Here is a 57671-nt window from a genome sequence, read left to right as displayed (position 1 = left end):
GCATCGTGCTCTTGTCGCCCCAGCCGACCGGATGCGCGGGCTCGCGACGCGTGCGGCCAAGTTGACCGTCGATCTTCAATTCCTTCTTGAGCCACGTCCCCATGTCGCGCGGCGACTTGAATCCTTCGGCGGGCAAAGGCATCTGCATCTGCGAAACCTGCGGTTCGCCTGTCGAGATACGCAGCGGCGGCGCGCGGTGATTCAACAGGAAACCCGTCGTGCCGAACAGCAAGCCGAGTAACGCGCCCCACAAGCCGATCCAGCCGTGCACCTTTCGCAGCCATTTGAGAAAAACCGAACGGCGCGACCGATTTTTGCGGACGAACTGCTCGGCATCGTCGATAAGCCGATGCGGCCGGTAGGAAGCGCCGCTCGTCGCGGATGGCTGCGGATTCAGTGTATCGGGCGCGTTCACGCGTCTCTCCGGAAGTGGGTCTGGTTCGGGCAAAGCCTCGCCGCAGTCGGCTAGACACGCGTTCAAATGCGGCGTCGGCGAGAGGCAACGAAGAGGCAATCAGATGAGAATCGTTATCATTACATGTCGAAAAACCTAACTCAACGTTTTTCGACTAACTAACACGATCATTTCTAACGAAATATTTCAGACCGGCCAGAGCGGGCCTTCCTGCATCGCGCCGACTTGCTCCCGCAGTTCGAGGATGCGTTCTTCCCAGTAACGCTGCGTGTTAAACCACGGGAAGGCGGCGGGGAACGCAGGATCGTTCCAGCGGCGCGCGAGCCAGGCCGCGTAGTGAATCAGCCGCAAGGTGCGCAGCGCTTCGATCAGATGCAGCTCGCGCGAGTCGAAATCGCAGAAGTCTTCGTATCCGGCGAGCAGATCGGCAAGCGCGCGCGATGCCTCCGCGCGGTCGCCCGGCAGCAGCAGCCAGAGGTCCTGAACGGCCGGGCCCATGCGGCTGTCGTCGAAATCGACGAAATGCGGACCGGCATCGGTCCAGAGCACGTTGCTCGGATGGCAATCGCCGTGCAGTCGCAGATGGCGCACGTCGCCCGCGCGCTCGAAACATTGCGCGACGCCTTCGAGCGCCATGTCCACGACGCGCTCGTAGGCCTCGCGGACATCGTCGGGCACGAAGCGATGCGTGAGCAGAAACTCGCGCGGCTCGTACCCAAAGGTTTGGATATCGAGTGTGGGCCGTTCGCGATACGGTTCGATGCCGCCCACCGCATGAATGCGCCCGATGAAGCGCCCGAGCCATTCGAGCGTGTCGCGGCCGTCGAGATCCGGCGCGCGGCCGCCGCGCCGTTCGAACACGGAGAAGCGAAAGCCTTCGAATTCATGGAGCGTCGCGCCTTCGAGCGAAAGTGCCGGAACCGCTGGAATCTCGCGCTCCGTCAACGTGGCGACGAAGGCGTGCTCTTCGAGAATCGCGGCATCCGACCATCGCCCGGGACGATAAAACTTCGCGACGATCGGCGGCCCGTCTTCGAGACCCGCCTGGTAGACGCGGTTTTCGTAGCTGTTGAGCGCCAGCAGGCGGCCGTCAGTGCGCTTGCCAGCGGGGATCAGCACGCTGTCGAGCGCGTCGAGCACACGCTCGGGCGCGAGGCCGGCAAAGGGCGGGGCCTCGCTCGGCGCGGGCGCGCCGGGGGTATCGGAATGAGTTGAGTTCATTCCGGCATTGTGCCCCGCGCGCGGACAACTGGCTCGCCGGCCGCGCGCCGGTCAGCGTTCCTTCAGTGGACGACCGTGTTCGCGGGGCGCACGATCTCGCCCGTATCGATCAGATCTTCGAGAAAGAACGGCTCCGTGTTGAGCAGTTGAGTTACGCCGGGCTCGCCCGCGTACCACGCGACCATAGCCATGTCGCCCAGAATTCGCATCACGATGCCGCGTGCGCCCTGAGGCACGGCAATATGGACGGAGCGGACAATCGAACCGATTTGCATGATGAATCCCCGTTTCCGTGCCGGCTGAGGATAAAACGCCGGTCAAATATTTTCACCAAGCACAGGCTTTTCACGGCTCGTGCACCAGACAACCTGCCGCGTCATTGTTGCGCGACGCGCAGCACACACGGCTTCCATGAACGATTGTGTCCTTACTTTAGCGCATCGCGGCGCGTGAGCGCGATGCCCGCCGATATCATTTGTTGCCATTGGATGACGTTTTTCGGCATTAAGTTGTGTCCTGCGGCACATGTGACCGATTTCTGTATCGGGCAAAACCCTAAGGATCGGCGTATCTTTAACGGTTTTGGGCCGCCGAGCGTGGGCCGACAACTTTGAGCCAGATCAGAATAATCCTCTCTGGTCGACACGGAGACCCTGGTTGTGAATGCATCGCCGGCGCCGCAGCGCACCGAAACTGAAGCTGATTCCATTCCCTATCTCGAGCGCGGCTCGCGCGCTTACTGGCGCGCGGCGTTGGCCTTGTTGTTCGCGGGCTATGCCACGTTCTCGCTGCTCTATTGCGTGCAGCCGCTGCTGCCGGAGTTCACCAAGGCGTTCGGCGTACGCCCGGCGGTGAGTGCGCTTTCGGTCTCGGTGAGCACGGCGGCGCTGGCAGTGGCGATTTTCATCGCCGGATTCGTTTCGGAGAGTTGGAGCCGCCACCGCTTGATGACGATGTCGCTGCTCGCATCGTCCGTTCTCACCATGATCGTCGCCGCGCTGCCGAACTGGCACGCGCTATTGATCGTGCGCGCGCTGGAAGGCTTCGCGCTCGGCGGCGTGCCGGCGGTGGCAATGGCATATCTCGCGGAAGAGGTGCATCCCGAAGGCCTGGGCCTTGCGATGGGGCTCTACGTCGGCGGCACCGCGATAGGCGGCATGGCGGGTCGCGTGATCAGCGGCATCCTCGCCGATCTGTTCGGCTGGCGTATTGCGATTGGAGGAATCGGGCTGCTCGGGCTTTTCGCGACGCTGGCATTCCGCTCGTTGCTGCCGCCATCGCGGCGCTTCAAGCCGCGACGCGGCGTTGGGTTCCATCATCATCGACGCTCGCTTGCCGGACATTTGCGCCACGGCGGATTGCCGTTTCTGTTTCTCATCGGCTTCGTGCTGATGGGCAGTTTCGTCACGCTCTACAACTACGTGGGCTATCGGCTGCTCGGCGCGCCGTTCTCGCTCAATCAGACGCAAATCGGCGCGATCTTCACGGTTTATCTCACCGGCGTGGTCGCATCGCCGTGGTCGGGCAAACTTGCGGATGTATTCGGGCGCGGGCGCGTGCTGATCGCGAGTTTGCTTTTGATGATGCTGGGCATCGCAATGACGCTTTCGGGTTCGTTGCCGGTGATCATCGGCGGAATTGCCTGCCTGACGTTCGGCTTCTTTGCCGGGCATTCAGTGGCGAGCGGCTGGGTCGGACGACTCGCCGCGCAGGCAAAAGGACAAGCGGCGGCGCTCTATCTGCTTGCTTATTACCTTGGATCGAGCCTGATCGGCTCGTACGGCGGCCACTTCTGGACGGCGTTCGAATGGCCTGGCGTGGCTTCGCTGATCGGCGCTTTGCTGCTGGTCGGTATGGCGGGCGCGGTTTATCTGAATGTGCGCGAGCGGAGTGCTTAATCGTCATTATTCCGCTGAGGCGATTTTGAAAGCCCGTTGAAATATGAGGGAAGTAAGGGTTTTTCCGCGTCTACTTAATAATTCCGTTTGCAAAGCCTTGTTTCAATTAGCTTGGTGCAATGCAATAGTTTTCAGGCGCACGAATATAGGCCGACACGGCGATTCGACCGGCCTATACTCGAAGCGTCGACGCGACGAATTATCTCGAGCGCGCCGCGACAAGAGCTTGAAGCTGGAAGAAGGGAGACGCACCATGACGACTTACTTCACAATCGGCGATTTCATTCTGATTATCCCGATGGCGCTCGCTGGCGCCTTGTTCCTCGGCGCCATTCCCTGCGCGACGCATTTCAAGAACAACGCCTTGCGCGTATTCGGCGCGCTCTTGGGCGTGCTGGTTGCGTTCCTGCTCGTGGAAGGACTGCCGGCGCTGGTTTAGGCGCGGCGGGCGGATGCGCTTTAATCAGCACGTCCGCCCCTGATCAAAACCCGGTACGGCTCTAATGCCGTCAAGCCGGGTTTTGTCTTTTCAGGCGCGAACATTACGCGCCGTCGAACGAAACATATTCAGACCAGATATTCCCCGAGGAACGTCAAGGTGCGGCCGTGCGCGAGCGCCGATGCCTTCGCGTTATATGAAGCGCGATCACCGCAATTGAAGCCATGATCGGCGCCCTGATAAAGATAGAGTTCCGAATCCGAACGGCCCGCAAAACGGTCGCGCACGCTGGCGACGGCATCGGAAGGAATATGCGCGTCTAGTTCGCCGTAATGGAATTGAATCGGTGATTTGATTTTGTCGGCCTGATCGAGCTGATTCTGAATGCCGCCACCGTAATAGGCCACGGCGAGATCGACCGACTCTTGCGCCGCCGCCAGATAAGCGAGGCGTCCGCCGAAGCAGAAGCCGATGGCCGCCACCTTGCCCGTCACTTCGGGCAACGCGCGCAATGCCTGGGCGGCCGCGCCGACGTCGCCGACGGCTGCATCGAGATTGGTCTTTTGCAGCAGTTCCATCGCCTTTTCGCGATCCGCGCCGTCGTAACCCAACTCCACGCGTGGTTGCGTGCGCCAGAAAACGTCCGGTGCGAGCGCCACGTAGCCATCTGCCGCATATTGATCGGCGACGCTGCGAATATGCGCGTTCACGCCGAAGATTTCCTGCAGGATGATCACAGCGGGTCCGGTGCCCGTCTTTGGCAGGGCGAGATAGCCCTGGAAGCTGCCGCCATCGGCAGGAATGTCGATCCAGCGGGAAGTGGTGGAAATGGTCATGTCATTGCTCCTTTAGCTCGATTGAACATGCGCGTTTGAGGCGGCTGTGTGCGTTGATTCGCCAGCCTCGGACCGCGTTGGCGAGTGAGTGTGCCAGCTTTCCCTTTCAGACGCCTGAGCGCATCTGGGCCGCGCTGGCATGACCTTTGACGGAAAAAGGATTTTTAGAGCGGCTGGTCTAAACACTTGGCGACTTAGCGGCTTTAAAAACTGGCTAATGAAGCGAGCGCGCGGGATTATCGGCAAACGGCCGCCGCTCTTGAAGCGCGCTAAACCGGCACACGTCCGCCCCTTGGAAACCCGCATGAACAGGGCGTCTTCACGGAACGCCACCACAAACGCCCGCGCTTCTCAACTGGCCTTTAATCGGTAGTCACACCAGTATCTTAAAAAACTTCCCTAATTTAATTTGACACCCCTACACTTGCGCGCAGTGCGGATGGCGGCCGCCAAAAATGGCCAGCCAGAAGGACTTGCCAAGTGCATGACGATGCATCCGGCGTGGTCGTCCACGGGACTGAGCGATCGTGATGAAAGACGGGGCACAGGGCGATTACGTTGTTTTTGGGACCGAAACTGGAGACTTACATGAACACCAAGCTTCACAAACTGTTGCCGATCAGCGCTGCAGCCGTGCTGTTCGCTACGTTGGCAACATCCGCAGCAGCCGACCAGGTCGTCAAGATCGGTCACGTCGCTCCGCTGACCGGCGGCATTGCTCACCTGGGCAAGGATAACGAAAACGGCGCGCGGCTCGCAGTCGAGGAAATCAACGCGAAGGGTCTCACCATCGGCGGCCAGAAGGTCACGCTGGAACTCGACGCGCAGGATGACGCGGCCGACCCGCGTACCGCTACTCAGGTTGCACAGAAGCTGGTCGACGACAAGGTTGTCGGCGTCGTCGGTCACTTGAACTCCGGTACGTCCATCCCGGCATCGAAGATTTACAGCGACGCGAGCATCGTTCAGATTTCGCCGTCGGCCACGAACCCGACCTACACGCAGCAAGGCTTCAAGACGACGTATCGCGTCGTCGCGACCGATGCTCAACAAGGCCCGGCGCTCGCCAACTACGCCGCGAAGCAATTGAAGGTAAAGAGCGTCGCCGTGGTGGACGACTCGACCGCCTACGGTCAGGGTCTCGCCAACGAGTTCGAAAAGACTGCGAAGGCACTTGGCCTGAAGGTCATTTCGCACGATGCGACCAACGACAAGGCAGTCGACTTCCGCGCGATTCTGACGAAGATCAAGGGTGAGAACCCCGACGCGGTGATGTACGGCGGCATGGACGCAACCGGCGGCCCGTTCGCGAAGCAAGCCAAGCAGCTCGGCCTGCGCGCGAAGGTTCTCGCAGGCGACGGCGTCTGCACGGAAAAGCTGGCCGACCTGGCTGGCGACGCAACCGACAACATCGTGTGCTCGGAAGCCGGCATGGCGCTCGAAAAGATGGAAGGCGGTCAGGCGTTCGCGGCGAAGTTCCAGAAGCGCTTCGGTCAGCCTATCCAGATCTACGCGCCGTTCACGTATGACGCGGTGTATATCATCGTCGACGCGATGAAGCGCGCAAACTCGACCGATCCGGCGAAGATCGTTGCCGCCATGCCGAACACGGACTACAAGGGCGTGATCGGCGAGACGACCTTCGATTCGAAGGGCGACCTGAAGCACGGCGTGATCTCGCTGTACGACTACAAGAAGGGCAAGAAGAGCTTGCTGGACGTCGTCAAGATGTAATGACGGCGGGCCTTCGGCTCCAGGAAACGCGCGGACTTCAAAGGTCCGCGCGTTTTTTTATATCTTGAGGCGCTTGAGGATCTTCGGTCCGATCAGCGCGATCAAGGCGCAGCAAGCCGCGACCACGCACAACCCGATGGGCAATGTGCTGATTTGCGCGACGCCGCCAATCAGCACCGGTCCGAGCAGCAAGCCGAAATACGCGAGGCCCGCGACCTGCGCGAGCCCTTCCGCCGCCGTCACGCCCTCCACGCGCGCCGCGGCCGCGAAGAGCACCGGCATCATGTTGGCGAGGCCGAGGCCCATCAGCGTGAAGCCGCCCAGGGTCACGACCGCGTTCGGCACGACGAGCGCCATCACCATGCCGATAAACGCGAGTCCCGCGCTGCCGAAGATCAATTGCGGCGCGCCGAAGCGAGCGCGCACGGCATCGCCGCCAAAGCGACCGGCCGCCATGCCGCCCGAGAACGCGGCATAAGCGGCGCTTGCGACCGAGGGCGTGGCGAGCACGACGTCGCGCATGTACACGGTGGCCCAGTCGTACATGGCGCCCTCCGCGATCAACGCAACGAGCGCCATGCCGCCCAACGCCCAGAGCGCGCCCGAGCGCCAGCGATTCGACGACGACGATTTCGCGTGTTCATCGTGATGCGCCACGTGCGGCAGCACGTAGGGCATCGACACGAGCAAGACGATCAGACTGACGCCCGAGACAAGAGCAAGGTGCGCGGCAGGCGCAAGGCCGTGCGCGAGCAACGCGCCGCCGACCGCCGCGCCCGCCATGCCGCCCACGCTGAACATGCCATGCAGCGACGACATGATCGGGCGCTCGAGCGCTTCTTCGACGGCGCTGGCCTCGGCGTTCATGGCGACATCGAGTGTGGCCATGCCGAAGCCGAAAAACGCCAGCACGATGAGCAGCATCCAGAAAGCCGGGACGACTAGAATCAGCGCGCCGCAGCACATCATGGTGAGGCCGCCCGCCATGCAGGCCATGCGCGTGCCGGCTCGCGCGATCCACGGACCGGCTGTGAGCATGGCGAAGATCGAGCCGCCAGCGACGGCGAAGAGTGCGAACGACAGCATGCCGGGACTGAGCGCGAACTTGTCGCGCACGGTCGGCACATGCACGCCCCACGAGGCGTACATCATGCCGGCGATGAAGAACACGGCCATCGTCGAATAGCGGGCGCGCTTGCGGGCGGCGGCCGGGGAGGCTGCGATGCAAGGCTTGCATCGGATTTGACTCGCGGGAGGCGGAAAGAGAGGTCGAGTCGGACACGAACGAAAAGTTTGAAAGAGTGATGCGAACGCAGGACAACCTTGCAGATTGCCTCATTTCGCGGGAGCTTTCGATTCTATCGAACGGCTAGCAGACACGCTCGATGCCCGTGCTTTACCATCGGTCGCATCAAACTCGAATAATCAAAAAGGAGATTCATGCATATCCCGTCGCAAGCGCCTTTGCATTTGCTGCATCGCATGCCAGAAGGCACGCTCGCCACGCAGTCGAGAGACCCACGCGGTTTTCCTTATCCAACCGCGTTGCCTTTCGCGCCGACCGCTCACCATACGCCAATGTTGTTGATCAGCCAGCTCGCCGAACATACACGCAATCTTCAGGCAGACGGACGGGCCGGTTTTCTGATTACTCACGCGGCGGAAGGGCGCGTTCTCGAAGGACAGCGATTGACCATGCTCGGTACATTCGCGCCCGCGCCGCTTGCGCAATATGAAGAACTGTCGCGTCGTTATTTGCGATATCACCCGGACGCGGGGCGTTATCTGGAGTTGGGCGATTTCTCGTTCTGGCTGATGTCGCTGGAACGAATGCGATTTATTGGCGGTTTTGGTGCAATGGGATGGCTGCGCGCAGAAGATTTGGATGATCTGGAGCCGGTTTCTTCCGCCGATGAAGTCGCGCTCTGCAAGATTTTCGATGCTTATAACGCTCGGCCGGCGAATCTTGCATTATTAGGGATAGACCGATACGGATGCGATTTGCTGCGCGACGGCACACGCAATCGTTTTACCTTCGATAAGCCGAAACTTAACGGGGACGAATTGAGGACCGCGCTAATCGATTGCATCGAGCGGCAAAGCTAGGCAGCATTCATTAACCGGATGGCAAAAAGACAGCTTACTATGAGGAACGGCTGCATCTAAACTGTCATCCGGTGAAATATTTGCCCAAAGAGCGTCGACGGCATTTCATTGCGCGCCAATTTTTCACGATTAACGACGTCTATTCCTTACTACTTTCCCGAGAGGTGCTACGGGCGAGAAGCGAACAGACGGCCCATTGTTACGAGGAAAGCCGCTGAAACTCAATTTAAGTGGCAATGCGCACATGCCGCCTTAATCCGATATGTGTTAATCTGCGTGCCATCCGAGGCTTTATCGAAAACGTAAAGCGGGCAACAGACTCGTAATTCAGCAAACCACTCAGGAAATTGCCATGCCTTCATACAAGGAACTTCTCGCGCAGCGCGAGTCTCTGGAACGTCAGATTGAAGAAGCGAAGTCGCGTGAATACGCCGAAGTGCTCAATGAGATCAAGCAGAAAATGGCGGATTACGGCATCACGCTTCAGGAACTAGCCGGTGGTCGCGGCGCTAAGACTCCGAAGGCATCTCGTGCCCGTAACGGCGTTGCACCGAAATACCGTGACCCGGAAAGCGGTAGCACGTGGTCGGGCCGTGGTAAGCCGCCAAAGTGGATTGCGGGACAGGACCGCGATAGCTTTCTGATCGGCAGATAAGTCGGGCCAGATTTCAGTGAAAAGAGCCGCGCTTAGAACGCGGCTTTTTTTCCGACTAGCGAGTTCGCACGCGTAACGGCACGTATTAATGTCGCCGTCTGTCCTATTTACCCGAGCGAAGAGCGCATTGAAAGCGCGAAGCCAGGCACGGCGTTAAGATTTATCGACATACATGTTTGGCTCAAGGCAAATTACATGTCGCTTTCGACGGCTCGTGCCAAGGAAAAGCAGGACGTTGCGCGGACGACTACCTGGACCAGCATTGCGCTCAACTGCGTTTTAAGCACGGCGCAACTGACCGTAGGTTTTATTGCCCATTCTCAAGCGCTGCTTGCGGACGGCGTCCATTCGCTATCCGATCTGGTTTCCGATTTCATCGTTCTGATTGCCAACCATCGTTCGGCGGCAGCGCCGGACCACGATCACAACTATGGTCATAGCCGTTATGAAACGGTAGCGTCGTTATTCCTCGGCGGATTGTTGATTGCAGTCGGTGCGGGAATGTTATGGCGCGCCGGCACGCGAATTCTAAACCTGGACGATATTCCCCCCGTTCACGCCAGCGCGCTGGTGGTTGCGTTAATCGTCCTCGTATCGAAAGAAGCCTTGTTCAGATATATGCTGCGCGCGGCAGAACGCGTGCGCTCGGCATTACTCGTGGCCAACGCCTGGCATGCACGTTCGGACGCCGCTTCGTCACTCGTCGTGGCGCTTGGAATTATTGGCCGTCTCGCAGGACTTAAATTTTTCGATCCGATTGCCGCCGCACTGGTCGGTTTCATGGTCGGCAAAATGGGCTGGAGTTTCGCGTGGGATGCGCTCCAGGATTTGTCGGACCGGGCGCTCGATCAAACCGCCGCCGCTGATTTACGCGCCATTTTGCTCGGCACGCCCGGTGTGCGTGAAGTCCACGAATTACGTACTCGGAAAATGGGCGACCTGGCAATCGTCGACGCGCATATTCTCGTCGATCCGCGTATTTCGGTTTCGGAGGGACATTTCATTGCCGAATCGGCGCGTGCGCACGTAATGACCGATCCGCGCGTGATCGATGCGCTCATTCACGTCGATCCGGAAAGCGACGCGCTCAACCCGCTGCCCGGCAATTTCCCGTTGCGGTCCACTGCAATGGACGCCGTGCGCGCCGCTTTCGGCGCAGAGAGCTTGCCAATAGAGGAGTTGAATCTGCATTACCTGAGCAGCGGTTTCGATATGGATATTGTTTTGCCAGCGCATTTGCCAGATCAATTAGGCGAAGACGCGGCGGCGCGCCTTGCCCGAATCGATATCGATGCCCTCAAGCGAAAGCTTGGCGCGCACGAGTTACGCGTAACCCATGCGCTTCGAACGACGCGTGACGCGCCCGCTCGACCTTGATGTTCAGAGTGGCAGTTGCGTATCGAACTTGATTTCGCGCAGCACGACGCTCGTGCGAACCTGCGCCACGGCCGGAATCTTGAAGATGCGCTCGTGCAGGAACGCGTCGTATGACTTGATGTCGGGCGCCACGATCTTGAGAATGTAGTCGGATTCGCCCGTGGTGCTGTAGCACTCGGTCACTTCCGGACAGGTGGCGATCTCGCGTTCGAACTGTTCGACGCCGCCTTCGGTGTGCCGCGTCAAATGGATATGCGCGAGCGCGCAAACGTGCAGACCGAGCTTCTCCCGGTCGAGGAGGGCGGTGTAACGCTGGATGACGCCGGACTGCTCCATGTCCTTGATACGGCGCCAGCAGGGCGTACTCGAAAGCCCGACCTGATCCGAAATCTCCTGAACGGACCGCCGCGCGTCGAGTTGCAGGAGACGCAGGATTTTTTGTGAGAATGTATCTAGAGTCAACTGCGCCTCCATTCGGTCGCGATCTGACCTAATGTTAGAGGCGCAGAAAAAGAAACGCAATGCAAAGCGGCTGCACTGAGGTAGTTTCCCTAACTCACCGGCCTGTCGGCGCGTTTTTACCTTCGACGATGCTTTCAGTTTCGCCCGCAGTGGCTTGTGTGGCGGCCTGCGAGGCACGAAGCTCCGCCAGCATGTTGCAAAAGAGCGCGCCCTGCTCGATAGCGTCATCGAGCGCGACATGCGTATGCGGCAGGTCGTCGAACCAGTGCTTGGGCAGACGCGGTTTGATCGCCTTCCGATACGGCAAGCCCGTTATCGCAAAAGCCAGTGTCTTGATGTCGAGCGCGGACCACGAAAAAGGACAGCGTTCGGCGAAGCGCATCATGTACCAGAACATATAGGTGAAGTCGAAACCTGCCGGATACGCCACGAACACCGGTTTGCCGGGCAGGGCCTCGACCCATTCGACGTACTTGACGAGCGCGACTTCGGGCTTCTGCAGATCGATACGGCACGCGGCCCAAGCCTCAGGCTGCGTCTTCCACCATGCCGCTTGAACAGGATGCGGCGCCGCGCCTTCGAGTGTTTCCAGATTCGCCGAGAACGTGCTGACGAGCTGTTTGTCCGCGGTGAACGCGGCCGACGCGAAACTCAGCATCGAGTGCGGACCGGGAATGGGACCGTCGGCTTCGACATCCGTGCTGACATAGATTTCGGGAATGGCGTTCATGCGCTCACTCCGTCGCCCACATAGGGATTGGAGCGGCGTTCCTCGCCAAGTGTCGATGCAGGTCCGTGGCCCGGCACGAAGGTCACGTCGTCGCCGAGCGGCCAGAGCTTCTCGCGGATGGAGCGGATCAGTTCGGCGTGATTGCCGCGCGGAAAATCGGTGCGACCGATGGAGCCGGCAAACAGCACATCGCCGACGAGCGCCAGCCGATGCTCGCGGCTGAAGAACACTACGTGTCCGGGCGTATGACCGGGGCAAAAATAGACTTCCATGCTTTCCTCGCCGAACCGCACGGTGTCGCCGTCTTCGAGCCATCGCTCGGGCGTGAAGGCTTCGGCATCCGAAAAACCGAAGCGCTTGGATTGCGCGGGTAACTGGTCGATCCAGAACGCGTCTTCCCGATGCGGTCCTTCTATGGTGACGCCGTAGTGTTCCGCGAGTGCCTTCGCGCCGCCGCAGTGATCTAGATGACCATGCGTCAGCAGCACTTTTTCGACCTTCGCGCCTTGCCGCTCGACCTCGGCGATGATGCGCTCGATGTCGCCGCCGGGGTCGACCACGGCGGCGCGCTGCGTCGTCTCGCAGATTACGATGGAGCAGTTTTGCTGGAACGGCGTCACGGGCACAAGAATGACTTTCATAAGACTCTCACCGGGACGAAGTCGCGTGTAAAAAGGTGCATTGTACCGGTGCCGGATCACGCTTGCGTCAGCCTCCATAAAGGCCCGGAGGCCGCTTCCAGAGCTGCAATTCTTACGGTCATAGCGAAAATCAATGACGAAATATGCAGTCGGAGGAGCCGGACCCCCGTTTTTTTGTATAATGACGACACTTGTGCATGGCTTTGACCATGCCGTCAATGGACAAAAGTATGAACGCTAGTGCGTTTTTACAATTGTTATCAGTACGCTGTTGGGGGCTGAAAGCCTCGTAACTGCAACTCAAGCACCGTCATTTGGTGCACACGTCTTGTCCGGTCAGGCGCCGCGCGTCTGTCAGACGGCCTTAGCTGCCGTCGCACCGGATGGGGCCTACGCCGCCGTTCCTGCGCTGAAACAACGTCTCATAGCGCGCGAACCGTTGTCATGTTCGATGGCGGCACGTGGGGTCTGGTCAGGCTGCCGGGGACAGGCTGCGCCAGACGTGAACAATAACCGGGCTTTGCGGCAAGAGTACGCCGCATCCGAGCATCAGTTCGCCGTTCGCTAGTTCGAACGGCGTCCTGCTTTGCGCGGCTCGCCTTTCGAGCAGTCTTGCGCGCGCTTCCAGCGCGGCGCGGCCGCTCTACAAACAATGAAGACACGCCTATGAATGCTCGATATCTTCGACATGTCGGTAGCTTGCTAGCCGTCGCAGTACTGGCTGGTTGCGCCGCACCGGGTTCGGGCGACATCGCGTCCAATCCTCAGACAACAACCACCGTCAGCACGACGAGTGCCCGCTCTACCGCACCGCTCGCTTTTGACAACAACCTGAGCTCCGTGCCTGCTCCGAAGCAAGCACAGGGTGAGTCGCTGGCCAACGCGCAGCCGATTACCAGCGGCCCGAACGTCGGCGAATTCGAGCAGCAGGGAAAGGCTTCCTGGTACGGTCGCCTGTTCCACGGCCGCAAGACGGCCAGCGGCGAGAAGTTCAACATGAATGCGATGACCGCCGCTCATCGCACGTTGCCGCTGGCTTCATGGGTGCGCGTGACGAACGAAGCGAATCACAAGACGGTGGTGGTTAAGATCAACGATCGCGGACCTTACGTGCGTGGCCGCGTGATCGATCTTTCGTATGCGGCTGCATCGGCGCTGGACATGAGCAGCAGCGGCACGCAAAAGGTGAAGATCGAAGGACTGACGCAGCAGGAAGCGCGGGCGGCGCGCGAGCAATCGCAGTCGCTGGCGGATGACGGCGTGAACTGAACCTGCGTCTGATCCATGAAAAGGCCGTCATCGCGACGGCCTTTTTTCATTCTTCCGAGCGTTTGCTGAGTATCAACGCGCGTTCGTACAAGACGTTGCGCGATGCGCCCGAGAGCGCTGCCGCGATGCGCGCCGCGCTCTTCACCGACAACTCTTCGAGCAGCGTGGTGAGCAGCTCGTCGTTGACATCGTCCGATGCTTCTTCCTCCGGTGCGCCCTGCACCACGAGCACGAATTCTCCGCGTTGCCGGTTGGCATCTGCTTCGAGCCACGTTGGCCCTTCGGCCAGGGTGCAGCGATGAAGGCTCTCGTGTAACTTCGTCAATTCGCGTGCAATCAGCATTTGCCGCCCGCCGCCGAGCGCTTCACCGAGCGCGCGTACTGTTTCCACGATGCGATGCGGCGCCTCGTAAAACACGAGCGCCATTGAATGCTTGCTCAACGTGCGCAGTTGCGCGGCGCGTTGTTTGGGTTTCGACGGCAGGAAGCCGATGAACGAGAAGCTGCTGACCCACGCGCCGGCCGCGCTCAACGCAGTGGTGAGCGCGCTTGCGCCCGGCAAGGGGATGACGGGAAAGCCCGCGTTGCGCACGGCATCGACGAGACGTGCGCCTGGGTCCGAAATGCCGGGCGTGCCCGCGTCCGACACGCACGCGATGCGCTCGCCGTTCTTCAGATGCTCGATCACGCGTTCGGCGGCGCTGCGTTCGTTATGTTCGTGCACGGCGATCGACGGCTTCGAGATGCCGTAGCGCGCGAGCAGTTGCGAGGTGTTGCGCGTGTCTTCGGCGGCGATGCGATCGACGAGACCGAGCACGTGCAGCGCGCGCACCGTGATGTCCGCCGTATTGCCGATCGGCGTGGCGACCACATAGAGCGCGCCCGTCGGATAGTGCTGCCCGTCGGCTAATTCGGAGATCTGAAGCATGAGCGCGGGCGTCGAAGGAAAGACTGCCATTTTGCCACGCGTGCAAGCGCTCAACGCTCGACAACTTTTGAGGAGTGCCTGTGTCCAAATCGCTCGGCGATGTTTTCGAAGCGCGCGCGCTCGAGTACCTGCAAAGGCAGCGCATGAAGCTCATCGCGCGCAACGTGCGTTGCCGTGGCGGCGAGATCGATCTCGTCATGTCCGATGAACGCGGCGCGCTCGTGTTCGTCGAAGTCAGGGCGCGCGCGAGCCGCCGGTTCGCGGATGCCGCCGCGAGCGTCGATGCCAGAAAGCGCGAGAGGATCGTGCGCGCCGCGCAGTTTTATCTGACGAAGTGGCGCGGCGCGTTGCCCGCGTGCCGCTTCGACGTGATCGCCTTCGATGCGGGACGCATTCGCTGGGTGACGGATGCATTTCGTGCCGACGGCACTTGATGTTGAGGTGTGCCGCGGCATGCATGCGGTAAACTGCGCAGCATTCACACGCAACAACCGCCGCCGCCGCGGCCGATAATCGAGAGTCGATGTCAGTCGAACGCATTCAACAGCAATTCCGCGACAGCGCGGCGCTCACGCTCGAAGCACTCGATGTGCTGGCGGTCCCGATCGCGTCGGCAGTCGACACGCTGTTCAGCGCGCTCGCCAACGGCTCCAAGATTCTCACGTGCGGCAACGGCGGTTCGGCCGCCGACGCGCAACGCTTTGCCGCGCAACTCATCGGCCGCTTCGAGCGCGAGCGTCCCGCATTGCCGGCCATTGCGCTGACGACCGATACATCGATACTCACGGCAGTCGGCAACGACTACGCCTTCGAACAGATCTTCTCGCAGCAGGTTCGTGCGTTGGGACATGCGGGCGATGTCCTGCTTGCCATCAGCACGTCGGGCAACTCGGTAAACGTGCTCGCGGCGATTCAGGAAGCGCACGAACGCGAGATGATCGTGATTGCGCTGACGGGCAAGGGCGGCGGCGTGATATCCGAGGTGCTCATCGACACCGACATACATATCTGCGTGCCTTCCGAGCGGACGGCGCGTATTCAGGAAGTCCATCTGTTGACCATTCACTGCCTGAGCGACGGCATCGACGCGATGCTGCTGGGCGACGACTGAACACAAAGGGGAAAACGAGTTGATGAACAAGACACGCGTGAAGGCGACGCTGGCGAACGCCACGTTGGTGGTGAGCATGTTGTCGGGTGTTGCGTTGACACTGCAGGGCTGTGCGCTCGCGGTGGTCGGTGCGATGGGCGGCGGCACCTTGATCGCCACCGATCGCCGCACGCTCGGCGCGCAGACCGAAGATCGCGAGATCCAGGTGAAGGCGTTATCGCGGATTAACGAGAGCGTGCCCGACACGGCGCATGTCAATGTCACCGTGTTCAACCGGCGCGTGCTCTTGACGGGCGAAGTACCCGACGATGCCTCGAAGCAGAAGGCCGAGTCTGTCGTGCACGACATCAACAACGTGGGCAGCATCGTCAATGAACTGTCGGTGCAGGGCGCGAGTTCTATTTCCTCGCGCGCCAACGACTCGTACCTCGAAGGCCGCGTGAAGACCGCGATGGTCGGCGAGAAGGACTTGCGCGCGAATTACTACAAGGTCGTGTGCGAGCGGAGCATTGTGTATTTGATGGGCCTCGTCACGCCGGATGAAGGCGCGCATGGCGCGGATGTCGCCGCGCGCGTGCCGGGCGTCGAACAAGTGGTGAAGGTGTTCCAGTACATCAAGCCGGAAGAAGCCAAGGCGCTGGAGGCGGCGGCGGCATCGGATGCGAGCGGCGTCTCGGCGGCGAGTGCCCCGGCGCCTGAGGCCACGGTTGGAACGGTGCCGGATTCATCGGTGACATCGCGTCCGCTGGATCAGCAGACGCCCGCGCCCGTCAAGAATTCGGATGTTCATCCGGGAAGTGCGGCTCCGGCGCCAGTGGGTAAGTGATGATGCGACTGCGTGGTTGTGTCGTGGCTGGTTTGCTTTTGAGTGTGTCGGCGTTGGTTCATGCGGCGGATCAGCCTATATCCGCCGCCAATGCGATGGCGATTGCGCGCAGCAATGCGTGCATGGGATGTCACGCGGTGGATCGCAAACTCGTTGGGCCGTCGTTTCAACAAGTGGCGGACAAATACAAGGGCGATGCATCCGCGAGCGCGAAGCTTGAAGCGAAAGTGAAGAAGGGTGGCGCGGGCGTGTGGGGATCGATACCGATGCCTTCGCATCCTTCGATGAACGATGCGGACATCAAGACCGTGGTCGCGTGGGTGCTGGCGGGAGCGCCGCAGAAGTAAGCTGGTGGCGGCTCGGGCTTGCGTTTCGTCGAGATGCTTGTGATACACTTTTACTTCGTTGGGGGGGTAGCTCAGCTGGGAGAGCGTCGCGTTCGCAATGCGAAGGTCGGGAGTTCGATCCTCCTCCTCTCCACCACGAAATTGCTTTAGAAACAACGCACTACGTCTTGCGATGTAGTGCGTTGTTTTGCGTTCTAGGGCAGGTTTTTGCACACTGGGTGTGGCGAATTTGTGGCGCTGATGTCATCTGGTGTGGCCGTTTCCTGGCTGGTAAGAAACGCTTCTCGACTCTACCGAGACTTTCGCGACTGTATAACTCAATCTTGCATCCATCAGCTAACCAACGCCGTCGTGTGCAAGAGACGCGACGCATACGGGCTAATGTTCATGCAAGCGTTACTTACCGTCGATCAACCGGCTCAGTGCCTTCGCAAATCAGTCGCAAGCGTTCGAAGCGACGCGACTCGTAATCCACAGTCGCTTCCTCCCCTGTGCCGGCTTCCGGGAACGAAGCGGCTGCTTTGGCGAGTTGAGGACGTTGAGGCTTGGCTTGGAGCGCACGTAACGTCGAGCGTTGACACTACCGTGTCGACAGACATCTCGCCGATGCCGCGCCGGGGTCGGCCGACGAAAGCCGAGCAGATTATGCGACAGCGCTTAGAGGCTAGCGCTACCCGATCCACAAAGTCATCAACGCGCAGCCCGGAATTCTGATCTGTGACGTTCATCGCAGATCCGGTGCGGCAACACATGGATCCTAACGAGGCAGTTGCGCGACTGCTGAAGAATCAAGCTGACGCCTTTTTGAGGGTTGCGGAGAATGAGCCGTCAACGCAATTTTACCTGCCGGGGCGATTCGATCCGAGACGCACGATGCCGAACCACCTCGCTCGATCGAGCCTTTTCGCACCGATCGCGAGAGGTACAGAGGCTCGACATCGCGACAGTCCAATAGTGACGCGCAGCGATGCGGCAATGATCCACACGGGCATACAGCACGACGAGCCAAGCTGCGACATTCTGATGGAGCTTATCCATCAAGCAAAAGCGTATCCGCTAGGCGAACCCGTTCCGATCTGTCGCGCTCACATTCTTCGCTCCACCAATAGAGGAACGAGCAAAAGTGAGTATTCGTGGCTTGATCGCACGATAAACGCGTTTTGTGCTGGGGAGCTTGTGATCGAGACAACTAGCGACGGCAAGCCAAAAATGCAGGTGGGCACCAAAAGACCCCTGCGGCTGCTGGATGCTTTCGAATACGATGAGGCACGCAAAACGTACATCATTAGGCTCGACCCGAGATGGCGACATTTATATGCAAACAATGAATTTGCTTTCATTGACTGGTCGAAACGGATGCAAATCCGCCGAGGTCAAGACATGGCCAAAGCTCTTCAAAGGCTCGTGGCAACCTCGGACGACTCTAATCAGTACTTCCGCCTCGAATGGCTGAAAGACAAGATGCAGTACCGAAGTCCGATACGAAAATTCAAAGTCTCTCTGATTTCCGCCATGAAAGAACTAGAGCGCGTGGAGGTAATTACAGCCGGACGGATTGGCGTTAGCAGTAGAGGTATCGAACAGGCCATTTTGACCCGCATTGAATGATCGATGAGGACGCGACGCGGGCACGGTAGCGCAAATTTGTAGGATGAATTCCCTCGTCAAGCCGCGTCGCGTCGCGTTCGATCTTTAAGCGTCATCCCCGCGAGTGTGATCCGTTTTCAGCGTAATTTGAAATGAAAACGGGTTCAATCGGGGTAGCGTTCCGCTCGATCGGGTTAGCATTCCGCCTGCATCGGGGTAGCGTTCCTCAGTGTCGGGTTAGCATTCCGTTTCATCGGGATAGCGTTCCGGGCAGTTGGCTCGAATCCTTTGTGGCGAAGCGTTTCCGAGAGACTCTTTGCTCTCTACCATCTTTCTACCTTTCTCCTACCGAAAATTTCTTGTGAATAACCTTTGATTCGAAGTGCTCTGGAGCAGCCCTGCCGAATGGGTGAGGCGCAAGGGGGGCCGATCTGGGCCAGCGCTTTCGACAACAGGTGAGCAAGAGTTTTACGCAGCTTCAGGTCCCAAGAATACCCAATCAAAGTCGAGCTTGCGCCAGCGGTCATCCTCCTCAATGCAAGCAAGCGGATTTTCGACATACTTATCGATGAGATTCTGCTCTATTCCAATTGACAGACGATAGGAACGCTCCGCAACTAGTCGACGCCTTTCCATTTTCACCAGCTCGGCATGAATAAAGTCAAAGGCTAGATAGCTCTGCAGTTCACGATATACGCCCTTATTGCCGAGACAAATCTGAATGCATCGATACGCGCCTGCGCCGTCGACGTTTGAGACGGTCAGCGTGTTGGTTATTTGATGTAATCGGTATAGAGCGATCGCTTCTGTAAGGTGATTTAGCGTTAATGGTTCTTCGTAAGCTATTGCGAGCAGCAGCTCGCCTTCGAATGCGCGAATCGTTTCGTAAAATGTGCGCTCGTTGCAAAGTTCAGACTGGATGGCTTCCCACGTGGTTTCATCAAGCCAAGGACCATAATTGGAAAAACGAGTTCGGCACAGCGGCCATAGAACATTAGGATCTGTCGCGTCACCCCATAGGGACTGCCAGAGATTCGCTGGGCCATTTATGTAGATGTGTGCTGCATCGTCAAACAGCTGGCCAAGCATCTGTACTAGCTTGACGGGCGGGCGTATAAAGTCTCCATCATCAAGCTTTCGCCACTTATTTGAATTATGCGTATCCTTCCAACCTAGCCGCACAGATTCGCAATTTACCCAAATGCCGAACTGATTGACATTCTCGCATCCGATTCGCTTCATTAAAAACCGAATCAACGTACGTGTTTGTAGCTTCATGACCTCAACCTCTCTTGAGTTTTGAGGTTTGTCGATGCTGAAGACTCTTTGAGAGGGGTCGTTAGGACGTCGCATTTCGATTGTTCGCCTGTTGATCGCGATTGGTCGAAAATATACCGCTTTTTGACCGGGAAGTATATCGGCCCAAACGCGAGAATATCGTCGTGCTCATATCCGAGCGCTTATCGATGGAGAACTCTTATGGAAGAAATGAGCTTGTCGCAGAGAATCGCAGCACATGTGTTGGCGCAATCAGACGGCCCTTCAAGTGCTGCTAACCGCGCTACTTTTCTTGGTGTTCAATCCGAAATCGAGCGAGCGATCGAGGAAGGCTGGTCTGTTCTTGCGATTCATCGTTCCCTTCAAGACGAAGGCGTGATTTCCTTCGGCTATCAAGCATTTCGCCGATACGTGAAAAGCTTGATTACCGATAAAAAGCCGTATGTTTCAAGATAGACCAAAGATTTTTCAGATCAAAAATTGAACAATCACAGATCTATCAAGATGAAAACGGTCAAAAAAGGAATAGTTCGATTTTTTCGCCGCTTTGATCGGTTTTGTTCTTTAAATTCTTGATCACCGTTGCTGAATCGTATCGATTAGAACCCGGGCAAGATAGGTGAAGTAGGCCCACCCGCAAGCGGGCGGACCTTCTTCACTTTTCCTTATTCGCGCTCCGCGCTCAATGGAAATCTTGCTAAGGAAGCCGTCACCGCACGGCGACTACCGCTCGAGCAGAGGCGCATACCGAATGAACGGCAGAATGAATAACGAAATAAAGGCCACACGGAAAGGTTCCACGCCAATCAAAGTGTGGTGCTTGCCGAACAAAAAGGCGAACATTGAAGAGAACGCGCGTAAGGCAGGAATGAGCGTTTCGATGTACCTGCGTAACGTCGGGATGGGCTACCGCATTAAAGGTGTTATCGACGCAGAACTGGTGTTGAAGCTCGCCAAGATCAATGGCGATCAAGGACGGCTCGGCGGCTTATTAAAACTATGGCTTACGAATAGTGAAAAACTGAATTCACAAGATCCTGAGCAATTGCGCAGAGTTATTCATGGAGTCCTTGAGCGCATTGTTTCGATGCAAATAGCAATGCTGGATCTCGTCAAAGCCAAATGGCGATAGCGCCGGTTCAAAGGCCCGATGCCATGCGACGCGCACAATGGTTGATTTCCGCTCCTCCCAATGAGAGAGAACAGAGTGGGTCAACTCACACCGCCCAAAGTTAATGTCACTTGGAAGGCACATCGCCGCTTCGTTGTCGTACAGGACATGTGTTTCGGCGGCCGTCGAAATTTAGCGGCTACATTTTTCGACCGGTGTTTCGGCTCGCTCGCTGGTGATGATCGGTCACGGTTCAAAAGGTGCCGTCGCGGTTACCGGAACGAGGCCGGCGAGTTCGGCACATTTAGCGGCTAAATTTTCAATCGGTGTTTCGGCTCGCTCGCCGCTGATGATCGGTCACTGGTCCATTGGTGCCGTCGCCGTTACCGGAACGCGGTCGGCGAGTTCGGCAAATTTAGCGGCTAAACTTCGATTTCCAGTTTCAGAGTTCAATCAGAAATGAAGAACGACCAGCTCAAGAGTTTGCCCGACGATACAGACGAGTGGATTCGTCTCTTGCAAATCGATGATGGACGCGCCGCACGAGAACATCTAGCGGCGGGAAGGCCGATCTACTATCGTGAGACGGACACTCCGGCCGGAGTTTGTATTAAAAAATTTCCGGACGGACACAGGGAATGGGTCACCTTCGATCGGAGGACCGGGCTCGAAGCGGTCGTTCGCACGCTAAACGAGGACGATCTGACGCCGCCACTCGCCGGCACATTGGCGCAGCACGGTGACGATGTTGGTCTCGACTTTGGCGCTGCGCGTGAGAAGCTCGACGACTTGAGAGAGGGCGGCCTAGTGGAAGACGCTGTTGACGAGACCGCTCTTGCTCGGCGATTGGATGAAGTTGCCGCATCTACTCAGAAGGCTAGTGAGGCCCTGGACGATGCGCTATCGTTTATCGCCGCTTCCAATTTGCGTATCGACAAGGGGAGGGGCAAGCCCGACGAGGATTGATTCGATGGCGATTGGGACCGCCCCCGTACTGTCAACGTCGCAGCGGCTGCATGATTACCGCACGGCATGCTTCGGGCGACATCAAGACATAGTTTTCGCCATGATCTAGGGCTAAGCATAAGCCTCCGAGGCCATACCTCGTGGCTTGATATTGGGCAAAAGGGCTTCTATCTGTCAGCGGTGTCAGCAAAAGCAAAGGTGTGTTTGATCGCGAGCTCGCATTCTTTGACAGTACGGGGGCGCGTGGTTTTCGCAATTCGCAGCATGGAGCGTAAGTTTGTGCTTGGGACGTGATCGAGACGACTAGTCATTGACCATGGGGAAGCGAGGCCCGAAGTGAACCCGGAACTAGCTGCCGAACTGGCAGATGAGGCGCAATTAAAGGCAGCAATACGCGAATTGCGGAAGCTGAGAAAGGACAGCGAACCCCTGAATCGGGCGTGGTCGAAGACGTGGGCGGCTCGTCAGAAGTACGAGCGGGAGTACGCTTTCATGGTCAAGCACCTCCGGGAACGAGAGGACCGCATCATGGATGAGCTCGGGCCCTATCTCGCCAAGATTGAAGAGCTTGAGAAGCGGGTAAGGCAGTTGGATCGAAAAATTCGAAAGCGGGCATCCGACAAAAGCCGTCCTGCAAAACTATAGATTCTTCAGGTATTTCCCGACACGCCCGTCGACGCAGAAGCCGTTGTGCTTCGCGGTTCGAACATCCAGTCAAGGTCATGGCGAGTCCGACAGCCGGCGAAATACAGGAGTGGGACCTGAGGTCAAATCTGTCCAACAAACGGTCGATTTATGAACAGATAGAAATTTACGTTCCAGAGGGTGTGGATTGCTGCCCTTCGTGCAAGTTTTCCCATCAAACTTTCAATGTGTCGCAACCGTCAATTAATCAAGGCATATAGCGCACTAGTCTTGACCTACGATCAGCACCCAGCCAAGCCATAGAACAGAGAGCAGCGATTTTTTCGCCTCGCGCGCTCGTCATATACGTTTCGCGTAACCGGCATCACTGCGTACCTGCAGAACGGCGGCACACTGGAAAGGCGTCGGCAATGGCGAACCATGCTTCGACGCGCACGACCGACCTGTACGGGGGGCGCGTCGTAATGACATCAGCGTCGACGAGATCGAACGTATCCGGCTGTGGTGGACCGCGCTGAGTGATTCGCGGCCCCAAGCTTTTTTCCGGTTTGATCGCCACAATCCTTCGCCGTCCATCTTGACTCGGACGCTCCGCGGCTTCGTCAAGCAAAAGACCACCGGCTGCTCAAAAGAGCGCCCGCATGAGTCAGAAACCGTTCGATTTCGGTCACCCGAAAAATTTAACGACCGAATTTGGGGCTCATTGATTTCGTACAGCAGGTATAATTCGTACGCCAATTTCGTACACACTGAGGCCCTATGTCCCGGACGTTCGCTTATCTGCGAGTGAGCACATCGGATCAAAGCACGGATAACCAGTTACTTGAGATCCGATCTGCCGGATTCGCTGTCGATGATCGACGTGTTATCGCGGAATGCGTATCTGGGAGTACCAGTACGAGCCAGCGTCCGGGATTTAAGAAACTCCTAGACAGGATAGAAGAGGGCGACGTCCTTATTGTCACAAAGCTCGATCGGTTAGGACGCAATGCTATGGATGTCCGTGTCACGGTAGAGCACCTCGAAGCAATAAAAGTTCGAGTGCATTGTTTGGCTCTTGGGTGCGTCGACCTAACCAGTTCCGCTGGTCGTATGACGATGACGGTGCTCACCGCTGTTGCGGAGTTCGAGCGAGACCTTGTAGTTGAACGAACACGGGCTGGACTAGACCGGGCACGCGCAGCGGGCAAACTCGCGGGAAGGCCCAGCGCGCTATCTTCATCTCAACAGTTGGAAGTCACGAGGCGGCTGGCCGGCGGGGCGTCGGTTGCGCAGTTAGCGCGTGAATTCCGAACAACGCGGCAAACGGTGATGCGTGCCCGCGACAAGCACATAGCGGGGGTGAATGGGTGATTTCGGCTCACCACGTCATTTGCCGTTGGTAGAATCCGCGACCATCGACAGTAAAACTCTAAGTGTCCATATTAATACACAGGCTACAGTGACCGATACACGCCACGCCCGCGCTCTTTACGAGCTTCCAAAAGACAGCGAGTCCGAGGCAACCCGAGCCAGTGCTAGGAGCGGACGTTCGCGAGCGCGAAAGATGACGCGCGGCGCCGCCGTCGATGACTATCTGCGCGCTGAGACAGAGATGCCATTGCTACTGCACGGTGACGCCGTACGCGTGCTGAAGTTGATGCCTGACGAGTGCATCGACTTCGTTATGACCTCTCCGCCCTACTGGACTCACCGCGAGTACGAGGCAGGTGGTATTGGGCAAGAAAAAACGCACGTCGAATATCTCGATAACCTATTGGCGGTCATCTCGGAGATTCGCCGCGTCCTTAAGCCAACAGGGTCGTTCTGGCTTAATATCGGCGACGGCTATAACTCAAAGAAAAGCATGCTGGGTTTGCCGTGGCGACTCGCAATAAGGATGATGGACGAGCAGCGCTGGGTTATGCGCAACGAGGTCATCTGGAATAAGGTGAAGGGCGGATTCGGAAACCGCAAAGACAGGCTTGAAAATGTGCATGAGTCCGTCTTTCACTTTGTGAAAGAACCTGTCGGTTATTACTACGATGCCGACGCTATCCGTACAAAGCCGAGAGAGGGACGGGTCGTTGATGGCATGATTGTCTCCGCGACCGGTGTTAAAGGTATTAGATATCAGCGTCAAATCGAATTATCTACTGCGCTTAATCCCGAAGAGAAGACGGATGCAACGAACGCATTGAATGCGATGCTTGAAAAAATTCGTACCGGAGAGCTTCACGACTTCCGAATGATGATTCGCGGCTATCATCGCCCGCCACATTCAAACCATGAAAAGGTGTCCGGTCGGGCTAGAGAGTTGCAAGAGAAGGGGTTTTGTTTTCTTCGTTACCATCCAAAAGGAACGCGCCCGAGTGATGTGTGGGACATTCTTCCCGAAGATACACACAGAAGCGATATTCACTTTGCACCGTATCCGATAGATCTTTGTCGAAATCCAATATTGGCATCGTGCCCACCCGGTGGCGTCATACTAGATCCATTCTGTGGAACTGGGACGACCTTGCTGGCGGCTCTCACCGCCAGTCGAAAATCGATCGGGATCGACGTGTCTCACGAATATCTGCGGATTGCTGGGGAGCGACTTAAGTCGACTCGGACTAAAAATCTCATTTAGAAAAACTATGACTGATGCCGAATTGGAACAGCTAGACTATACATTCAGTTTAATCATTCAAGGCCGTTATCGCTTCTTGAGTCTCACTATACCGTCCGACGTCTTGGCCGATACATGTTTCGTAACGACTAGGTTTGACGATCAGGAAGAAGGTTTTCAGCGCCGACTTGACGAGCGTCGTGCTCGTGAAATCGCGGACTATATCGATAATGGTTTCGGCACAATTCCGAACGCACTCATTCTGTCGGCGCAGCCCGAGGCACAGCTTGAAATCAAAAAGGGGCGGCGTGCGCTTCAATTTTTGCGGCATCCGAAGGCTTTCCTCGTATTGGACGGCCAGCACCGAGTCTGGGGTTACAAGCTTGCGAAAAGTCAATTGCGTGTGCCGGTGATCATTTACCAGAATCTGTCGCGCAAAGAAGAGACTCGGCTTTTCATCGATATCAATACCAAGCAACGACCAGTTCCAAGTGAACTTCTGCTTGACATTAAGCATTTGGCAGACTTGGAGCAAGATACCGACCAACTGAAGCGAGAGCTTTACGACCTCTTCAACTCCGAGCCAGAGAGTGTTCTACTGGGCCTACTGTCTCCCGCCGAAAAATCAAAAGGGAAGATAACTCGGACGACTTTCTCGGCTGCGCTGTCGATAATTGAAGACATTATTAAAGACAGAGATGCGGAAGAGCTATTTCCGGTTTTCAATGCGTATCTCTCCGCGATGTATTCAGGAATGGAAAGGCTGGGTGTCGACGCGTCGATCACGACGCCCAACGTTTTTAAAGCGATAATAGCTCTTTTCCCGGATGTCGCGTCGAAGGTAAAGGACCGATTCTCAGGGCGCTATAGCATTGATAACTTTGCTGACGTTACTGATGAAATCTTCGAGCGGACCACGAAGTCTCGATTTACAACGGCAGGAAAGGGCTATAAGCCGCTTCTGGATCACCTTGCGCTTGCGCTGACGAAGAGTTTTTCGTTCTGACCGCATGGCACAACTTTCGACAGTTTTACAGCCGTTTTGGATGCGCAATCTGAACGCGATTGGGGAGCGGCAGGACCGCACTGTAAAGATGTGGATTGCGGACGGAGCATTGACGTTTGATCATATGTCCCCTTCCGGCGCATGGGTCTTCAACGCTCCCGATGTAAGCGCGCTTATGCGAGGAGTTGCTTGTGATGTGAATCGAACGGCGGCAGCGGCATTCGAATCTGTTGCCGGCATTCCCAGCTCGACAGAGCTCCCGCGTTCGACCGCTTGGTCATTGATAAGGCTTTATTATGCCGCGTTCTTTGCTGCTCACTCACTGATGCGGGTACACGGTATCGCGGTTCTTCAGCTAGAGCGATCGCAGGTGAGCGTTTTAAATGGCGCAATGCGATTAGTAGGACACGCGACATCTTTGCCGGAAGGATTGGTCTCGATGACTGTCGATCAGGGAAACCGTACTTTTGAACTGGCTTCGCTTACGAAAGGCTCACATATTGATACCTGGTCAATTTTCGCAGCGAAAATTAAAGAGCTCTCAGACGCGGCTACTACTTCCGGTTTGGGATCGCAGGTGCAACGGCAAGAAGCGATTGAAGTACTTGGCGAAATCTCCGGAATTATGAGCACTGCGCCAGCGCAGAAGACGTCCAATTGGCTCTCTTATATGAGGAACCAGTTGAATTACCAGCACACACATGGAGCGTGGTACCCGCATGAGCGTTCCAGCCGCTTTCGGGCTGAGCTTTCGGAAGCTATCGAAGGTTGGAAGTCTCAGCCGTCGATTGAGTTGCCAAAATCGGCGCACACCTTGGTCCGCTTTGGCGTCTGCTGCGCTGCGATTGTTGCGTGGGCGCGCGAAACCTCATTGCGCGTGGCAAGCAGGCATCCGACCGGGGAGTCTTTCCTGCGATATGGCGCGTTGCGCGTGTTGGATCAATGTCTCAACAGGCCGCCACCGGCGTAAATTGCAACCAGTTTGAATTTGGCCTGTACACGGGACTTGGTTCACTTCAGACCTGTACCCGATTCGGCAGCGGTGATTTCAAAAGTTTAATTTTGCGTGGAGGGCATCCTCCTCTCCACACAAAATTCTCCTGAAAGGCCGGCCGAGGAGGCCAGTTTGTCATGTAAGCGTAGCCTTTTTCCGTTCTGTGCGTGAAAGTAGAAAGCGGGCAAGCGGCACAAAATACCTTATCACCAGCGGCGCTAGAGTCCCTACAAGCGTATCTTGACGATGTCGGCAGGGCCTCAGGTACCGGCCGGCGCGCAGGGCAGGTTTCGATAACCGCTTTTATCAATAGCTGTTGCGATGCACTGATCATCAGGTGGCGCCAACACGCCGATCCCCGAATGGCTCCATAGCGCCGATCAGTGAGACTGGCAAGGCAGCGTCAAGACCAACCAAAGCGATTTTTACAGATGGGGGTCACCCGTTCGAATCAGCCGCTCCAGGTTCTCGCCGTCAAGCGTTCTGCTGCTGATCGTAGAGGCGATCAAGCCTGCAGGCAGGCAGGCAGAAAACTTCAACTTGTCGCCTTGTGGCCCACTTACGGCCAGATCCGGTGCAGAGTTTGGATCGAGCGGTGGTCTTAAAGCCATACTGAGTGAAAGACCAGGGGCTGTTTCCACCCACAGGTCATCGACCACAATGCGATCTTCCTTGCCGAGCCTGAGTGCCAGCGTGCTGTTGACGGCACCGCCCGCGAATGTCCAACAGCGAAGCCTCCCTGATGGTAAGCGTTCGACGAGAAACGAACCTTGACGCTCTGGCGCACAGATCAGTTCGCGGACCTCACCAAGCTCACGAACTGCCCTCTTCGAGAGTGTCAACTTTGATTCGTCGCCATCCAGCAATGCACGACGGATTGCCTGGCAGACATCGAAGCTCAGCCACCTTGACGTGCCGAGCCAACGCGTCCTTCCTTTCTCTTCGGTCGGCTCTAACCACACCGTTCGCCTAGGCCAGTCGACGGATGTGACTTTCCAGCTTCGACCTCCCAGCAAGAGAACAGCGAGTCCTTCCTTCGGACGCTGAACTGCAGTCGGATCCACATACCCCAATTCTGTCGAGCCGTGACGCGCCGCAAGCACCAGGGGGCTTGCGAACGCGGAAAGCAGGTCGAGGAAATGAGCGCGTCCAAACAGCTCTTCGCCCTTCGTCCCCATCGATGCGAGGCCGACGTTGTCGAACAGGATGCCTTTGGACGCCATGAACTCGAACACGGACGAGATTGTGTCCCCGTCAAGCTCCGGGAACTGCCTGCGCACGATGTTCACGACCTCACAGGACGGATGACCCGGCCGCTCCAGCACGATCGCCATCATCTGCTGCGCGACCATGTGCCACGGCATGGGCGGTGGCTTAATGTGCTCGACGTACTCCTCTCTCCATAGCGTCGTAATTGCACAGGCCAGCAGGAACGCCTCGTCCGTGGTTGTCAAAAAGAGGCAGTTCCGGCGGCTACCGTGCCGCCGTCCCGTGCGCCCCATACGCTGGAGAAACGATGACACCGTGCTAGGCGAGTCGATCTGAATCACGTAGTCAAGATCGCCGACATCGATACCGAGTTCCAGCGTGCTCGTGGAGACGATAGCGCAGTCTTGTTCCTCAGCAAACGCCGTCTCGGCCAGTTTTCGCTCTGAAGCGCTCAACGACGAGTGCGACACAAACGTCCGCGTGTTCAGACTGCGAAGCGCGACTGCCAACTCTTCAACCTTCGAGCGGCTATCGCAAAAGATCAATCGCTTCGAACCACGGTGCAGCCGCGAGATCACCGTTGCCGCGTTGGCGAGCGTCCCAACATGGTCGATAGTGACATCGGCACCAGTGCTGATCGACGAAGAACCGACAACTTGCCGCTCGCCCGTGCCAGCGAACCAGTCGAGCAGTTCCGCAGGATTGCCTACGGTCGCTGACAGACCAATTCGCTGAATAGGGTCCTTTGCGTAGGCCTCGATGCGCTTTATGACTGCACGCAAATGCCAACCACGGTCGTCACCAGCAAACGAATGCAGTTCGTCAACGATGACCGCGCGCACGTTCCCGAACCATGTTGCTCGATCCATCTTCGTGGAGATGAGCATTCCTTCAAGCGACTCGGGAGTGGTCAAAAGGATGTCCGGAGCAGAGCGCCGGGCACGCGCCTTCGCCCCCTGCCCGATGTCACCGTGCCAGACCTGGACGGTCCGGCCGACAAAGCCGGCATAGCGCGAAAGGCGCGATTCGAGATTGTTGAGAAGTGCCTTGATGGGACACACGTAGAGAACGCTAGGCCCAGGCCACTGCTCGGTCGCCATGCGCGACAAGATGGGGATGGAAGCAGCCTCTGTTTTGCCACCGGCAGTCGGCGCAAGGATGAGGCAATGTTTTCCTTCCAGGATCGGCGCTACGGCATCGGCCTGTGTGGATCGCAAGCCCTTCCAGCCCATCGAATTGACGATGTGGTATTGGAGCGCCCCGTGCAGGCGCTCGAAGGGATCAACGCTCATGGGCGGCCGCCGGATGGAGTTAGACGCTCACAGATCGATGTCATCGACCGAGTCCACGCCGACTGCCGCGCGTTCCTGCGCAGTCATCTCATTCTCGGAAATCGTCAATGCATAGTGCTTCCGAGGATCGAAGTCCTCGAACTGGTCGACGCGATCCAACACGTCTGCCACCATCTTCTTGAGGAACAACCGCGGCGACACACCGACCTTGCCCCCCAGGTTTCCGGTGACCGCCTTGGCTAGAGACGCGACGTACGCATCGTCGACCAAAGCGCGAATCCTGTCTGCCGCATCCGACCCTTCGACATAGATGTTGCGGACCTTGCGGCCGACTTCGATCAGTGAGTCGTGGCCGAACGCCGGCAGGCGCACCTGCACCGCCCGGGGGTTGTCGAACCTTGAGTCTGTGCCGAAGTCGACGTGCAGACGTTGTGCCAGTGGTGCGAGGCGCTGAACACCTTGTGGGCCTTCGTAAAAGGCCTGGGTGCCCGTGATCAGGAGATACAGGCCAGGGAAGTGGCCGGCGTCGATTTCGTCGATCCACTGTCGCAGTGCATTCAAGCCCCGTTCGCGCGTGTCGGCACGCATGCGTTGCAGGGTTTCGACTTCATCCAGGACCAGCAGCAGACCGCCGTACCCCGAGTCTCGCAACATGGTCAGCAGTCCGGACAAGAAGTTGGTCGCGCCAAAATGGTCGATATCGCCTTTCACCCCTGCGGCGCGACGAACCGATGCCGCAACGTTGGGCTGACCGCTGAGCCAGGCCATCAACCCATCGGCTATGGCGTTGTCACCGACCTGCAGCGCGCGGCGGTAAGCGCGAAGCGTGGCGGAGAACGCAGGCGCTACCTTGGTGACGCTGGCGAGCCTCGCCTCCATCAACGCCTCTGTCTTAGCCAGAAGCGTCGCGTCGTCGGCCGGGTCGAGGCTGGCGTCCTCCAGCACATCTCGTTCCAATGCGTAGAACCACCCATCGACGATGCCTCGGAATGCACCTTCGCCGCTGTCCGCCGTTGCGATTCGCTCAACGAGGCGGCGGTAGACCGTTTCCAATCGATGCAGGGGCGTCTCAGTTTCGGAGATCTGCACCTCGCTGGTCGCAAGGCCGCGCGCTCTGGCCCGCTCCTGCAGCCAACGCCCGAAGAAGGTCTTGCCCGAGCCGTATTCGCCGCGTATGGCCTTGAACGCTCCGCGTCCGGCAGCCACGGCGTTCAGCTCTTCGTCGAGCGTTGCCAGAAGGCGGCCGTAGCCTACAGCCAGCCCATCCAGGCCCGCCTTGGGCACCGTGCCGCGCCTCAGTGCCTCGATGACCTCGGCTATTCGTTGTGGACTGGTCATTTGTGGGCCCTCACCGTATCCTCACCTGAAACTGGCGAGACAGCAGTTCCCGGTTCAGTTCCACCGTACCCCCCGTCTCGTCGAGGACCAGCACAGCAGCTTGGTCCACGTTGAGCACGCGCTTCGCGGCGTTGACGAATCCGCTGATGCGCATGGCGGGCATGCCCAAGCGTTGCGCGAGCGCCGCCTTTGAGAGTTTCCCGCCGCGGGCCGCCAACGCATCCAGTAGTGACCGCACGTCGTCGTCGGCGGGCGCCACGCGTGCGGCCAGTGCCTTCTGGGCGATGTAGGCGGGTGACGACTGGAGCGCTTCTATCCAGTCCACTTCGGGCGCAGTCGCCGCAGCGGGGGCCGCCGCGCCAAACAGATCCGGCTGCGGCATTGCCAAGGGCTTCGGCTTCGGCAGCTTCCGCGGTAACATCTGCGAATCATCAGGCATTGCAGGCTCCGCAACGCGGAGTGGTGCCCACCAATCTGGTTGTAGCGCTGCTGCAGGCTGCCAGCCCTTCAGCGACATGCTGCGTGGCGCGAACACGCTCAGCGGGACTACGACCTCCTGTGCCGAGACGCCACCGTGGTAGCCGTTCTTCTTGGCACCATGTCGTACCCTCTCCGACCATGAGCAAACCACCGTGGCGCCGGATACGGTTCTCACTCTGCCGCCCTCAAAGACCAATTCGCTCGCGTCCGGCAAACCAGAAGGGAGGCGCCAACGGTCGCCATCGCCCTGACCTCGCTGAACAGTGCCGTCGTCGATCACGTGACCATGGTCGGCCGTGACGATCACGACACGTCGCGCGCGTCGCGCTTCGCTAAGCAACGGGCCGAGGAGCCTCAGGTCGTCAATCGACCATCGAATATTAATCTGGTTCGATCCGCTCAGCTGGTCGTCTACCGCGTTGTACACCACAGCCACCACTTGCTGCTGCATCGAGGCGATGGCATCACGAACCGTGGATGACAGGCCCTCGGCGTCTGAGAGGTCGCCCTTGTGGAAGACTACTGGCGGTGAACCCGCGCGAGATGCATTCACAAGTGCAGCATGCGTCGAGAACGCGGTCTTCTCCTGTGGCGCGGCTCCGACCATCAGGCGGCCGGACAACAGGCTGGTGCGGCTCACTTCAGTGATTGTGGGCAGGGCTGCGATCCCCACCGAAAGTGTCGGTGGCGGGCCGGCGACATGCTCGTCCCACCCCAGCGCCTCCAGGTCTTCGCAAAGCTCGCGGAAAATGCTGTAGCTCAGACCATCCGCCACCAGCAACATCACCGGCGCCTGCTGCGCCAGCGGGCCGACCAGGCGTTCGACAATGGCCTCCACGGGCATGCAGGCAGGCTCGGCTCTGGGTTCTCGGTTCCAGACCTGCAACGCTTGAGCAAAAATTTGGTTGAACGCTTCTGCCTTCGCGCGCGCCGCGTCCCGCAACGCGACAAAGGCCGAAGAGAGATCGGGAAGGTCGTCGCCGCCAATCAGTTTGAAGCGCGCCCAATCGACGAATGCTCCTTCGCAGGCATATTCGTGGGCCAAGGCCGCGAACCCCGGCGCAGATCGACTACCCCGGCCCTTGCTCTCTGGTTGGGCGGCCATCATCCAACGACACAGTCTCAGCGCCATTTTCACGCGCAGCATGCGGGTGCTGGCCGGGTCGGCATGCGCATGATCCAAGGCAGAACCGGCAACCCGTTCAGCGGTTTCAAGACTTACCTTCGACGGATCGGCCATGAACGCATTCAGCGCTGTCGCCAGCAGCCCGAGCCGCTGATCCAAGCCCACTGCGAGAATATCGCTCAAGTGCGCATACGCATCGACATGCAGTTCGCGAAGCAGCGCTTCAGCACGTTCGTTCACCGTGCGACGCAGCGTAGCTGTCAAAGCCTTCAACACCTTCGCCGCTTCTCCGGCCCATATGCGCCCGTCGGCCACGTCGATTCGTCGGTCGCCCAAGTATCGTTCGAGTCGGATCGCCGCTGCTGCAAGGTCGTGGACACCTTCGCCGAGAGGCGACAACACCACGCCGCAGACCAGGCCGAGTGGCAATGCGTCTGCCGTATTCCCGGCCGTGACGCACCGCATGATGAGTGTTCCCACGGACCCCGCCGCGTCGCCCAGCCAAGCCGCAATTTGAGGTTTCGCTGTATCGGGCAGATCGGCGAACAGGCCTGCTGAATCGGCGCCTAGTGACCAGTTCAACAGGATCGCCGCATCCGGTCGCGATACATCCAAGGTCAAGCATCGACCCAGCACGTGTCGCCACGCCGTGTCCATGTCGAGGAAGCCGTTCGGAACTGGCGGATAGGCCCCCATGCTGGCCCGATCGACAAGCAGTTGGGCCATCCACCTGAAGCGGCTGAGCCTCGCGTCTATCTCTCGCGCCTTGAATAGCTGCTGCACCATGCCCCAGGCGTCAGGGCGGAAAACTTGGGCGCGCGCCAGTCGCGCGACGACATCGTCACCGAGGTCGCGTGCAGCCAGTGGCGTCAGCAAGATGAGCCCTGTTTGGGCTTGCTCGCTGCCTACCTCCTCCAGCGTGGACAGCGCCTCGCGGGCCATCAAGGAGTTTTCGCACCACCGCAGCTGAAACTCTCTGCCCGACAGGGTGATGGCTTCAGGCCAGCTTGCTCTGATCTTGGACTGAATTGCGATGACATTGGCGTCGCTGGCGCGGTCCAGCACCGCGAGCGCCTGCGCCTCGATCTGCGGAAGAGACAACGGGCCGGCTCCCTGGTTCACTTGCGGCTCCCTGAGGTCGGTCGTCAATCGTGGAGAGCAATGGCCTAGGCTGCGAGTTGCATCTTATAAAATCGTTGGGTGAAGGCGGCAGGAGACAGATAACCAAGACGGGCCTGCTTTCGCTGCCGGTTGTAAAAGATCTCAATGTATTCGGTCACGGCCTGTCGAGCCTCAGCGCGTGTCGCGAACCGGCAGTGATGCACGAGTTCGTTTTTGAGCGACCCCCAGAAACTTTCCATTGGTGCGTTGTCGTAGCAATCGCCCTTGCGGCTCATCGACATCGTCATGCTGAACTGTTTTGTCAGATCCCGATAATCGTGGGAGCAGTATTGAGCGCCGCGATCGGAATGAACAATCAGTCCCGCCTGTGGCCGTTTGAGCGACACCGCGCTGAAAAGCGCTTGCATCACCAAGCTGCGAGTCATCCGTTCGCTCATGGCGTAGCCGACCAATTCGCCGTTGAAGAGGTCCTTAATGCCAGCAAGATACAACCACCCCTCATCGGTCCATAAGTAAGTGATATCACTTACCCAAGCCTGGTTCGGAGCGCTCATGTCAAATTTGCGTTCTAGCAAATTCGGTGCGACTGGCAGATCGTGCTTGGAATCGGTTGTATTTCTAAACTTGCGCTTCTGCTTGCAGCGAAGTCCCAGTTTAGAGCGAATGCGCCTGATGCGATGAAGACCAACGCGCACGCCGTGATCTCGCAAATCGGCTTGCAGCCGCTCGCGTCCATAAGTGTGCCGAGTTCGTTCATGGGCTGCAGCAATTTGGACTTCAAGCCTTGCGTTCTCCTGTGCACGTGGCGACTCAGCACGTCGACGCCAAGCGTAATAGCTGCTGGCTCCCACCTCGAACACTCGACATAGCACTGCGATCGGATAGTCATGTCGCATCGCTTCGATCCGGTCGTATTTCACCGCGACTCCTTCGCGAAATAGACCGTCGCTTTTTTTAGAACATCTCGCTCCATCGTGACTGTTGCAAGCTCTCGCTTCACCCGCGCCAACTCCGCTTCGAGCTCGCTTTGCGGCTTTTGCGCTTCACCGACTTTGGCCAACGTACCTTTGCGCTCAGCAACAACCCAGGCACCCAGTGTCTTGACCGACAAAGATAAACGGCTGGCCGCTTCGCGCTGCGTGAGCCCTTCAACAACCACGAGCCTCACCGCCTGCTCGCGAAATTCCTTCGTGTAGGTGCCCTTCAGTACTCGATTCATTTGATCTCCGTTTCGCTCATTCTACGAGACATTGATCTCCAATTCTTTCAGCCTAACTCACCCCGGCTTGGCGAGGCGCCACGAGATCGAGAGCCTCAGATCAGCATCGTGGTCCAGTTCGGCGTGAAGTTGATCGAGCAAAGCCAAGGCCTGCGGGCTTGCAAGGTCGGCTGCCTGCGACTCCTGCACGATGACCGTCGGCCGGGGAACCACGCCGTCCGTAGCTGTGGGCGCAGGCGCCGCTGATGGCAGGGGTGGCGTACCCTCGAATGTAGGTGTTCTTGCTGGCACTGGCGCCGGCGCGACGGTGAGCAAGCTGACCGCCCTGCGGCCCTGCTCACCAAGCGCTGGCTTCAGTTCAATCGCCTGCTCATCAGCAGCCAATGCCTCGCCCACTTTGGACACGATCGTTCGTGCTGCCGCCTGTCGGTCGTCGGCTAGTACCTTCATCGCCTCGAAAATCTCCCAAGCCGCGGTGCGCGCGGCTTCGTCCAGCGTTCTCGCTTTGGCCAATGTCTGGCCCATGGCGGTCTCAGAGGTTTCGACCGGTGCGTTAGCGAGGGCCTTGACGACTGCGGCGCCTTCGGCGCTCAACAGGCTGGCCAACAGTGCCAGTGCCGAACGTGATGTCTTCAGGCGCTGGTTATCGCCAGCCGACGGAAAAAGAGCCGATTTCTCATTCAGCGTAGTGACGAGGCTGCCAATCGGCTCCCGTACCTCACGTGCTCTGCTCTGAACTTCTTCAACCAACTTGGCTACGTTGCTCGCATTTCGCGAAATGGGTACCGTCAAGCCAAACAGGGCAGCCGCACGCTCGCACGCCGCTTTCCAGTCGCTCTGTTCCGGCAGGGTTTGCTCACGCAACTCCAGCTCGTCCGACATCTGGTCGATACCGGGCGTGTAGGGGCCCCCACGCAGCACGAAGCGGCGATTGGTTTGCCCTGCGAAGGTGAGGATGATCAGATTCTGCACCTCTGCCGGAAGTCCCATCGCAAGCGGTTCGTCGATCCATTTGCGCAGGTTGGCCACCGTGAACAACGCGCCCTCTTTGGCTTGGCCGCGAAGGAAATGCGAACGCCAGTGATCGGCCAGCACAACGTGGGTCTCGCCGGTTTTGCACAACTGCACCGGGTCAGCGATCGAGCGGATCAACTGCCGCACCACCCGGTCGCCGACCGGTGCGCGCCCATCGCTGGCCGAGAGGGCGCGTTCCAGCTCGGGCCAAACCTTTTTGACTACGGCGGGCTTCACCTCGGCATCGAAAACCGGGTGTGCGGGGTATTGATGCCTGAACAACTGATCGAGCAGTGCCTCGAAGGCCAATTTCAGGTTCGCCCCCACCGGCGACTGGGGCGTCAGCGTTTGATCCAGCGATCGGAACTGGTCTTCTGCGGGCAACGGGTTCACTACCGCGTCGCGCGAGTCACCTGCAATGCCGTACGCCACCTCAAGGTATTGTCGAACGCGTTGCTGCAACTGGTCGCGTTGGTTGCGCAGCAACGCCTGGGCAGGGCCTCGGTCCACCAGCGCAAGGTGAGCGGCAAAGTCGTTGAAGCGCTCGCCGGTCAGGATGTAGTCCAGCACTACCAGACGGCCCAGGTCATGCTGCGCCTTGACGCTGAAGAATGACGGCATCCACACCAGTGTCTGCGTGTCATCGCCCTTGTAGGCGGCCAAGCGGGCAAGGTCGTCCGCTGGCGTGAACTTCGGGTCGTCGAACGGGAAATCAATTACCACCGTCCAGGTGCCTTGGCGCCCACGGAGCTTTTCGTCCGACATCTCGCGTACGTTTTCGTACAGCACCTCGACCTCACGCCGGGTATTGCGCCACAGCACGGGGTAGGTCGCGAACATGTCGTTGGTGTCGGTCACCCCGAGCTGCTCGAACAGCATCTCACGCACCCGGCGCCGCCGGTTCCCCGGGTTGTCGTTAGACGCCGCGCCGCGCACGATGGGCTCGATGTCCACGCCCGTCACTTGGATCGAGATCAACGGGTTGGTGTCATCCGTGACCTTGATCTCGCCGATGTCCGCCGCCCACTCCCTGCACTTGCGCAGCACGTCTTGGGTTTCTCGGCCCGGGATAGGCGATTTGATCGTGCCGTGGTTCAGCGCTGCGAGTCGTTGCGCCGTCAAGGCCTTCAGAGAATCTACTTCCGGCACAAGTGCGCTCAACAGCAGCGTCTTGATCAGCCGCGCATCGTTGCGTAACACCCTTGCCTTGGCCGGGTCGGCATCGCCAATCCGAATGTTCTCCCAGGTAACGCCGTGCTGCCGCTCCAGGTGTGGCAGCAGCTTTTGCTTATACAGCCGCTTTGCGTTGTCGAAGTGGATGCGCATCGCCTCTGAGAACGGCTCGTCACCTTCGGCGATCACGTCGAACAGGTCGCCGACCGGGATAATTTGTCCCAGATCCAGATCATCGCGTCGGTCGACCAGCAGTTGCAGCATCAGCTTCAGGGCGGTGCGCTCGCGCTGCAGTGCCGCCGATACGGCGATCAAGGTCTGCACCAGTGCCGGGCTGAAGGGGTAGACCTTGCGGAACATCTCCTTGTCCGCAGTCTCGGTCAGAAGGGTATTCCAGACCTCCGGACGAACCTTCTGGAATTCATCGAAGGCGTTACCCAATGTTTGTCGGGCTGCCTCGGAAACCGGCCTGAGCACCCGCTTCTCGGCAATGGCTGGCAAATTCCGGTCCTCCAGCGTGATGCGATGGAACCGTGCCTCCCAGTGACGCAACACGTCGCTGAACTGCAGTTGCAGCGAGCCAGCCAGATTCTCGCCCACGAGTTCCCTCAGGTCGCGCTGTCTGGCCACGAAGCTCACGAGCGGAATGGGACGGTCGGCATTGCCGGCCTCGACCAGCTTCACGAGCTTGGTGCCTTCGCTGCTGACAAAGCTCACATCGGCCGCCCGGCTGGCCAGCCACAGGATCAGCTCGTCCAGGAACAGGATCACCGCGTCATAGCCCAAGCCCTCGGCGTGGCGGCTCATGATGCTGAGTCCATCGTCGAGCGGAACAAACGCCTCGCCCCGGCTTTCGGCCACATCGGCGATGGCCGTGAAATACCGGCTGATCAGGTCGCCGACCAGGCGTACGCGGTCGTCACCACTCGGTGGCTCCAGCATCGCAGCTTCGAAGCTCGCTGCATCCCACCCGCCGCTTAGGTCGCCCCACCCGCTGTCGCCGCCGCCCGCATCTTCCCCTGAGTTCAGATCACGGAAAAAGGCCTCGTCGCCGATGCGCTCGCGCATGCGCACGGCATCCTGGAACATCCGCTCCGAAAGGTAGAAGCCCGGGATCGGGGCATCCGGATGTCGTTCGCGGACGAAATCGGCATAGCCACCCAGGATGGCCGACTCCATGCTGCGCGCGCCGATCATGTGGTACGGCACAAGCAGGAACTTGCGGTCCTGTGTCCACCCGTTGTGGTTCGCCACGACATTGGCCAATTCGGGCATCGACCGTGCAGCGACGTTGTTGTCAAGCAGCAGGTTGAGGACGGCCATAAAATGGCTCTTGCCGGCGCCGAAACTGCCATGCAGGTACGCGGCCTTGCTTGTGCCTCCCTGAACCGCCTGCTTGATAAACGTTAGTGCGTCATTGAAGCAAGCATTGAGCTGTGGCGTCACCACGTAGTCGCGCAGCGTCGCCTCCGCATGCGTCACGCCGTCGGCCAGCTTCAGGACAAAGTCGCCCTGGTGGACTTGCTCGGGAATGGCGATCAGTTCTCGGATCAGTGTCATGTTTGTTGTCTTCTCTCAGCCGGTCGTTTAGCCCGAAGCGCAATGCGGCCAACTCATGCCGCTTTCTTGCGTCCGCGTTTGACCGTGGTCACTGTTGGCTTCCATGCGCGAACGTCATCCAGCGTGAACTGAAGGGCTCGCGCCTCGTCGGTCACGAAGCTCTCGTAGTAGTCGCCCATGCGCGCCCCGAAATCGGGGTTCACGTCGTTGTGCCATTGCTTGAGCCAGGGTACGAGTTCGAGCAGGCCGGCCAGCAAGGGGTGCAAACGTTCACGACTCCAGCCTTCATGCTCCTTCATGTCGATGAAGTACGTGGCCAAGGCGGTGGCTTGCTGCAGATGGTCCCAGCCAGCCCAGGCGATAACGAGGCTGCCGTCAGCGCTGCGCTCGCAGCCGGGATAGCTGACCCAACGCTCCTTTGGCACATCTAGAGCGCCGCGTTGGCGCCAGAAGTCCGCCTTAACGAAGTCCTTGCTCTGGTACTTGGGCGGGAACGGGGATCTTGCCTACCTCAGCTGCTTTGCGTTCCGCCTTCTCTCGGTCGAGTTCGGTGCGAAGCGTCGTCTCGACCAATTGCAGAGCACTGGCATCGGGTTCGCTGCCGCTTGCGGCATCTCTCGCGCTGGCCATAAGCCGTTGCCGCCGTAAACCTGCTGTTGCATCAACCCGCTCATCAATCTCGTCCTCGCGGCGTTGGAGGGTCCAAGTTTCTTGCCATTGGGCGCGCTTGCGCAGGCCGCTGTCGGCGTATCGCAGCACTTGCATGAAAGGCACCGCTTCGTTCGCCACAAGTTCGGCGACAAGATGGCTGGGATCGAAGTCGGCATGGTCGGCGTAGAGCGCGGCGACCTGCATAAAGTCGGCGTCTTGACGGGCGATATCGGCAAGACGACTGGTGGAGCTAAGCTGCGGCGGCTGGTCGGCGCTGGTGGTCCAGTACCGGGGGGATTCCAGTCGCGTCAGCAGCCAATCTAACAGCGCGGCCTTTTCGAGCTCATGCCACGAAGGCGCGTTCCAGCGGCGCTTGTACAAAGGTTGCTCGAGGAGGCCGATGCTCGCATCGCGCTTGATCAGGGCGATACGGCACTCCACCACTTGGCGATAGCTTTCCGGCCAGTGAGCAGGAATCTCAGTAATGGCAGTCGAGCCATGGCGCTCGAACCAGTTAGTCGAGGTCGAACCATCGGCAACGCGGCGCGCGAGAACGATCTCGAAAGCTCGCTCTCCAAGCCTTACATCTGGCGGCGCAGAGGACCGGAAGGTCGACGCGTCCATGCTATCGGGAAGCAGACGGTAGAGGCCATAGCAGTGCCAGTCCAATTCCTCCTGCAACGCGATCATTTGGTGCCGTAATTGGGTTGTGCGAGTACGCGCTATATCCAAGTCGGCTCGGGTAGGCAGTTGCTGTGTGCCAGCACTTGCCGCCGCTAGTAAGGCGCCGGGAAGCGCAGCAGCAAGTGCCCGCGCAAGCGCGTCAATCCGGCGACTCAAATCTACCGGGCGCTGCTCGATCAGCGGGAACTCGGTCACGTTGGTTGCGTTGAAAGCAAACCGCTCCTCCCACATTCGGCCTTGACCGTCCTTTGGAAAGCATACTTGTTTCAACCAGAAGCACGACACCGACGAATTGAGCAACCCCAGCAGCCCCAAGTGATCGTCCTCTGTGCTGCTACCTGCTAGCTTGATCACGGGAGCCGTGCGGTTAAAAACCTTGCCGCCGTGGTCGAGGACAAAATGGTTGTGGGTAGCTATGTCAGCGAACGCAATCCCTAGCGCCTTGCGGTAGCGATTTGGGAAAAACATCGAATGCTCATACCATCGTAGGCCTCGTTCTTCGATGAAGTTACCAAAGTCGCGTCGCTCCTTTAACAGTCGGCGAAACATCCAGAAGTGTTGCCAGACTCGAGTCGGCAGGTCCTCACTCGCCGCGGCGGTCGTGCGGTCGTAAGGAAAGATTGTCTCGACCTCAACAGTAAGACCGTAATTTCGGACGTGCTCGCCTTCAATGAGCGAGACCGTGCCTCCGGCGACGCGATTTCTGGTGACCCAGGACGGCGATACGCAAAAGACGTTGTCCTCGCCCGTATGCGTGGTGCGGCCAATCGCGTCGCTAATCTCACCGAGACGCGTTGCTGAAGCATCCTCGATTTGTTCCAGAAGATCACCCACCCCGGCGCCGCCAATGCTCCAAGGGTGGTGACAGAACTCAGGGCGCGGCGCATCGGAGACACTGACGAACTCACTCGCGGACCCGACCTGGTCAAGCTGTTCAACAATCGCCGACCACACTAGGCCTCGCGCAGGGTCTTGCGGCGTGCTTGGTTCGTGCCTCATGCCGACCACAGTGCGTACTGTGTCGCTTACCGGTGCACGATGTCGTCCAAACAAAATTACCGTAGCTGTGCCATCCCGGTTGTGACCCGGTATCCATGCGCCTGAGCTATCGATTACATGCGTAAGGTCAAGGCGCGGCAGTACTTCCTCGATCAGCTTGCTCCCAAACTCTCGCTTCATGAAACTGTTGGTGGTAATTAGGCCAACGAAGCCAGCAGATTGCCCGACCTTGCCAGTCACGGCCAGATCGAAGAAGCGCTCCGTGAAAGGACATCCAAGCGAGTACTTTTTGTGGCAGCTCGCGTAAATTTGCCTGTACGCTCGATTTAGCGCTGCGTCCTTCACGACGATATATGGCGGGTTGCCAACCACCGCGTGGTACTGCCAGCCCAAGATGCGCTGCACATCGGTCAGGTCTTCGCTCGCATACGTATGGCCCAAACCCGTTCCGGTGAAGTGTTCGGAACTCTGGAACATGTCATCCGTTCCGGTTAACCCGTAACGCTGTCCGTGCAGCAGGCTGTCACCGATAGCCACGTTCACACGGAAGTCCGGTGCATCGGTCATGCGATGCACGTCGTTGGCCTGTAGTGCTGCCAGAAGCAGACGGAAACGCGCGATAGCCACAGCGAACGGATTCAGGTCAACGCCGGCGACCGCATCCAGCGCCTTCTGCGCTACGTCACGTCGGTTGAGTGCGGGCTCATTGCGCGACCACTCGTCCACCATGCGGTGAAAACCGCCCAGCAAGAAGTGCCCCGATCCGCAAGTGGGATCGATCATCCGCACTTCCCTGTATCCGAACTCGCGGATGGCGGGGGTCAGCGTGCGGTCGAGAATGAACTCCTCGACGAACTCGGGAGTCTGCAGTAGCGCGTAACGTTTGCGAGTGGCTTCGCTCAAGTCTTGGTACAAGTCGCCGAGGAAGCGGGTGTTCCACGTGGGGTCCGTGAAATCGCGAACCAGCGTCCCGGAGTCGGCAGCAACCTCTTGCCAGAACTGCATCACCGCCATCGCAGCGTCACCGCTGATGCCGAGGCGAAAGACCGGGTTGTGCGCTTCGTCAAAGAAGGTGTGGAGCCCTGGCAGTGCGCCCGCCTCACGAAAACACAAGAGCAGGTAGTCGCGGTCGCTCTCATGTGGATGCTCGCGAAAGTACGCGTCATGCCGGTCGCGCGCCAAGGCCAGACGGCCTGACTGTGGGGTGCCACTAAGCCAGGGCCTGTCCACCAACGCGTTGTCTTCAATAAAGCGCAGGAATACACAGCTCAGCAGCCAGTGCACACCGGCCTGGGTGACGACCTGTTCGACCCAGGACTCGAAGGTCTCTGCCGTACGCTCGGCATCACACGCAGCCTGCCACTCTGCCTGCAGTTGAGCACGCAATGCTGGTACGCCACTATCGGGACTTAGCGCGCGCTCGCGCAGATCGTCTTCCAACCGCCTGAGCAGGCGGGTCAAATCAGTTAGCAGGATTTTGGGGTCGATCATTAGCGGTGGTTCAATTCTTATGGTCACACTGCTGCTGCGCGGTGCAGGTTCTTGGCCCATGCAACGGGAACGGAGGCCCACTGTGTGGAGGTGATGACCGGGACCGGGACATCGTCGATGGTGGGCAGACCGGTGGAAGCCATCGGCAACAGCACCCACAGGCTGCTGAGCTTCCCCGGCCGACCCACCTCGTCACGCAGCTCGTCGATAAGTGGCATCAGGCCGTAGCGCGCGATCAGCCCTGAATTGACTAGAAGCACTGGTGCCGTCGCGTCAAGGAGCGCCTGCTTTACCTGGGGCACCGCCTTCTGCACGAGGCGCATCAGACGACCCCAATCGGAACTGGTCGCGGCAGCCCCATCGGCACGAAGCACGACGTTCCAGTCGACCTTCAACGCCTCAGCTTGCTGTCGCAATGCCCTGAGGATAAGCGCATCGAAGCTCGTGCGCTGGCGGCCGAAACGGCGAAGCAATTCGGCTTCGACACGGTACGCAAGGCGTGGCTCGACAGTAAGCACGAGAAAACCGCCGGCCTTTTGCGAGTAGGCGAGGCGATCTTCCAGCTTCTGCGCCTCGATGGAGAGGTCAAGCGCTTCATCGACGCCGACGTCGGACACCTGCGTGCCACTGGCCGTGGTGGCACGCGAGTATTGGGTGGTGGTCCCGACTGACGCGCTAAGCGCTTGCGTGGAGGGCACGTAGCCCGGACCTGCCGGCGCATCATCACTCCAGAAGAGCAGCGCACCCGCATCGCCGAGCAAAGTGTCAAGGAGGGGGCGCGGCGGGAGTGGCTGAGCCTCTGGGTAGCGACCGGCCACCCGATCCTGCACATCCTTTACCCTAAGGAACCGCACACCCATCAGCGCGCCGAGCGACTGGCGCAGCGCTAGAGAAGCGGCCATGCCACGCGGATAGATTTCTTGCCGGCTGAGACAGCGCTGCGCGCTGAGATGATGCGGTGGACAGACGGAGCAGGCGCTGCGCCGAGAGCACCGGGTTCGCCGCAGGAGGCGGCACCGACTCAAGCGTCTCGAGTGCTCGCTGCGGTGTTAGCAAGGGTTCGGCCTGGGCGCACGCGTCCGCGGAGGCGCCGAGCCGGCGGGCGTATTCGGCCAACTCCGCGGAGACGGCGATCAACGGTAGGGGAAGGTGTTCGAACTCCTGAAAGCGTTGGCGTTCCAGTTGGGCTTCGGCCTCGCAGCAGGCGCGAACCACAGCGGTGGCGAGGCGCATGCGTTCGGCATCTTCCTGGGATGCGCACCCTCGCATGGCGAGCAGTGCCGATGCCATCTCGGGCACCGTCATTACGCCGCCCTGGGTAGGGAGCAGGCTTTCGAAGTGGTTGCGCAGTTCGGTAAGCCGCGGCGTCTTCAGCCAGCGCTCGCGGGCCCTCAGTAGCGCGCTCGAAACGGCGCTCCGGTCAAGCGAGATCGCATTGGCGGCAACGCCCAGTGGCGTCCACAGCGTGGAGCCTTCGGCCTCTTCAAGGCCGAGGTAGATGGCCAGGGCCGCTTCTTCAGCACGGCCGTCTCCCACCGGCCTGCGAGGAAGCAATTGGGCTGCCAACTCGTTGACACTGGTGGCGCCGGCAGACGCGGACTCGGCGTCTACCTCATGCAGCGTAGGGCGGCCTTGCACAAGGTCTGGCCGGATGGCAGCCAGCGCCGTGGCTTTGAGACCGATTTCCTTTCGGATTCGGTCACCTACGCCGCGCAAGTAGCGAAAGCGCACGCGGTCCACAGCCAGTAGCTCGCGCGCATTATGGATGGCCATAGCTTCGAGGACGTTCTGCGCTTCAACGCTGTAGCCCAACTCTGCCATGGTCGTGTCGGCCGTGGCGACGCGCGCCACTGCTTCGAATGGGTCCGGTGACTGCTGGCTCCCGGATGCACCAGCCTCGAACGTTTGGCGCCAGGCGCGCAGCATCTCCTCGGCGTTATCGAAACGCGCGCGTGGGTTTCTGCTCAGTGCTTTGGCGAAAAAGGCTGCGAAGCCGTCGCGAAGCAATGGATCGAAACGCTCCACCGCCAGAGTGGCTTCGCAATCGAGCATCGATGGTTGCGTCTTGCCATCACCCCAGCGCGGCAGCGCGCCCGTAACCATCTCGTGCAGCGTGATGCCAAGCGCGAACCGCTCGGCGTAGAGGTCCCAGCGCGGGGGCTTGCGCAGCGAAAGGAATGGGTCGAGATACGGGTGTGTACCTGCGGATATGTTCTCAGGCGAGGTGCGCGTGAGCGAGAAGTCGAACAACACCAATTGCAGTTTGCCCTTGGAGCCTACTTGCGACATGCCGATGTTGCCGGGCTTGATATCCCTGTGTGCCACTCCCTGCTGTTCCAGGTAGTCGACAGCCTGAATGAGTTCCTCTCCGAATCGCTGCAACAGGTCAAGGGACAAGCGAGCCTCTTCCCGGATGCGGTGCGCCAGCGTGGTGTCGCCCGCCTTGCGCATCAGAAGCGCAGTGCGGCCATTGACGGTGAGCGTGCGCTGCCACTCGACGATGTTCGGGTGACGCAGCTTTTTCAGCGCTTCGCCTTCCGCAGTGATCCGGTCGTTGTGGCTGGCGTCGAGAGCCACCTTGAGAACCATCTCTTCGGCGCTGTCATCTGGGCGGACCAACAGCACGTCGGCGGACGAGCCTCTGCCCATACGGCGGATCACCGTGAAGCCGCCTTCAATGCGCTCTTCGGGGCGAGCTTCGGCAGGGTCGACGGTAGCCTCGGGCTCCGGCGTCGTCAGTTCGTCGACGACCTTGTCGAGGTCTTGAAGGAATTCATCGATGGACCCATAGCGGCCCATTACATCAGGACTGGTGCTGTACTGGATGAGGTCCTGCAGTTGCTTACCGCAACCGTCCATCACGTCGGAGAGCCGCAGGCCTTGCCCAACGCGCAGTTTCTCAGCCAGCTCCAAGACCGACCCCGCAGGCGGCCGCCCGGAGAACACGTGGTATGTGATGGCACCGAGAGAAAATACGTCCAGGCTCGGTCCGTGCTGGACCTCAGCTTGCGAGGTCTCCGGAGCCAGGTAGACCAAGCCGGGGTCTTCGACATACTCGTCAACGTGCATGGTGCCGCCGACCGTGCGGCGCGCCGGATCAACCGTGTCGCTGTTCTGGGTGCCCTCACGCGTGCCCGTCTGCCAGTTCATGATACGCGGCCGCGGGGTTGCACCAGCCACGTCTTGCACCAGAACGCTCTGGGGACACAATGCACGGTGATACAGTCGCTTCTGGTGCGCGTACTTCAACGTCTCGGCCAGGTCCCGCACGATCTGCAGGCGTTGGTCCACGCTGAGGAGTTGACCCATCTCACGCAGCAGGAAGTCCAGGCGGATCGCCTTGGCGTCGTGGTCGAAGATCAATGCCGGGCCGAGCTCGGTGTCCTGATAGTCCTTGACCTTAACGATGCCCGGGTGGTCAATGCCTTCGAGGATTTGAAACTCGCGTTGTGCCTGCCGGACTAACGACTTGCGAGCATCGGCGCTAGCCGCGGCGGCAACGGTATAGATGCGAACGCGGCGACGCACGCTGTCCATCGCGGTGTGCGTGCCTTCCCAGTCCTGAAACGACGCCCCTTCAGACAAGAGAGCGCCGAGCTGATAGTCGCCGACCTTGCGGTACTTGTTCGAAGGTCGGATGCCGGCCTCGGCCATGGCGCGGGCGAGCACGCGCGCGTGCTGTTGGTCGACGTGGCTCGGCTGGGTGTCGCGGACGCTGCCCGTGCCGTTGTGCAGCACGCCGATGATTCCCACGTCGGACTCGCTGCTCGGCTGACCACGCAGGTAGATGCCTGCCCGCGCAGTGCCAGTGAGCTTGCAGGTGAGGCTGGTGGCAGACAAGAAAATCAGCGGCTCGACAAACGGCAAACGCACCTTGGCCTTTTGCGCAGAGGACTGCCGACGCAGCAGGCTGGCGAGCCGCTTTGACTTGCGGTTGGCCAGGATCAACGGGTTGTCGTAAGCGCGCTCGCGGCCATCCGTGACCCACGACCAGGTGTGGGCGTCGCCGGCCACCACGCCGGGTCGGCTCTTGATCTCGACCAGAAATAGACCTGAGGGTGTGAGGATCAGCGCGTCAACCTCATTGACCTTGCCTTCCTCGTCGATGAATTCGAAATTCGACCAGACGTGCCACGGCTCGCGGTCGGGGAGATGGTTTCGAAGCCAGTCCAGCGCTTCACGCTCCCAAGCGAATTGCGACTGAGCGACGGCTTGCCAGCGGGATGAACTCATCGGCATCTAGATTGCTCCATCGCGCATCGCAGCGCCCGCGTGCAAAACGTCGTCCGGCACGATTTCAAGTAGCTCAGCCAGTTGGCAATCCAGGACGGTGCAGATACGCTCGAGCGTGGCGAGCTCAACGCGGCTCGCGCGGTTATTGGCCAACGCCGTCACCGCGCTGCGATTAACTCCGGCAATGCGCGCCAATTCCGCCACCTTGAACTGACGGCGGCGCATGAGCAGGGTCAAATTTGAGCGGATCAATCGATCACCAGCGAAACGTGGGGTGCTGCGCAGGATAGCAGAGCGGTGGTCGAGCGTCAGTCTATTTTTGAACAGCGCGCCATCATAAGTTCGGAGTGTTGGTGCGAGAACGGGCCGGGAAGCACTGTCGAATAAGACCGGACACCAACGGCGCTTTCTGAGCCCCAAAGAGGTCGCGAAACAGTTTCTCCATGCATCCATCAACGACGCTTGTCGGTGACAGACGGGATGGGCGTTCTTGCGGCGGGTCAGTGGGTGCCTTGATGATGCGTCGCCTCTAATATCTCCGCGCACTAGAAGCGCGCAACCTTTCTCAGGTTTCGGTCATCTATGACCAAATACCGCGAATTCTCAAAAAAGCAATCGGGTCACACGCCAAATCAAAATGCGGACATCGGTTTCATTGAAACTTCTTCGCGAGATCTTCGGCGCGTGGATGGTAATAGCGCATCAGCATACGCGGATCTTTGTGGCCCGTGATCTTGGTTAGCTCGTGCAGAGGGAAGATTGATGCTAGGCGCGACGTGGCTTCGTGTCTCAGGTCATGAAAGCGTAGGTCTGTCAGAAACTTCCCATCAGGCCGCCGGTTGGCTTCATTGCACTCTTCGACGTAGCTAATGCGCGCGCGTGCCACAGCACGCTCGAATGCCCTCGTGACGGCATCGCTGCGAATTTCGAACACTCTCCGTTTTTCGTCGCTTACGCCGTCACTTGTGGGGGCAACTTTGGTGGTATCCTCGGTTTCGTCGCGATTGTCCTTCAGGGCTTGAAGGACCGCGATAGCTCGGGGCGACAACGGCACGTCGCGGGCGTCTCCATTTTTTGTGGCTGGAAGATGCGCGACTCGGCGCTTGAGATCCACGTGTTCCCATCGCAGCGAAACAATTTCTCCCCGACGCATAGCCGTTTCAACGGCCAGCCAGATGATAGCGGGCAGCAGCGCAGAGTTGCTGGCCGTGACAACACGTTCGAGCTCGCCATCCTGCGCGCCCCGCTCTGACTCGAGATCGTCGGCGTCTGGAACTCCTGCCGCTGGCTCGCCGAGGGCAATGCGTCGCGTCCTCGCGTTGTTCGGTTGTGGTTTCCGAATTAGCTCGACTGGATTTGACAGGCTTTCCATTCCCCATTCCTTGCGAGCAACGTTGAACACATGCGAAAGAACGGCCAAGCGACGCAGTACCGTGGCAGGTTTGTAGTCCTTCAGCCATTCATCTCGAAGTTTCGCAATGTCGGCGCTCCGGATTGTGGCTAACGGCCGCATCGCCAAGTCAGCAGCCTGGCAGGTCTTTAAGACGGAAGCTTCCTGCGCCGCCCCTTTCTTTGAGAGCGAGATTTCTTCCTCGTAGCGTTTCAGCGCTTCGTAGAGCGTTGTTGCCTCGGCCTCATTACGGCTGACCCATACCCCGCGTGACATTTCCGATTCGACCATGCTGGCCCAGGCCTCCGCCTCGGCCTTGGTGGTAAAGGTCTTGCTTTGCGCGGGGTAGCCGCGCCGGCGTACCTGCGCCTCCCATTGATACTGCCCACGCTTTCGGACGGTCGGCATTTCTCGATGCTCGCTTGTATGGAATGTGGCGATATTGTGGCAAATAATCGAAAAATGCGCTAGAAGCCTTGTTTTTATTGAGGTGATTTTTACATTCGCAATGCGAAGGTCGGGAGTTCGATCCTCCTCCTCTCCACCACGAAAAGTCAAAAGGCTCAGCTATTCGGCTGAGCCTTTTTGCGTTGACGATATCCCACACGTAAACTGCGCGTCGTTCAACCCGCCCGCATCGGCATCAAACCGCCGCCCCCTTAAACACCCCCTTCCGAATCATCACCGGATCCACCGTCGCGCTCCCCAACGACGCCTCACCATCCTGCACCGTCATCTGCAGCCGCATCGTCCGTTCGGCCAGCTTGCCAAGCGCCTCGCCGACGCCCTCCTCAAGCGACCACACCGTCACGTTCTGTAGACGCTCGACCTTGCCCTTCACACCTTGCCACCAGATATCGCTCGTCCTCCCCGCATACGCGATAACCACCACGCGGTCCGCGCGACCGCTCGCTTTCGCGATACGCCGCTCGTCCGGTTGGCCGATCTCGATCCACGTCTCGATCTGACCAGTAAGGTCCTTTTGCCAGAGATCGGGTTCATCGGTGTCGGATAGTCCTTTGCAAAACTCCAGTCGTTCGCTCGCGAATAGGCCAAAAGCGGCGACGCGCACCATCATCCGTTCGTCGGTCTCGGAAGGATGACGCGCGATGGTCAGGGAATGGTCGCCGTAATAGTGGCGGTCCATGTCGGCGATCTGAAGGTCCGCCTTGTAGATTGTCGATTTGAGGGCCATGCAACACCAAAAGGCCGGTCGAAAACCGGCAAGGAAAGTAGAAGAGGCGGCGAACAAATACCAAGACACCGCACGCCGACGCTCACGCGACCGACATTGTGCGGTGATTCAGGAACAAATTGGAAGAATAAGATGCGCGCAGCGAGCGTTCGCCGCCACGGAAGATGGCACCATTTTCAACGGCAATGATTTACCTACGCGCATTCATTCGATGCGCGTCGGCTACCGTCATTCGTAATTACTCAAAGCCCTTTCTGCTCGATAAACCGGTCGGCAGTCCACATTCCCTGCGTATCGCTATTCGACGCATTGACGAATTCGATGTCGTGTCCGACTACGCGCAATACGCGAAAATGCGAATCGACCGGCGTCGAAACGCATTCGAAGCCTTCGAAATATTGCTGCATCTTTTGATGCTCGCCAGCTTTCGCATGCTCATCGGCCGAATCGAATTTGTCCTTGGACAGGCAACCATATGAGTTAGGCCGGAACGTGAATGTCTGTTGGGCTTGAACCGCGCTGTCCTGGGCCTGCGCAACGCAAGCGATAGCGAACGTCGCTACCATTGCAACGAGAAAACTGGCGCGCTTCTTCATTGAGTAGCCTCCAAACGAATTCGTCTCGAAATTAGCTATGTATTTAAAAGCCGCTAAATGCAAAAGCCATGCTAATCGACGTTTTAAAGTTTGCAAGCACAAGTTGTGTGCGATTGCAATAAGCCGGAATGTCGCACGCTTGCGTTAGTTCGTCAGAACGCAGCGTATTAATATGAAAGGTATCAAAACCCTCTATTTGGAGGAAATTGAAGCGGTTATTACTTGCCAATGGTAGCGATTTATCTCAACACGATTCTTGTGCGGCGCATTACCCGACCAAGAGCGCTTTCCAACCTTCCAAGCAATCGATTCTTTGCCGAGATGTCTAGCTAGCCTTCCGGCCTATTGCGCCGCGCCGCCGTTCATGGATAAATCAATCCCAACGAAATCAGGAGACATCCCATGACGCTTGCTCAGTGGCTGCCGTTCGCTATCGCATCGGCCATTCTTGTTGCAATCCCTGGCCCGACCGTATTGCTGGTCGTGTCCTACGCGCTCGGGCACGGGCGCAAGTATGCGCTCGCGACGACGCTCGGCGTGGCGCTCGGCGACCTCACGTCGATGACGGCTTCCATGCTCGGTCTCGGCGTTTTGCTGGCGGCATCGGCGGAACTGTTCATGGTGGTCAAGTGGGTGGGCGCGGCGTATCTGTTTTACTTGGGCATCAAGTTGTGGCGCGCGCCGGTGATCGACACGGACGCAGTCAAGGCCGGCGACGATCTGCGCACCGGCCGCATCCTGGCCCACGCCTACGCGGTAACCACGCTCAACCCGAAGAGCATCATCTTCTTCGTCGCGTTTCTGCCGCAGTTCATCGATCCCCACGCGGCAAGCGTCTCGCAAATCGCGCTGTTCGAGGCAACCTTTGTCGGGCTGGCGGCTGCTAACGCGTTCTTTTACGCGTTGCTCGCATCGGGCGCGCGTCGGGCAATTCGTAAGCCCTCCGTGCAGCGCACGGTGAATCGGACCGGCGGCGCGCTGCTCATGGGCGCCGGCGTCTTCGCGGCTGCATGGAAGAGGGCGACATGACTCAGACCGCATTTGCTGATTGGGCGACTAGCGCGCGCCGCGTGTTTTTCGGCTTGCTCGATGACTGGAATCGTCAAGACGCGGCAGCAATGGCCGCGCGATTCGCCGAGCGCGGCAGTCTGGTCGGATTCGACGGCAGCACGATCGATGGCCGCGCGTGCATCGAAGCGCATCTGCAACCGATTTTCGCGCAGCATCCGACGCCGTTTTTCGTGGCCAAGGTGCGGGAAGTCAGACGCATGGCGAGCGGGCAGACTTTGCTTTTGCGTGCGGTTGCAGGCATGTGCCCACGAGGCACGGCGGCGCTCGCTCCGAGTCTGAACGCGATTCAGACCATGGTTCTGTCGATGTGCGACGGGGCGTATCGCATCGAGCTGTTCCAGAACACGCCGGCCGCGTTTCATGGAAGGCCGGAGGAAAGCGACAAACTGAGCGCCGAGTTGCGCGAGATAGGGAAACCGAAACTCGCTTGAGTTACTTTCCGATGCATAAACAAGTGAACACGCCTCGACGCCCCACCGCATAGGGCATATTGTCAATCGGCGCTGGCGTTGTGTACCAACCTGTGTACCAACGCCGTGCGGCAGCACTGTTGCTGGTGTACCAACTCGGTTTCAGCGCATCCCCAGCGATAAAAATGGAGGGCGTCCGAATAGTGCTATTCACTAGTTGCGAAGATCTCGTTGCCGTCCACCGTCGTGGAGTGCTCATGTATCCGGCGGATCATGACGCCATGGGACTGAGCGCGCTTCGCAAACGCACGAGCGCGGTTATAGACCGTGCCGCGCGAGCACTGAAGCTGGTGCGCGATCACTTTGATGTTGGCGCGATACCAGTACACGCCAAGGAAGCACTCCGCGTCACCCGCGAAATCGGGTCGTTCGCAAAGCGCGTGAATCGCCATGTTCAGGTAGGGCATCTCGGCGTCCAGAAACGCGTCCGGTTCATCGGTGCGCGTGCGCCGTGACGGCCGAAGCCGAGCAAGCACATTCGACTTCACCGGCGGCACGAAGATGCGGCGCGTGCGGCACCATTCCACCCAGCGATTGATGAGATCGTCCACCGCGTGGCGATCGTGTTGCGTCAGGTCACGATGCTTTTTCATTTGGCTACCCCGTAGGGACAACGGGTGAGACAGTCCCGTTCTCGTTGACAAGGGGTCCTCGATCCCGGGTACCCTTGTGCGATATCAGTCTGACGGCTAATGAATATCATCCGTCTCGCAGGTGAGATCGACATGCTCGCGTCTCGCATAATCGGGCAACACGGCGGTGATGTGAAACGCTGCGTCACCATGGACGACGCGCATTCCTGCCTTTACATCCGTACGGTATCGAATGCGGATGCTCGCCGTGCCCATCGAGACGTTCGCGTTGGCCGCCATTACCTCTTTGCCTGAGAGCATGCGGATGTTCGCGGGAACCGTCATCACGGTCTCCCAGCGCAGGCCTTCGTGGTTAGGATCGCGGGGCGCACGCCGCTCGATGCGCACCGTCCGATTGAGTGAGCCAGCTCTGAGCATCACGCCACCGCCGGATCACGAAAGCGCATAAGCAACGACTCGACCGCCGGACTGATGGGACTTGCGCCGCCTTCACGGTCTGCGTACAAATGCCCGAGCACGAGCAGCACAGCCGAGCGAACCGGACCCGGCACTGTGCTCGGCGTCAAATCGCTCTCGACTTTCCACTCCTCAGGCGCGGGCTTCTTCAGATAGTCGATCACGATGTCGCTTGCGGCGCTGATGAGGTCGTTGATGGCAGCGTCATCCTCACCGGGCGAGACGCGCAAATGTGCACAGGCACGCGCGAGCGACACCAGCGGCTTACTCGGGCTCGTTGCCATCGGTCGGCTCCTCGTAAGGTTCGCTGCGCGCGGCCGTGTTGCTCGGCGCGGGCTGCTTGTCACGCGCGGCCAGCGCCGAGAGCGCGAAGTTCTGCTGCTGAAGGTAAGGCGTGTCGCCGCCTGCGACCGGCGGCAGGTTCTCGGCCGCACGCGCCTCGTTCGGCATCATCCACCCGCCGCCCACCGCTTTGGAATGCGCGTCGTAGCGCGCCACGGGGTCCATGCGCAAAAGATCCCGCACATCGACCTCAAAGCCTTGCCCGTCTGGAACGTCAAGCCCCTCGTCCAGGCAAAGCTCGAACTCCTCGATCGGCGCTTGCAGACAGTCGGTGTAATAGGACTGCTCAAGCGCGCCGATATTGGCGGCGGTCTTCGAGCCCGTCGGGTCCGCACCGATCTTGTAGAGCGGCACGTGATAGCAGCGCGCGACATCCTCCACCGCCCATTTGAGTTGCTCGATGAGCTGTGCGTCGATGGCGCTCATCATGACGGTGGCGTATTTCAGGCCGTCCCCGACGACGGCCACGCGTCCGGCGTTCTCGCCGCTGTAGTTCGTTTCCCACTGCGTTTTGAGGCGGTTGGCGGTCTCATCGCTGATCTTGCCGTCGGTCGAGAGGATGCCGCCGGGGCGCGACAGGTTGCCGAAGAACTTGCGGCTGTTGAACTGGATACGGTTGCCCATCGTGCCGGCGGCGGCCGCCGCCACGATAGGCGACACGCCAATGAGCGGATGCCATGGGCAAATGCCCCGATCGTGGATGATTTCGCAGGCGGGAACCGTGATTTGCTCGGGCAGGCCTCTGAGCGCATCCGTGCCGAGTTGGTAAAACACCGCGCCGCTTGTGGCCACCAATGGCCGCACGCGCGTCGGATCAAGCACGTACATGGCAATAACATTGCGCATCGCGTCTCTCATTAGCAGCACGTAAGCGTTGCCAAAGAGTAGTTTGGAGCTTTGCCACGCCTTGATGAACTGGATGCGGTTCTGATACGGATTCGGGCGGCGCAGTGGCGTCGTGAAACGCGGCGCACGGTAATCCTGCCAGATCACGCCCTCGCGCCTGACGTAGCGCACGCCAAGCTTGGCGATGTCCGAGGCGATGCGATCGACGCACGCGTAGACGGCCGAGAAGGCCAGCAGATTCTCTCGACAGTCGAGCGTTTCGCCGGATTGCCACGCGCCCGCAAACGCCTCGCGGATCATGCCGATAAAGCTGTTTGCGCCGACCGGGACAGCTTGCGCGCTGTGCACTGACCGGGCCGGGACGACCGAGGCGCGAGGAGCCGACTTGTTATGCCACGGAAACAGGCGCATCAATGATTCCGCTTAAGCCTTGGGCGCGCCGTACTTCACGCCCGTGATGTACTGGACAGCCTGCGTGCGGCGGCGCTTCCAGTTGATGAAACGCGCGGCCTTCATCGCAACGAAGCCGTTCTGCCAGAGCGAGACGAGCTGCGTGGCACCGCCCTTAGGCCCGCTTTCCATCTCGACCGACGCCTCGCGGCTCGCGTCGAGCGTCACATCACCATCGTCAGCCAGCAGGATTTCCGACGCATTGGCGAGAATCATCATGTCGCCGGCGGTTTGCGAGAGCAGCGCAGGAAGCCCGAAGAAGGTGCCGCCCGCCATCGTGAGGCCCGGGAACTCCGGTTGCGCCAGCGCGTTGTGCATCATCGAGAGCGCCAGCGCCGTGCTCTCGGACATGACCCAGACCGCCTTGGCGACCGATAGATTGGCCGCGATGAAGGCGTCGAATGCGGCCTTCACGTCCGCGCGCACGGCCGCCGCATCGACGCCTGATGCCTTGATCGGGTTCAGGTCATGCGTGATGGACGCGGGCGAGACGCCGTACTCCCCTTCGGCCTTCTTCGGATCGATGAACTGGCCGTCAAGAAAGCCGCCCACCGTTGCGATCAGGTCTTGCTGAACCAGCGCCTCGGCGCTAGGGCTTGAGAAGCGCACCAGCTCCTCGGTCATGACCACCAGACCCGCGACCTTCGAGTGGCCGAGCGAGGTGGTGTTAAAGGCCAAGGAGGAGACAGGCGTGGGCTTGCCTTCTCCGACCCAGTTGACCGAGGAGCCCGTGACCTGACCGGGCACCTTGATGTTGAACGGCACGCGCCGGAAGTGCTCGATGCGCCCGACAATCGTGGCCGGGCGCAGCAAGTCGATGAATTCGCTCGCCATGCTCTGATACTCCACCAGCGGCTTGGCCCACGCCGGATCGGTGGTGGTCCCCGCCTGCACCGCCGCCTTGAGCACCAACTCGACCTCAGGCGTCGAGTCCTTCCACTCCTTGGCGATCTCGACGGCCTGCATGACGTTACCCTTGGAGCGCATCAGCGCGATGGCGTAGCGTGTAAAAGCCGTGCCCTTGGCTACATTTGGCTTAAGCATGATCGGGGCGTGCGAGGCGGGGCCGCCCGAGACCGGCACGGCCGACTTCGCTTCAAGGGCTTGCTGCTCCTTGAGCCGCACCTCGTGAGCGTCCAGCGACTTCAGTTCAAGGCCGAGCTGGTCGTATTCGGCCGACTCGTCGTCATTGAGCGTGCGCTCGCCCTCGGCAGCGGCCGCGTCCATAAGCGCCTTGCGTCGTTCGAGGTGGGCGGCGCGCCGGGTGGCGACAGCCTTGAGTCGTTCTGCGATGGTCATATCGGTTTCCTTGGGGCGAGATGCGCTCAAGCGCACGACGGGCATAGCCCCGTGTGCGCTGTCATGCGATTTGATGGTTTGAATGGCGGCGTCGGCGCTCGCCGGGATGGTGACGGCACTGATTTCGAAGAGCTCGCACGCCTTGATGAGAAAGCCCCCGGTTGAGCGGTCGAACTCCGCGTCGATGGGACGAAAGCCGATCGACAGTCCCGGCACGAGCCCCGCCTTGATTAAGCTGTAGGCCTCGTCGATGTAGGCCGCAGTCCCCGCGGGGGCGATGCTTGCCTCGACTTCGACGCCCGCCTGGGTCACAGTCAATTTCGTCACGGTGCCGATCGGCCGACGCGGGTCGTGCTGCCACAACAGCGGAAACGGCGTCTTGAACTGGATGCCATCTGGCACGACCACATCGCCGACACGATCGGGCGTGGGGGTGCTGGCAATACCGATGAGGGTGCGGGAATCCTCGTCGAGGCGTTTGACCTGAAGTCGGGAGAACGCTTTGTTCGACGGCGCGGGCGTGTTCTTCGCAACGAATCGCGTCAGAACCGGGGTTGATCGATAGCAATTGTGCATCGATGCGGTATAGCACGCATTTAATGCAATTACAATGCTTAGATAAAGAACATCTGCGGTTCTTTCTCCATTTCCTCCGCATTAAGTTGCGTTGCGCCCACCGCCATCGCCAGCGCTACCATCCCGTCAATGCGCCCCGTGGCCTTCTGCTTGGTGAATTTGCGGTTGCCTGCTGGGTCCGAGACCGTTACCGCGTTCACGGCGCACATGGTCAGCACGGGATGTCGTCCGTGGCGCAGCTTGCGTGCGAGGAGTCGCGCTTCGAGCTCACGAATTGCGGGTGACATGGACACGAAGCCCTGCCCGAACTCGACAAAACGGCTCAGTTCCTCCTCAGTGAAGCCAACACGCTCAAGCCACGGCTTTAGGAAGCGCATGTTGTAGCGGTCGAACGCCAGCGCCTTCACATGACAGCGATCGAATACCGTGCGCAGGTGCTCGGCAATGAACTCGTATTCGATTGCGCGGCCGGGTGTTGTTTGCAGCACGCCATCGCGCGCCCACACGTCATACGGCACGCGATCGGCTCGCGCTTTCTCGGCGAGACCCTCCTCAGGTAGCCAGAAGGTCGGATGCACGTCGCCCGCGTCTGACACCAGCACGAGCGCGGTCAGATCGTTCACGCTCGATAGATCGAGGCCACCCGAGACCTCCTCGCCGTCGATGTCGGCAGGCGGCTCGCCGTTCTCCATCCAAATGGCGCGGGCGACGAACGGATTGCGCGCGTCCACGCGCTGATTGAGGATCAAGTTGCGATAGGTTGCCTCGCGGCTCGGCAGGCGCTTGGCCTCGCGCGCCATGCGGCGCACCTCTGCCTGATTCATGAACACGTCGAAGTGCGGATTGGCTAGCCGAATGGCGCGATCGCTGAACGGGTCCATGTCCGTGGGCGTGGTGTACAGCTCGACCTTGTTGAGCGGATCGGCGCCCGTGAGCGCGTCGTCGATCAAGAGACTGAGCAGATCTGCATCGGTCGGCGCTTGCGTGCTAATCACGATCGACAGCGGGCTCTCTTGCCCACCGGTTGCGGTTTCAAGCGCCTCATATAGCCGTGAGCGCGGCCCCGTGACCTGGCCCAGCTCATCGTGGATGACGAGCGCGGGGCTCAGACCGAACTTGGTCGTCGCATCCGCCGAAAGCGCCTTGAAAAATGTGCCCAGCTCGCCGCACAGCATTTCTTTGGCGGTATCGCGGATCGTCACATACTGCGAGAGCTCCTGCGACATGCGCACGACCTTCGCCGCCAGCTCGAATAGCACCGCCGCCTGATCGCGCGATTGAGCGGCGCTGTAGAGCTGGCTGTTGACGCGCGCCTCAGGCCCGACAAGGTGCAGCAGCACGAGAAACGCGGAGAGCGCGGTCTTGGCGTTTTTGCGCGCCATCGACAGGATGAAGGTACGCGTGGGCGTGTCGTAGATACGCATAAGCCAGCGCCGTTGCTCCTTCGTAAGCTTGACCGGCTGACCGACAAGACGGCCTTCGGGTACCCGGCAGTGCGCCTCGATCCATTCAATGTTGCGTTTGCTGCGCGCAAGCCGACGACGGGTGCTCACGTGAGCAGCTCCCATGGTTTCCTCGCCTTCTTCTGATTGGCAATCGCCCGCCCGGCGGTCGTCGGGTG

51 protein-coding genes, 1 tRNA gene and 2 pseudogenes (2 of these 54 running past the window's edge) are annotated in these 57671 nt (G+C 59.4%); 24 read left to right on the top strand and 30 right to left on the bottom strand.

Annotated elements, in window-relative coordinates; genetic code table 11:
• From P9292_RS26105 to P9292_RS26095, 3 genes are all read right to left on the bottom strand, one after another.
• Positions 1-415 carry the 5' portion of a PepSY-associated TM helix domain-containing protein gene (locus tag P9292_RS26105; RefSeq protein WP_250466269.1) on the bottom strand. Its footprint begins 308 nt before the window's first position, so only the first 415 of its 723 coding nucleotides appear in the window; its start codon is at positions 413-415; the stop codon falls past the left edge of the window.
• 186 nt (positions 416-601) lie between these two features.
• Positions 602-1636 (bottom strand): serine/threonine protein kinase, encoded by a 1035-nt coding sequence (locus tag P9292_RS26100; protein WP_309845070.1) that lies wholly within the window; start codon positions 1634-1636, stop codon positions 602-604.
• 62 nt (positions 1637-1698) lie between these two features.
• Positions 1699-1911, bottom strand: a complete 213-nt coding sequence (locus tag P9292_RS26095; RefSeq protein ID WP_244826684.1) for a hypothetical protein — start codon at positions 1909-1911, stop codon at positions 1699-1701.
• Between the two features lie 384 nt (positions 1912-2295).
• Between P9292_RS26095 and P9292_RS26090 the strand changes: the two genes are divergently transcribed.
• Positions 2296-3534, top strand: a complete 1239-nt coding sequence (locus tag P9292_RS26090) for an MFS transporter (RefSeq protein WP_309961971.1) — start codon at positions 2296-2298, stop codon at positions 3532-3534.
• Between the two features lie 253 nt (positions 3535-3787).
• Positions 3788-3973, top strand: a complete 186-nt coding sequence (locus P9292_RS26085; protein WP_244826686.1) for a hypothetical protein — start codon at positions 3788-3790, stop codon at positions 3971-3973.
• A gap of 128 nt (positions 3974-4101) precedes the next feature.
• On the opposite strand, the gene P9292_RS26080 is transcribed toward P9292_RS26085, so the two are convergent.
• Positions 4102-4803, bottom strand: a complete 702-nt coding sequence (locus P9292_RS26080; RefSeq protein WP_250466311.1) for a dienelactone hydrolase family protein — start codon at positions 4801-4803, stop codon at positions 4102-4104.
• Positions 4804-5397: 594 nt separating this feature from the next.
• Between P9292_RS26080 and P9292_RS26075 the strand changes: the two genes are divergently transcribed.
• The gene (locus P9292_RS26075; protein WP_244826687.1) at positions 5398-6543 is read left to right on the top strand and encodes a branched-chain amino acid ABC transporter substrate-binding protein; all 1146 of its coding nucleotides are present in this window, start codon (positions 5398-5400) and stop codon (positions 6541-6543) included.
• A 57-nt stretch (positions 6544-6600) separates the two neighbouring features.
• On the opposite strand, the gene P9292_RS26070 is transcribed toward P9292_RS26075, so the two are convergent.
• Positions 6601-7785, bottom strand: a complete 1185-nt coding sequence (locus tag P9292_RS26070; protein ID WP_309964193.1) for an MFS transporter — start codon at positions 7783-7785, stop codon at positions 6601-6603.
• Positions 7786-7983: 198 nt separating this feature from the next.
• On the opposite strand from P9292_RS26070, the gene P9292_RS26065 reads away from it, so the two are divergent.
• The 3 genes from P9292_RS26065 to P9292_RS26055 all read left to right on the top strand — a co-directional run bounded on the left by P9292_RS26065 (position 7984) and on the right by P9292_RS26055 (position 10681).
• Complete coding sequence (locus P9292_RS26065) at positions 7984-8649, top strand: HugZ family protein (RefSeq protein ID WP_250466273.1); 666 nt, start codon at positions 7984-7986, stop codon at positions 8647-8649.
• Between the two features lie 352 nt (positions 8650-9001).
• Positions 9002-9304 (top strand): H-NS family nucleoid-associated regulatory protein, encoded by a 303-nt coding sequence (locus P9292_RS26060; protein ID WP_244826690.1) that lies wholly within the window; start codon positions 9002-9004, stop codon positions 9302-9304.
• A gap of 195 nt (positions 9305-9499) precedes the next feature.
• Positions 9500-10681 (top strand): cation diffusion facilitator family transporter, encoded by a 1182-nt coding sequence (locus P9292_RS26055; protein ID WP_309961969.1) that lies wholly within the window; start codon positions 9500-9502, stop codon positions 10679-10681.
• Positions 10682-10684: 3 nt separating this feature from the next.
• Here P9292_RS26055 and P9292_RS26050 read toward each other — a convergent pair whose 3' ends face one another.
• From P9292_RS26050 to P9292_RS26040, 3 genes are all read right to left on the bottom strand, one after another.
• Positions 10685-11155 carry an Lrp/AsnC family transcriptional regulator gene (locus P9292_RS26050; protein ID WP_244826692.1) on the bottom strand — a complete coding sequence of 157 codons (471 nt, stop codon included), beginning with the start codon at positions 11153-11155 and terminating at the stop codon, positions 10685-10687.
• A gap of 82 nt (positions 11156-11237) precedes the next feature.
• Positions 11238-11873 carry an exonuclease gene (locus tag P9292_RS26045; protein ID WP_250466277.1) on the bottom strand — a complete coding sequence of 212 codons (636 nt, stop codon included), beginning with the start codon at positions 11871-11873 and terminating at the stop codon, positions 11238-11240.
• Entirely contained in the window at positions 11870-12514 is a 645-nt protein-coding gene (locus P9292_RS26040) for an MBL fold metallo-hydrolase (RefSeq protein WP_250466279.1), read from the bottom strand. The genes P9292_RS26045 and P9292_RS26040 overlap by 4 nt, the downstream gene beginning before the upstream one ends.
• A gap of 840 nt (positions 12515-13354) precedes the next feature.
• Here P9292_RS26040 and P9292_RS26035 point away from each other — a divergent pair.
• Positions 13355-13783 carry a septal ring lytic transglycosylase RlpA family protein gene (locus P9292_RS26035; RefSeq protein WP_409015197.1) on the top strand — a complete coding sequence of 143 codons (429 nt, stop codon included), beginning with the start codon at positions 13355-13357 and terminating at the stop codon, positions 13781-13783.
• Between the two features lie 46 nt (positions 13784-13829).
• Here P9292_RS26035 and rsmI read toward each other — a convergent pair whose 3' ends face one another.
• Entirely contained in the window at positions 13830-14711 is an 882-nt protein-coding gene (rsmI, locus tag P9292_RS26030; protein WP_309964191.1) for a 16S rRNA (cytidine(1402)-2'-O)-methyltransferase, read from the bottom strand.
• A gap of 74 nt (positions 14712-14785) precedes the next feature.
• Between rsmI and P9292_RS26025 the strand changes: the two genes are divergently transcribed.
• From P9292_RS26025 to P9292_RS26000, 6 genes are all read left to right on the top strand, one after another.
• Positions 14786-15145 carry a YraN family protein gene (locus tag P9292_RS26025; protein ID WP_309961968.1) on the top strand — a complete coding sequence of 120 codons (360 nt, stop codon included), beginning with the start codon at positions 14786-14788 and terminating at the stop codon, positions 15143-15145.
• Between the two features lie 89 nt (positions 15146-15234).
• On the top strand, positions 15235-15822 hold the full coding sequence (locus tag P9292_RS26020; protein WP_309961966.1) for a phosphoheptose isomerase: 588 nt from the start codon (positions 15235-15237) through the stop codon (positions 15820-15822).
• A gap of 22 nt (positions 15823-15844) precedes the next feature.
• Positions 15845-16648 carry a BON domain-containing protein gene (locus P9292_RS26015; protein ID WP_244826698.1) on the top strand — a complete coding sequence of 268 codons (804 nt, stop codon included), beginning with the start codon at positions 15845-15847 and terminating at the stop codon, positions 16646-16648.
• 2 nt (positions 16649-16650) lie between these two features.
• On the top strand, positions 16651-16995 hold the full coding sequence (locus tag P9292_RS26010; RefSeq protein ID WP_309964189.1) for a c-type cytochrome: 345 nt from the start codon (positions 16651-16653) through the stop codon (positions 16993-16995).
• Positions 16996-17055: 60 nt separating this feature from the next.
• Positions 17056-17131, top strand: a tRNA-Ala gene (locus P9292_RS26005).
• A gap of 581 nt (positions 17132-17712) precedes the next feature.
• Positions 17713-18603 carry a plasmid-related transcriptional repressor protein gene (locus P9292_RS26000; RefSeq protein ID WP_309961964.1) on the top strand — a complete coding sequence of 297 codons (891 nt, stop codon included), beginning with the start codon at positions 17713-17715 and terminating at the stop codon, positions 18601-18603.
• Between the two features lie 447 nt (positions 18604-19050).
• Here the strand turns inward: P9292_RS26000 and P9292_RS25995 are convergent, their stop codons facing one another.
• Entirely contained in the window at positions 19051-19860 is an 810-nt protein-coding gene (locus P9292_RS25995) for a hypothetical protein (RefSeq protein WP_309961962.1), read from the bottom strand.
• Between the two features lie 201 nt (positions 19861-20061).
• Here P9292_RS25995 and P9292_RS25990 point away from each other — a divergent pair, with 201 nt between their 5' ends.
• The 8 genes and pseudogenes from P9292_RS25990 (at position 20062) to P9292_RS25955 (ending at position 27151) form a co-directional block, all read left to right on the top strand.
• The gene (locus P9292_RS25990) at positions 20062-20316 is read left to right on the top strand and encodes a TraK family protein (RefSeq protein ID WP_309961960.1); all 255 of its coding nucleotides are present in this window, start codon (positions 20062-20064) and stop codon (positions 20314-20316) included.
• Positions 20317-20623: 307 nt separating this feature from the next.
• The gene (gene traJ, locus P9292_RS25985) at positions 20624-20992 is read left to right on the top strand and encodes a conjugal transfer transcriptional regulator TraJ (RefSeq protein WP_309961958.1); all 369 of its coding nucleotides are present in this window, start codon (positions 20624-20626) and stop codon (positions 20990-20992) included.
• A gap of 438 nt (positions 20993-21430) precedes the next feature.
• Positions 21431-21652, top strand: a pseudogene (locus P9292_RS25980) (hypothetical protein); the annotation flags it as partial.
• Between the two features lie 621 nt (positions 21653-22273).
• Positions 22274-22582, top strand: coding sequence for a hypothetical protein (locus P9292_RS25975; RefSeq protein WP_309961956.1), 309 nt, complete (start codon positions 22274-22276; stop codon positions 22580-22582).
• Positions 22583-23341: 759 nt separating this feature from the next.
• The gene (locus tag P9292_RS25970; protein WP_309961954.1) at positions 23342-23935 is read left to right on the top strand and encodes a recombinase family protein; all 594 of its coding nucleotides are present in this window, start codon (positions 23342-23344) and stop codon (positions 23933-23935) included.
• A 193-nt stretch (positions 23936-24128) separates the two neighbouring features.
• Positions 24129-25196 carry a site-specific DNA-methyltransferase gene (locus P9292_RS25965; RefSeq protein WP_309961952.1) on the top strand — a complete coding sequence of 356 codons (1068 nt, stop codon included), beginning with the start codon at positions 24129-24131 and terminating at the stop codon, positions 25194-25196.
• Positions 25197-25203: 7 nt separating this feature from the next.
• The gene (locus tag P9292_RS25960) at positions 25204-26181 is read left to right on the top strand and encodes a DGQHR domain-containing protein (RefSeq protein ID WP_309961950.1); all 978 of its coding nucleotides are present in this window, start codon (positions 25204-25206) and stop codon (positions 26179-26181) included.
• 4 nt (positions 26182-26185) lie between these two features.
• Positions 26186-27151 (top strand): hypothetical protein, encoded by a 966-nt coding sequence (locus P9292_RS25955; RefSeq protein ID WP_309961948.1) that lies wholly within the window; start codon positions 26186-26188, stop codon positions 27149-27151.
• Positions 27152-27600: 449 nt separating this feature from the next.
• Here the strand turns inward: P9292_RS25955 and P9292_RS25950 are convergent, their stop codons facing one another.
• The 12 genes and pseudogenes from P9292_RS25950 to P9292_RS25895 form a co-directional block, all read right to left on the bottom strand.
• Complete coding sequence (locus tag P9292_RS25950; RefSeq protein WP_309961946.1) at positions 27601-29676, bottom strand: DEAD/DEAH box helicase; 2076 nt, start codon at positions 29674-29676, stop codon at positions 27601-27603.
• 27 nt (positions 29677-29703) lie between these two features.
• Entirely contained in the window at positions 29704-31014 is a 1311-nt protein-coding gene (gene brxD / locus P9292_RS25945; protein WP_309961944.1) for a BREX system ATP-binding protein BrxD, read from the bottom strand.
• A gap of 10 nt (positions 31015-31024) precedes the next feature.
• Complete coding sequence (gene pglZ / locus P9292_RS25940) at positions 31025-33742, bottom strand: BREX-2 system phosphatase PglZ (RefSeq protein ID WP_309961942.1); 2718 nt, start codon at positions 33740-33742, stop codon at positions 31025-31027.
• A 44-nt stretch (positions 33743-33786) separates the two neighbouring features.
• A protein-coding gene (locus P9292_RS25935; RefSeq protein ID WP_309961939.1) for an IS3 family transposase occupies positions 33787-34961 on the bottom strand; the annotation gives its coding sequence in 2 pieces (ribosomal slippage) (positions 33787-34688 and positions 34688-34961; 1176 coding nt in all).
• A gap of 57 nt (positions 34962-35018) precedes the next feature.
• On the bottom strand, positions 35019-38708 hold the full coding sequence (locus tag P9292_RS25930) for a phage resistance protein (protein ID WP_309961937.1): 3690 nt from the start codon (positions 38706-38708) through the stop codon (positions 35019-35021).
• Between the two features lie 53 nt (positions 38709-38761).
• Positions 38762-39145: pseudogene (locus P9292_RS25925) on the bottom strand (DUF7008 domain-containing protein); the annotation flags it as partial.
• 22 nt (positions 39146-39167) lie between these two features.
• Complete coding sequence (gene pglX / locus P9292_RS25920) at positions 39168-42533, bottom strand: BREX-2 system adenine-specific DNA-methyltransferase PglX (protein ID WP_309961933.1); 3366 nt, start codon at positions 42531-42533, stop codon at positions 39168-39170.
• Between the two features lie 23 nt (positions 42534-42556).
• On the bottom strand, positions 42557-43435 hold the full coding sequence (locus P9292_RS25915; protein WP_309961931.1) for a hypothetical protein: 879 nt from the start codon (positions 43433-43435) through the stop codon (positions 42557-42559).
• The gene (gene pglW / locus P9292_RS25910) at positions 43374-46772 is read right to left on the bottom strand and encodes a BREX system serine/threonine kinase PglW (protein ID WP_309961929.1); all 3399 of its coding nucleotides are present in this window, start codon (positions 46770-46772) and stop codon (positions 43374-43376) included. The genes P9292_RS25915 and pglW overlap by 62 nt, the downstream gene beginning before the upstream one ends.
• Positions 46773-47219, bottom strand: coding sequence for a helix-turn-helix transcriptional regulator (locus P9292_RS25905; protein WP_309964187.1), 447 nt, complete (start codon positions 47217-47219; stop codon positions 46773-46775).
• Between the two features lie 199 nt (positions 47220-47418).
• Positions 47419-48564, bottom strand: coding sequence for a site-specific integrase (locus P9292_RS25900; RefSeq protein ID WP_309964186.1), 1146 nt, complete (start codon positions 48562-48564; stop codon positions 47419-47421).
• Between the two features lie 235 nt (positions 48565-48799).
• Positions 48800-49351 carry a YaeQ family protein gene (locus P9292_RS25895; protein WP_250462431.1) on the bottom strand — a complete coding sequence of 184 codons (552 nt, stop codon included), beginning with the start codon at positions 49349-49351 and terminating at the stop codon, positions 48800-48802.
• Here P9292_RS25895 and P9292_RS25890 point away from each other — a divergent pair.
• Entirely contained in the window at positions 49350-49589 is a 240-nt protein-coding gene (locus P9292_RS25890; RefSeq protein WP_244826700.1) for a hypothetical protein, read from the top strand. The two genes, P9292_RS25895 and P9292_RS25890, sit on opposite strands and share 2 nt — an antisense overlap.
• Positions 49590-49593: 4 nt before the next feature.
• On the opposite strand, the gene sap1 is transcribed toward P9292_RS25890, so the two are convergent.
• On the bottom strand, positions 49594-49947 hold the full coding sequence (gene sap1 / locus P9292_RS25885) for a surface attachment protein Sap1 (protein WP_309964184.1): 354 nt from the start codon (positions 49945-49947) through the stop codon (positions 49594-49596).
• Positions 49948-50349: 402 nt separating this feature from the next.
• Here sap1 and P9292_RS25880 point away from each other — a divergent pair, with 402 nt between their 5' ends.
• Together P9292_RS25880 and P9292_RS25875 are read left to right on the top strand one after the other, a co-directional pair.
• Complete coding sequence (locus tag P9292_RS25880) at positions 50350-50976, top strand: LysE family translocator (RefSeq protein WP_250491629.1); 627 nt, start codon at positions 50350-50352, stop codon at positions 50974-50976.
• Entirely contained in the window at positions 50973-51449 is a 477-nt protein-coding gene (locus P9292_RS25875; RefSeq protein ID WP_309961927.1) for an SgcJ/EcaC family oxidoreductase, read from the top strand. Before P9292_RS25880 ends, P9292_RS25875 begins: the two co-directional genes overlap by 4 nt.
• A 185-nt stretch (positions 51450-51634) precedes the next feature.
• On the opposite strand, the gene P9292_RS25870 is transcribed toward P9292_RS25875, so the two are convergent.
• The 7 genes from P9292_RS25870 to P9292_RS25840 form a co-directional block, all read right to left on the bottom strand.
• Positions 51635-52081 (bottom strand): hypothetical protein, encoded by a 447-nt coding sequence (locus P9292_RS25870; protein WP_309936406.1) that lies wholly within the window; start codon positions 52079-52081, stop codon positions 51635-51637.
• Between the two features lie 96 nt (positions 52082-52177).
• On the bottom strand, positions 52178-52498 hold the full coding sequence (locus P9292_RS25865) for a phage head closure protein (RefSeq protein ID WP_309851720.1): 321 nt from the start codon (positions 52496-52498) through the stop codon (positions 52178-52180).
• Positions 52498-52821, bottom strand: coding sequence for a head-tail connector protein (locus P9292_RS25860; protein ID WP_309961926.1), 324 nt, complete (start codon positions 52819-52821; stop codon positions 52498-52500). The genes P9292_RS25865 and P9292_RS25860 overlap by 1 nt, the downstream gene beginning before the upstream one ends.
• Positions 52802-54073 carry a phage portal protein gene (locus P9292_RS25855; RefSeq protein WP_309961923.1) on the bottom strand — a complete coding sequence of 424 codons (1272 nt, stop codon included), beginning with the start codon at positions 54071-54073 and terminating at the stop codon, positions 52802-52804. The genes P9292_RS25860 and P9292_RS25855 overlap by 20 nt, the downstream gene beginning before the upstream one ends.
• Before the next feature lie 75 nt (positions 54074-54148).
• On the bottom strand, positions 54149-56050 hold the full coding sequence (locus tag P9292_RS25850) for a phage major capsid protein (RefSeq protein ID WP_309961921.1): 1902 nt from the start codon (positions 56048-56050) through the stop codon (positions 54149-54151).
• A 38-nt stretch (positions 56051-56088) separates the two neighbouring features.
• The gene (locus P9292_RS25845) at positions 56089-57603 is read right to left on the bottom strand and encodes a terminase TerL endonuclease subunit (protein ID WP_309961920.1); all 1515 of its coding nucleotides are present in this window, start codon (positions 57601-57603) and stop codon (positions 56089-56091) included.
• Positions 57600-57671: the 3' portion of a hypothetical protein gene (locus P9292_RS25840; protein WP_409015196.1), read on the bottom strand. 195 nt of this gene lie beyond the right edge of the window; 72 of the gene's 267 nt are visible here — the last part of the coding sequence; the start codon falls outside the window, past its right edge; the stop codon is at positions 57600-57602. Before P9292_RS25840 ends, P9292_RS25845 begins: the two co-directional genes overlap by 4 nt.

The sequence above is a fragment of the Caballeronia sp. LZ001 genome (genome assembly GCF_031450875.1).
Lineage (GTDB): Bacteria > Pseudomonadota > Gammaproteobacteria > Burkholderiales > Burkholderiaceae > Caballeronia.
This window is presented reverse-complemented; position numbering and strand designations above follow the sequence as displayed.

What these genes read in the sequence shown, in the direction of transcription:
- P9292_RS25990 (WP_309961960.1), top strand. Translation starts at nt 20,062, where the DNA reads ATGGAAGAAATGAGCTTGTCGCAGAGAATCGCAGCACATGTGTTGGCG.
- P9292_RS25995 (WP_309961962.1), bottom strand. Translation starts at nt 19,860, where the DNA reads ATGAAGCTACAAACACGTACGTTGATTCGGTTTTTAATGAAGCGAATC.
- P9292_RS26065 (WP_250466273.1), top strand. Translation starts at nt 7,984, where the DNA reads ATGCATATCCCGTCGCAAGCGCCTTTGCATTTGCTGCATCGCATGCCA.
- rsmI (WP_309964191.1), bottom strand. Translation starts at nt 14,711, where the DNA reads ATGCTTCAGATCTCCGAATTAGCCGACGGGCAGCACTATCCGACGGGC.
- P9292_RS26040 (WP_250466279.1), bottom strand. Translation starts at nt 12,514, where the DNA reads ATGAAAGTCATTCTTGTGCCCGTGACGCCGTTCCAGCAAAACTGCTCC.
- P9292_RS25915 (WP_309961931.1), bottom strand. Translation starts at nt 43,435, where the DNA reads ATGGCCGCTTCTCTAGCGCTGCGCCAGTCGCTCGGCGCGCTGATGGGT.
- P9292_RS26100 (WP_309845070.1), bottom strand. Translation starts at nt 1,636, where the DNA reads ATGAACTCAACTCATTCCGATACCCCCGGCGCGCCCGCGCCGAGCGAG.
- P9292_RS25905 (WP_309964187.1), bottom strand. Translation starts at nt 47,219, where the DNA reads ATGGATGCATGGAGAAACTGTTTCGCGACCTCTTTGGGGCTCAGAAAG.
- P9292_RS25870 (WP_309936406.1), bottom strand. Translation starts at nt 52,081, where the DNA reads ATGAAAAAGCATCGTGACCTGACGCAACACGATCGCCACGCGGTGGAC.
- brxD (WP_309961944.1), bottom strand. Translation starts at nt 31,014, where the DNA reads ATGACCAGTCCACAACGAATAGCCGAGGTCATCGAGGCACTGAGGCGC.
- P9292_RS26015 (WP_244826698.1), top strand. Translation starts at nt 15,845, where the DNA reads ATGAACAAGACACGCGTGAAGGCGACGCTGGCGAACGCCACGTTGGTG.
- P9292_RS26050 (WP_244826692.1), bottom strand. Translation starts at nt 11,155, where the DNA reads ATGGAGGCGCAGTTGACTCTAGATACATTCTCACAAAAAATCCTGCGT.
- P9292_RS26085 (WP_244826686.1), top strand. Translation starts at nt 3,788, where the DNA reads ATGACGACTTACTTCACAATCGGCGATTTCATTCTGATTATCCCGATG.
- P9292_RS26060 (WP_244826690.1), top strand. Translation starts at nt 9,002, where the DNA reads ATGCCTTCATACAAGGAACTTCTCGCGCAGCGCGAGTCTCTGGAACGT.
- pglW (WP_309961929.1), bottom strand. Translation starts at nt 46,772, where the DNA reads ATGCCGATGAGTTCATCCCGCTGGCAAGCCGTCGCTCAGTCGCAATTC.
- P9292_RS25900 (WP_309964186.1), bottom strand. Translation starts at nt 48,564, where the DNA reads ATGCCGACCGTCCGAAAGCGTGGGCAGTATCAATGGGAGGCGCAGGTA.
- P9292_RS25955 (WP_309961948.1), top strand. Translation starts at nt 26,186, where the DNA reads ATGGCACAACTTTCGACAGTTTTACAGCCGTTTTGGATGCGCAATCTG.
- P9292_RS26055 (WP_309961969.1), top strand. Translation starts at nt 9,500, where the DNA reads ATGTCGCTTTCGACGGCTCGTGCCAAGGAAAAGCAGGACGTTGCGCGG.
- P9292_RS26020 (WP_309961966.1), top strand. Translation starts at nt 15,235, where the DNA reads ATGTCAGTCGAACGCATTCAACAGCAATTCCGCGACAGCGCGGCGCTC.
- P9292_RS26095 (WP_244826684.1), bottom strand. Translation starts at nt 1,911, where the DNA reads ATGCAAATCGGTTCGATTGTCCGCTCCGTCCATATTGCCGTGCCTCAG.
- P9292_RS25850 (WP_309961921.1), bottom strand. Translation starts at nt 56,050, where the DNA reads ATGCACAATTGCTATCGATCAACCCCGGTTCTGACGCGATTCGTTGCG.
- P9292_RS25970 (WP_309961954.1), top strand. Translation starts at nt 23,342, where the DNA reads ATGTCCCGGACGTTCGCTTATCTGCGAGTGAGCACATCGGATCAAAGC.
- P9292_RS25950 (WP_309961946.1), bottom strand. Translation starts at nt 29,676, where the DNA reads ATGAGCGTTGATCCCTTCGAGCGCCTGCACGGGGCGCTCCAATACCAC.
- P9292_RS25890 (WP_244826700.1), top strand. Translation starts at nt 49,350, where the DNA reads ATGCAACACCAAAAGGCCGGTCGAAAACCGGCAAGGAAAGTAGAAGAG.
- traJ (WP_309961958.1), top strand. Translation starts at nt 20,624, where the DNA reads ATGAATAACGAAATAAAGGCCACACGGAAAGGTTCCACGCCAATCAAA.
- P9292_RS26075 (WP_244826687.1), top strand. Translation starts at nt 5,398, where the DNA reads ATGAACACCAAGCTTCACAAACTGTTGCCGATCAGCGCTGCAGCCGTG.
- P9292_RS25960 (WP_309961950.1), top strand. Translation starts at nt 25,204, where the DNA reads ATGACTGATGCCGAATTGGAACAGCTAGACTATACATTCAGTTTAATC.
- P9292_RS25875 (WP_309961927.1), top strand. Translation starts at nt 50,973, where the DNA reads ATGACTCAGACCGCATTTGCTGATTGGGCGACTAGCGCGCGCCGCGTG.
- P9292_RS25930 (WP_309961937.1), bottom strand. Translation starts at nt 38,708, where the DNA reads ATGACACTGATCCGAGAACTGATCGCCATTCCCGAGCAAGTCCACCAG.
- sap1 (WP_309964184.1), bottom strand. Translation starts at nt 49,947, where the DNA reads ATGAAGAAGCGCGCCAGTTTTCTCGTTGCAATGGTAGCGACGTTCGCT.
- P9292_RS25965 (WP_309961952.1), top strand. Translation starts at nt 24,129, where the DNA reads ATGACGCGCGGCGCCGCCGTCGATGACTATCTGCGCGCTGAGACAGAG.
- pglX (WP_309961933.1), bottom strand. Translation starts at nt 42,533, where the DNA reads ATGATCGACCCCAAAATCCTGCTAACTGATTTGACCCGCCTGCTCAGG.
- P9292_RS25865 (WP_309851720.1), bottom strand. Translation starts at nt 52,498, where the DNA reads ATGCTCAGAGCTGGCTCACTCAATCGGACGGTGCGCATCGAGCGGCGT.
- P9292_RS25880 (WP_250491629.1), top strand. Translation starts at nt 50,350, where the DNA reads ATGACGCTTGCTCAGTGGCTGCCGTTCGCTATCGCATCGGCCATTCTT.
- P9292_RS26010 (WP_309964189.1), top strand. Translation starts at nt 16,651, where the DNA reads ATGCGACTGCGTGGTTGTGTCGTGGCTGGTTTGCTTTTGAGTGTGTCG.
- P9292_RS25860 (WP_309961926.1), bottom strand. Translation starts at nt 52,821, where the DNA reads ATGGCAACGAGCCCGAGTAAGCCGCTGGTGTCGCTCGCGCGTGCCTGT.
- P9292_RS26045 (WP_250466277.1), bottom strand. Translation starts at nt 11,873, where the DNA reads ATGAACGCCATTCCCGAAATCTATGTCAGCACGGATGTCGAAGCCGAC.
- P9292_RS25895 (WP_250462431.1), bottom strand. Translation starts at nt 49,351, where the DNA reads ATGGCCCTCAAATCGACAATCTACAAGGCGGACCTTCAGATCGCCGAC.